The sequence below is a fragment of the Pseudomonas sp. 22189 genome, assembly GCF_052045635.1.
Taxonomy (GTDB): domain Bacteria; phylum Pseudomonadota; class Gammaproteobacteria; order Pseudomonadales; family Pseudomonadaceae; genus Aquipseudomonas; species Aquipseudomonas parakoreensis.
On record NZ_JBQEPG010000010.1, the window covers coordinates 169225 to 222765 of the forward strand.

The 53541-nt window shown below is 59.7% G+C and carries 59 protein-coding genes and 2 pseudogenes (2 of these 61 cut by a window edge); 30 read left to right on the forward strand and 31 right to left on the reverse strand.

The features are described from left to right. Positions 1-2372 carry the 3' portion of a DEAD/DEAH box helicase gene (locus tag ACTJKS_RS13200; protein WP_440828836.1) on the forward strand. The gene continues 751 nt to the left of window position 1, outside the view, so the window shows 2372 of its 3123 coding nt (coding positions 752-3123); its start codon lies beyond the left edge, outside the window; the stop codon is at positions 2370-2372. Positions 2373-2566: 194 nt separating this feature from the next. On the opposite strand, the gene ACTJKS_RS13205 is transcribed toward ACTJKS_RS13200, so the two are convergent. From ACTJKS_RS13205 to ACTJKS_RS13225, 5 genes are all read right to left on the reverse strand, one after another. After that, a complete protein-coding gene (locus tag ACTJKS_RS13205; RefSeq protein ID WP_262948772.1) occupies positions 2567-3385 on the reverse strand; it encodes a DUF2971 domain-containing protein in 819 nt (272 codons plus the stop codon). Between the two features lie 176 nt (positions 3386-3561). After that, positions 3562-4218 (reverse strand): DUF2931 family protein, encoded by a 657-nt coding sequence (locus tag ACTJKS_RS13210; RefSeq protein WP_262948771.1) that lies wholly within the window; start codon positions 4216-4218, stop codon positions 3562-3564. Between the two features lie 10 nt (positions 4219-4228). After that, entirely contained in the window at positions 4229-4885 is a 657-nt protein-coding gene (locus ACTJKS_RS13215) for a DUF2931 family protein (RefSeq protein WP_262948769.1), read from the reverse strand. Further along, the gene (locus tag ACTJKS_RS13220) at positions 4885-6426 is read right to left on the reverse strand and encodes a T6SS phospholipase effector Tle1-like catalytic domain-containing protein (RefSeq protein WP_135296071.1); all 1542 of its coding nucleotides are present in this window, start codon (positions 6424-6426) and stop codon (positions 4885-4887) included. The genes ACTJKS_RS13215 and ACTJKS_RS13220 overlap by 1 nt, the downstream gene beginning before the upstream one ends. A gap of 140 nt (positions 6427-6566) precedes the next feature. Next, positions 6567-6929: a DUF6124 family protein gene (locus tag ACTJKS_RS13225; RefSeq protein ID WP_222015096.1), complete on the reverse strand. Its 363-nt coding sequence runs from the start codon at positions 6927-6929 to the stop codon at positions 6567-6569. Between the two features lie 507 nt (positions 6930-7436). On the opposite strand from ACTJKS_RS13225, the gene ACTJKS_RS13230 reads away from it, so the two are divergent. Both ACTJKS_RS13230 and ACTJKS_RS13235 read left to right on the forward strand, forming a co-directional pair. Then, complete coding sequence (locus tag ACTJKS_RS13230; protein WP_262948766.1) at positions 7437-7976, forward strand: thioesterase family protein; 540 nt, start codon at positions 7437-7439, stop codon at positions 7974-7976. Positions 7977-8168: 192 nt separating this feature from the next. Further along, entirely contained in the window at positions 8169-8567 is a 399-nt protein-coding gene (locus ACTJKS_RS13235) for a carbohydrate-binding module family 20 domain-containing protein (RefSeq protein ID WP_262948764.1), read from the forward strand. A 279-nt stretch (positions 8568-8846) separates the two neighbouring features. Here the strand turns inward: ACTJKS_RS13235 and ACTJKS_RS13240 are convergent, their stop codons facing one another. Continuing rightward, a complete protein-coding gene (locus tag ACTJKS_RS13240; RefSeq protein WP_041062941.1) occupies positions 8847-9395 on the reverse strand; it encodes a cytochrome b in 549 nt (182 codons plus the stop codon). A gap of 207 nt (positions 9396-9602) precedes the next feature. Between ACTJKS_RS13240 and ACTJKS_RS13245 the strand changes: the two genes are divergently transcribed. From ACTJKS_RS13245 to ACTJKS_RS13270, 6 genes are all read left to right on the forward strand, one after another. After that, positions 9603-10280, forward strand: coding sequence for a thermostable hemolysin (locus ACTJKS_RS13245; RefSeq protein ID WP_086790861.1), 678 nt, complete (start codon positions 9603-9605; stop codon positions 10278-10280). After that, positions 10270-11751, forward strand: a complete 1482-nt coding sequence (locus tag ACTJKS_RS13250) for an AMP-binding protein (protein ID WP_262948762.1) — start codon at positions 10270-10272, stop codon at positions 11749-11751. Before ACTJKS_RS13245 ends, ACTJKS_RS13250 begins: the two co-directional genes overlap by 11 nt. Continuing rightward, positions 11748-12422, forward strand: a complete 675-nt coding sequence (locus ACTJKS_RS13255) for a TenA family transcriptional regulator (protein WP_262948760.1) — start codon at positions 11748-11750, stop codon at positions 12420-12422. Before ACTJKS_RS13250 ends, ACTJKS_RS13255 begins: the two co-directional genes overlap by 4 nt. Continuing rightward, positions 12409-13218, forward strand: coding sequence for an SDR family oxidoreductase (locus ACTJKS_RS13260; RefSeq protein WP_262948759.1), 810 nt, complete (start codon positions 12409-12411; stop codon positions 13216-13218). Before ACTJKS_RS13255 ends, ACTJKS_RS13260 begins: the two co-directional genes overlap by 14 nt. A 151-nt stretch (positions 13219-13369) precedes the next feature. Continuing rightward, positions 13370-14032 (forward strand): response regulator, encoded by a 663-nt coding sequence (locus ACTJKS_RS13265; protein ID WP_262948757.1) that lies wholly within the window; start codon positions 13370-13372, stop codon positions 14030-14032. Further along, positions 14029-15423, forward strand: a complete 1395-nt coding sequence (locus ACTJKS_RS13270; protein ID WP_086790855.1) for an ATP-binding protein — start codon at positions 14029-14031, stop codon at positions 15421-15423. Before ACTJKS_RS13265 ends, ACTJKS_RS13270 begins: the two co-directional genes overlap by 4 nt. On the opposite strand, the gene ACTJKS_RS13275 is transcribed toward ACTJKS_RS13270, so the two are convergent. From ACTJKS_RS13275 to ACTJKS_RS13300, 6 genes are all read right to left on the reverse strand, one after another. Then, positions 15394-15972, reverse strand: coding sequence for a LysE family translocator (locus tag ACTJKS_RS13275; RefSeq protein ID WP_041062965.1), 579 nt, complete (start codon positions 15970-15972; stop codon positions 15394-15396). The two genes, ACTJKS_RS13270 and ACTJKS_RS13275, sit on opposite strands and share 30 nt — an antisense overlap. A 68-nt stretch (positions 15973-16040) precedes the next feature. Continuing rightward, on the reverse strand, positions 16041-16880 hold the full coding sequence (locus ACTJKS_RS13280) for an AraC family transcriptional regulator (RefSeq protein ID WP_262948754.1): 840 nt from the start codon (positions 16878-16880) through the stop codon (positions 16041-16043). Positions 16881-16982: 102 nt separating this feature from the next. Beyond that, positions 16983-17681: an arsenical resistance protein ArsH gene (gene arsH / locus ACTJKS_RS13285; RefSeq protein WP_198758159.1), complete on the reverse strand. Its 699-nt coding sequence runs from the start codon at positions 17679-17681 to the stop codon at positions 16983-16985. 12 nt (positions 17682-17693) lie between these two features. Next, positions 17694-18164, reverse strand: a complete 471-nt coding sequence (locus tag ACTJKS_RS13290; protein ID WP_108182369.1) for an arsenate reductase ArsC — start codon at positions 18162-18164, stop codon at positions 17694-17696. A gap of 26 nt (positions 18165-18190) precedes the next feature. After that, positions 18191-18538 carry a metalloregulator ArsR/SmtB family transcription factor gene (locus tag ACTJKS_RS13295; RefSeq protein WP_041062977.1) on the reverse strand — a complete coding sequence of 116 codons (348 nt, stop codon included), beginning with the start codon at positions 18536-18538 and terminating at the stop codon, positions 18191-18193. A 265-nt stretch (positions 18539-18803) separates the two neighbouring features. Then, the gene (locus ACTJKS_RS13300) at positions 18804-19745 is read right to left on the reverse strand and encodes a hypothetical protein (protein WP_108182368.1); all 942 of its coding nucleotides are present in this window, start codon (positions 19743-19745) and stop codon (positions 18804-18806) included. 306 nt (positions 19746-20051) lie between these two features. On the opposite strand from ACTJKS_RS13300, the gene ACTJKS_RS13305 reads away from it, so the two are divergent. Together ACTJKS_RS13305 and ACTJKS_RS13310 are read left to right on the forward strand one after the other, a co-directional pair. Then, entirely contained in the window at positions 20052-20735 is a 684-nt protein-coding gene (locus ACTJKS_RS13305) for a response regulator transcription factor (protein WP_003223938.1), read from the forward strand. Further along, positions 20713-22107 carry a sensor histidine kinase gene (locus ACTJKS_RS13310; protein WP_262948751.1) on the forward strand — a complete coding sequence of 465 codons (1395 nt, stop codon included), beginning with the start codon at positions 20713-20715 and terminating at the stop codon, positions 22105-22107. The genes ACTJKS_RS13305 and ACTJKS_RS13310 overlap by 23 nt, the downstream gene beginning before the upstream one ends. A gap of 197 nt (positions 22108-22304) precedes the next feature. On the opposite strand, the gene ACTJKS_RS13315 is transcribed toward ACTJKS_RS13310, so the two are convergent. Beyond that, positions 22305-23102, reverse strand: a complete 798-nt coding sequence (locus tag ACTJKS_RS13315) for an SDR family NAD(P)-dependent oxidoreductase (protein WP_262948749.1) — start codon at positions 23100-23102, stop codon at positions 22305-22307. Between the two features lie 176 nt (positions 23103-23278). Here ACTJKS_RS13315 and ACTJKS_RS13320 point away from each other — a divergent pair, with 176 nt between their 5' ends. After that, a complete protein-coding gene (locus ACTJKS_RS13320) occupies positions 23279-23938 on the forward strand; it encodes a methyltransferase family protein (protein WP_262948748.1) in 660 nt (219 codons plus the stop codon). A gap of 103 nt (positions 23939-24041) precedes the next feature. On the opposite strand, the gene ACTJKS_RS13325 is transcribed toward ACTJKS_RS13320, so the two are convergent. Together ACTJKS_RS13325 and ACTJKS_RS13330 are read right to left on the reverse strand one after the other, a co-directional pair. Further along, positions 24042-24710, reverse strand: a complete 669-nt coding sequence (locus tag ACTJKS_RS13325) for an HAD-IA family hydrolase (protein ID WP_262948747.1) — start codon at positions 24708-24710, stop codon at positions 24042-24044. A 78-nt stretch (positions 24711-24788) separates the two neighbouring features. Further along, a complete protein-coding gene (locus tag ACTJKS_RS13330; RefSeq protein WP_041062997.1) occupies positions 24789-25202 on the reverse strand; it encodes a response regulator in 414 nt (137 codons plus the stop codon). 199 nt (positions 25203-25401) lie between these two features. On the opposite strand from ACTJKS_RS13330, the gene ACTJKS_RS13335 reads away from it, so the two are divergent. Continuing rightward, the gene (locus tag ACTJKS_RS13335; RefSeq protein WP_262948746.1) at positions 25402-26343 is read left to right on the forward strand and encodes a class I SAM-dependent methyltransferase; all 942 of its coding nucleotides are present in this window, start codon (positions 25402-25404) and stop codon (positions 26341-26343) included. A 126-nt stretch (positions 26344-26469) separates the two neighbouring features. Here the strand turns inward: ACTJKS_RS13335 and ACTJKS_RS13340 are convergent, their stop codons facing one another. After that, positions 26470-27249, reverse strand: a complete 780-nt coding sequence (locus ACTJKS_RS13340) for a helix-turn-helix transcriptional regulator (RefSeq protein ID WP_262948745.1) — start codon at positions 27247-27249, stop codon at positions 26470-26472. Positions 27250-27360: 111 nt separating this feature from the next. On the opposite strand from ACTJKS_RS13340, the gene ACTJKS_RS13345 reads away from it, so the two are divergent. Both ACTJKS_RS13345 and ACTJKS_RS13350 read left to right on the forward strand, forming a co-directional pair. Beyond that, positions 27361-28476 carry a polyamine ABC transporter substrate-binding protein gene (locus ACTJKS_RS13345; RefSeq protein WP_262948744.1) on the forward strand — a complete coding sequence of 372 codons (1116 nt, stop codon included), beginning with the start codon at positions 27361-27363 and terminating at the stop codon, positions 28474-28476. A gap of 156 nt (positions 28477-28632) precedes the next feature. Continuing rightward, positions 28633-29751 (forward strand): DmpA family aminopeptidase, encoded by a 1119-nt coding sequence (locus ACTJKS_RS13350; RefSeq protein WP_262948743.1) that lies wholly within the window; start codon positions 28633-28635, stop codon positions 29749-29751. Between the two features lie 350 nt (positions 29752-30101). Here ACTJKS_RS13350 and ACTJKS_RS13355 read toward each other — a convergent pair whose 3' ends face one another. Beyond that, on the reverse strand, positions 30102-30788 hold the full coding sequence (locus tag ACTJKS_RS13355) for a GNAT family N-acetyltransferase (RefSeq protein WP_086790845.1): 687 nt from the start codon (positions 30786-30788) through the stop codon (positions 30102-30104). A gap of 256 nt (positions 30789-31044) precedes the next feature. On the opposite strand from ACTJKS_RS13355, the gene ACTJKS_RS13360 reads away from it, so the two are divergent. Together ACTJKS_RS13360 and ACTJKS_RS13365 are read left to right on the forward strand one after the other, a co-directional pair. Then, complete coding sequence (locus ACTJKS_RS13360; RefSeq protein ID WP_041074788.1) at positions 31045-31368, forward strand: YXWGXW repeat-containing protein; 324 nt, start codon at positions 31045-31047, stop codon at positions 31366-31368. 41 nt (positions 31369-31409) lie between these two features. Then, on the forward strand, positions 31410-31622 hold the full coding sequence (locus tag ACTJKS_RS13365) for a YXWGXW repeat-containing protein (RefSeq protein WP_095666916.1): 213 nt from the start codon (positions 31410-31412) through the stop codon (positions 31620-31622). Between the two features lie 15 nt (positions 31623-31637). On the opposite strand, the gene ACTJKS_RS13370 is transcribed toward ACTJKS_RS13365, so the two are convergent. Beyond that, positions 31638-32198, reverse strand: coding sequence for a YceI family protein (locus ACTJKS_RS13370; protein WP_108182361.1), 561 nt, complete (start codon positions 32196-32198; stop codon positions 31638-31640). Positions 32199-32296: 98 nt separating this feature from the next. Then, positions 32297-33655, reverse strand: coding sequence for an MATE family efflux transporter (locus tag ACTJKS_RS13375; RefSeq protein ID WP_108182360.1), 1359 nt, complete (start codon positions 33653-33655; stop codon positions 32297-32299). 126 nt (positions 33656-33781) lie between these two features. On the opposite strand from ACTJKS_RS13375, the gene ACTJKS_RS13380 reads away from it, so the two are divergent. From ACTJKS_RS13380 to ACTJKS_RS13390, 3 genes are all read left to right on the forward strand, one after another. After that, the gene (locus ACTJKS_RS13380; RefSeq protein WP_108182359.1) at positions 33782-34351 is read left to right on the forward strand and encodes a chorismate mutase; all 570 of its coding nucleotides are present in this window, start codon (positions 33782-33784) and stop codon (positions 34349-34351) included. A gap of 124 nt (positions 34352-34475) precedes the next feature. Next, a complete protein-coding gene (locus ACTJKS_RS13385) occupies positions 34476-34877 on the forward strand; it encodes a hypothetical protein (RefSeq protein WP_108182358.1) in 402 nt (133 codons plus the stop codon). Positions 34878-35104: 227 nt separating this feature from the next. Continuing rightward, complete coding sequence (locus tag ACTJKS_RS13390) at positions 35105-36748, forward strand: sensor domain-containing diguanylate cyclase (protein WP_108182357.1); 1644 nt, start codon at positions 35105-35107, stop codon at positions 36746-36748. A gap of 40 nt (positions 36749-36788) precedes the next feature. On the opposite strand, the gene ACTJKS_RS13395 is transcribed toward ACTJKS_RS13390, so the two are convergent. Further along, positions 36789-37484, reverse strand: coding sequence for a hypothetical protein (locus tag ACTJKS_RS13395; protein ID WP_198758146.1), 696 nt, complete (start codon positions 37482-37484; stop codon positions 36789-36791). 212 nt (positions 37485-37696) lie between these two features. Between ACTJKS_RS13395 and ACTJKS_RS13400 the strand changes: the two are divergent. After that, positions 37697-37831 (forward strand): annotated as a pseudogene (locus ACTJKS_RS13400) (LysR family transcriptional regulator); the annotation flags it as partial. On the opposite strand, the gene ACTJKS_RS13405 reads toward ACTJKS_RS13400, so the two are convergent. Further along, the gene (locus ACTJKS_RS13405) at positions 37828-38214 is read right to left on the reverse strand and encodes a c-type cytochrome (protein WP_108182355.1); all 387 of its coding nucleotides are present in this window, start codon (positions 38212-38214) and stop codon (positions 37828-37830) included. The pseudogene ACTJKS_RS13400 and the gene ACTJKS_RS13405 sit on opposite strands and share 4 nt — an antisense overlap. Positions 38215-38377: 163 nt before the next feature. Further along, positions 38378-39709 (reverse strand): aminotransferase-like domain-containing protein, encoded by a 1332-nt coding sequence (locus tag ACTJKS_RS13410; protein WP_108182354.1) that lies wholly within the window; start codon positions 39707-39709, stop codon positions 38378-38380. A gap of 89 nt (positions 39710-39798) precedes the next feature. Between ACTJKS_RS13410 and ACTJKS_RS13415 the strand changes: the two genes are divergently transcribed. After that, positions 39799-40692: a DMT family transporter gene (locus ACTJKS_RS13415; protein WP_108182353.1), complete on the forward strand. Its 894-nt coding sequence runs from the start codon at positions 39799-39801 to the stop codon at positions 40690-40692. Between the two features lie 106 nt (positions 40693-40798). On the opposite strand, the gene ACTJKS_RS13420 is transcribed toward ACTJKS_RS13415, so the two are convergent. Next, positions 40799-42244 (reverse strand): SulP family inorganic anion transporter, encoded by a 1446-nt coding sequence (locus tag ACTJKS_RS13420; protein WP_108182352.1) that lies wholly within the window; start codon positions 42242-42244, stop codon positions 40799-40801. Between the two features lie 157 nt (positions 42245-42401). Here ACTJKS_RS13420 and ACTJKS_RS13425 point away from each other — a divergent pair, with 157 nt between their 5' ends. After that, positions 42402-42704, forward strand: a complete 303-nt coding sequence (locus ACTJKS_RS13425; protein ID WP_041074257.1) for a DUF7693 family protein — start codon at positions 42402-42404, stop codon at positions 42702-42704. Between the two features lie 6 nt (positions 42705-42710). Here ACTJKS_RS13425 and ACTJKS_RS13430 read toward each other — a convergent pair whose 3' ends face one another. After that, complete coding sequence (locus ACTJKS_RS13430) at positions 42711-43169, reverse strand: GNAT family N-acetyltransferase (RefSeq protein ID WP_262948718.1); 459 nt, start codon at positions 43167-43169, stop codon at positions 42711-42713. Positions 43170-43311: 142 nt separating this feature from the next. Here ACTJKS_RS13430 and ACTJKS_RS13435 point away from each other — a divergent pair, with 142 nt between their 5' ends. Next, a complete protein-coding gene (locus ACTJKS_RS13435) occupies positions 43312-43953 on the forward strand; it encodes a TetR/AcrR family transcriptional regulator (RefSeq protein WP_262948717.1) in 642 nt (213 codons plus the stop codon). Between the two features lie 286 nt (positions 43954-44239). On the opposite strand, the gene ACTJKS_RS13440 is transcribed toward ACTJKS_RS13435, so the two are convergent. Both ACTJKS_RS13440 and ggt read right to left on the reverse strand, forming a co-directional pair. After that, positions 44240-44773, reverse strand: coding sequence for a cysteine hydrolase family protein (locus ACTJKS_RS13440; protein ID WP_262948716.1), 534 nt, complete (start codon positions 44771-44773; stop codon positions 44240-44242). 66 nt (positions 44774-44839) lie between these two features. Then, positions 44840-46567, reverse strand: coding sequence for a gamma-glutamyltransferase (ggt, locus tag ACTJKS_RS13445; RefSeq protein ID WP_262948715.1), 1728 nt, complete (start codon positions 46565-46567; stop codon positions 44840-44842). A gap of 150 nt (positions 46568-46717) precedes the next feature. Here ggt and ACTJKS_RS13450 point away from each other — a divergent pair, with 150 nt between their 5' ends. Further along, complete coding sequence (locus ACTJKS_RS13450) at positions 46718-47233, forward strand: methylated-DNA--[protein]-cysteine S-methyltransferase (protein ID WP_198758139.1); 516 nt, start codon at positions 46718-46720, stop codon at positions 47231-47233. A gap of 82 nt (positions 47234-47315) precedes the next feature. On the opposite strand, the gene ACTJKS_RS13455 is transcribed toward ACTJKS_RS13450, so the two are convergent. The 4 genes and pseudogenes from ACTJKS_RS13455 to ACTJKS_RS13470 all read right to left on the reverse strand — a co-directional run bounded on the left by ACTJKS_RS13455 (position 47316) and on the right by ACTJKS_RS13470 (position 50396). After that, a complete protein-coding gene (locus ACTJKS_RS13455) occupies positions 47316-47906 on the reverse strand; it encodes an NUDIX domain-containing protein (protein WP_262948713.1) in 591 nt (196 codons plus the stop codon). Between the two features lie 131 nt (positions 47907-48037). Beyond that, positions 48038-49060, reverse strand: a pseudogene (locus tag ACTJKS_RS13460) (chitinase); the annotation flags it as partial. Between the two features lie 40 nt (positions 49061-49100). Next, complete coding sequence (locus ACTJKS_RS13465) at positions 49101-49736, reverse strand: lytic polysaccharide monooxygenase auxiliary activity family 9 protein (RefSeq protein WP_108182344.1); 636 nt, start codon at positions 49734-49736, stop codon at positions 49101-49103. A 222-nt stretch (positions 49737-49958) separates the two neighbouring features. Continuing rightward, positions 49959-50396 carry a hemerythrin domain-containing protein gene (locus tag ACTJKS_RS13470; protein ID WP_041074240.1) on the reverse strand — a complete coding sequence of 146 codons (438 nt, stop codon included), beginning with the start codon at positions 50394-50396 and terminating at the stop codon, positions 49959-49961. 147 nt (positions 50397-50543) lie between these two features. Between ACTJKS_RS13470 and ACTJKS_RS13475 the strand changes: the two genes are divergently transcribed. Continuing rightward, on the forward strand, positions 50544-50969 hold the full coding sequence (locus ACTJKS_RS13475; RefSeq protein ID WP_262948711.1) for a GNAT family N-acetyltransferase: 426 nt from the start codon (positions 50544-50546) through the stop codon (positions 50967-50969). Between the two features lie 89 nt (positions 50970-51058). On the opposite strand, the gene ACTJKS_RS13480 is transcribed toward ACTJKS_RS13475, so the two are convergent. Continuing rightward, entirely contained in the window at positions 51059-51409 is a 351-nt protein-coding gene (locus tag ACTJKS_RS13480; protein WP_041074236.1) for a hypothetical protein, read from the reverse strand. 134 nt (positions 51410-51543) lie between these two features. Between ACTJKS_RS13480 and ACTJKS_RS13485 the strand changes: the two genes are divergently transcribed. The 4 genes from ACTJKS_RS13485 to tusC form a co-directional block, all read left to right on the forward strand. Continuing rightward, a complete protein-coding gene (locus ACTJKS_RS13485; RefSeq protein ID WP_108182343.1) occupies positions 51544-51873 on the forward strand; it encodes a DUF6388 family protein in 330 nt (109 codons plus the stop codon). Between the two features lie 25 nt (positions 51874-51898). Then, positions 51899-52603, forward strand: coding sequence for a YoaK family protein (locus ACTJKS_RS13490; RefSeq protein WP_041074232.1), 705 nt, complete (start codon positions 51899-51901; stop codon positions 52601-52603). Positions 52604-52839: 236 nt separating this feature from the next. Beyond that, a complete protein-coding gene (gene tusD, locus ACTJKS_RS13495) occupies positions 52840-53232 on the forward strand; it encodes a sulfurtransferase complex subunit TusD (protein WP_041074269.1) in 393 nt (130 codons plus the stop codon). A gap of 1 nt (position 53233) precedes the next feature. Beyond that, positions 53234-53541: the 5' portion of a sulfurtransferase complex subunit TusC gene (gene tusC / locus ACTJKS_RS13500; RefSeq protein WP_262948707.1), read on the forward strand. 49 nt of this gene lie beyond the right edge of the window; 308 of the gene's 357 nt are visible here — the first part of the coding sequence; the start codon lies at positions 53234-53236; the stop codon falls past the right edge of the window.

Here is a 53541-nt window from a genome sequence, read left to right on the forward strand (position 1 = left end):
GCTTAGTGGGACGCCTGGGAGTGTTGAAGGGCGAGTCAGCAGTTATGCAGATGCCCACTAGCGCGGGTAAAACCAAGTCCATCGAACTTATAATTCGGAGCGGTTTTCTATCAGGCCGTGCAAAACTAGCGGTGATAGTCGCCCCTTTTCGTGCATTATGCCGAGAAATTACTCAGGGTTTCATGGAATCCTTTGAGCATGACCCTGTAAACATCAACGAGCTTAGAGATGTAACAAGTGTGGATGAGGATGAGCAGGAATTTCTTAAATTTTTGCTTGGTGAAGATTTTAAAGGAAAACACGATCATACTGTGATTGTTTCAACTCCGGAGAAGTTAGTTTATCTACTTAGGCATGAACCTAGTCTCGCAAAAAAAATCGACTTGTTGATATTTGACGAGGGCCATCAATTTGATAGCGGGAAAAGGGGGGTAACCTACGAGCTCTTGATTGCTTCGCTGAAAAAAACAATACCTGAGAATGCGCAGAAAGTATTGATTTCAGCGGTTATGTCTAATGCAGGAACTATTGGCGACTGGCTAAATGGGGAGTCCAGCCTAAGTATCCAAGGTAGTAATTGGCTGCCATCTATCAAAAGTGTAGCTTTTCTGAGCTGGTTTCACGATATGGGCCAACTGAGTTACCTCCGGCCAGACAATAAACGCGATAGCGGCTTATATGTCCCAAAGATAATCCAACAGTCAAGCCTTGCTCTGCGGGGGAAAGAATGGAGGCCTCGGTTGTTTCCAATAAAGACCGAAGTTCAGTCCATTTCTTGCTATCTGGGACTTCGACTGTGTCAACAAGGGCCAACAGCTATATTTTGCGGCGATAAAAGAACAGTCATTAGTCTATGTTCAAATGTTGTAGATGTGTACAAGCGAGGATTATCACTTCCTACACCAAGCTCAGTTTCAGACGCCGATGAACTACAGAAAATTGCGTTCCTGTCAAATCTACACTTTTCAGATCAACACATTTTTTCTGAATCCATTCCGTTGGGAGTATTACCTCACAGTTCAGCCATTCCAAATGGACTCAGAATCGCGGTTGAATGGGCTATGAACAAGGGGGCCGGACACCTCGTCGTTTGCACCTCGACTCTCGCTCAGGGTGTGAATCTTCCTATCAAATATCTTCTAATCTCAAACTTGATGCAAGGTGGTAAAAGGATTTCCACTAGAGAGTTCCAAAACCTTATCGGTCGAGCTGGACGAGCAGGCTATCACACTGAAGGAAGTATAATTTTTACCGATCCAAAAATTTACGACAATCGCTTTCATTGGAGTGGAGGTAAAAAATGGGAAAGAACACTAAAGCTTTTGAATTTTAATAACGCTGAAGACTGCATGAGCAGCTTGATGGAGATAGTTCAGCCATTCCCTTTGATAAAAGGTGAAAATGACGTTCTCGACTTTGTTTTAAATCCGCTGAACGAAAGATTATTATGGCGTAAATGGTGCGAGGAAAACGAAATTCCTGAGGATAGCTCAATTGAGCTAATGCAAGATTTCGATAAAAAGGAGGAAGTCCTTCATTCCATTGAAAGCTATTTCATGTCAACCTTGAAGGATGACAGCACTTTGCTGTCGACGGAGTACTTTCTAGACCTCGCTTACGAAACACTTGCTTACTATCTTGCCACTGACGTCGCTAAAGATCAGTTGGTGGCGATATTTTCTGCGATCCATTCAAGGTTGAGCGTGACACCTGTAGAAAAATTCTCCTATTATGGGCGAACCTTACTTGGGCTTGATCAGCTTATTTACATTGAGAGTTGGATAGAGTCTCAATTGTTTGAACTTGAATTTTGCGACTCTCCTCAAGACTTTCTTGAAGTGTGCTGGCCCTTAATCACAATGTTTTATAGAAAGAAAATTACTTCTAATATCTATCCGCAGGAAGAGGCGGTAAAAATTGCCGCTCAGTGGTGCAATGAAATCAGCTACGCAGAGATCCTGGCTTACGCCAAATCAAACAGTTTTTCTTTCAGGGCAAAGAACACTTACTACTCTATTACTCAAGAGCACATTGTAGACTTTTGCTCTTCTCTCTCTTACGATGGGATGTTAATAGTTGGAGCTGTCGGAGATATCGTCGAAGGCAAGGCTATGAGTGAAACATTGCTTAACCATGCAAGGTTGCTTCAAAATCAGCTCAAGTTCGGCCTATCAGACGAGTTCAAAATTTGGTTGCATGGGCAAGGCTTCCCTGATAGAGAGGTATGCAAGTTCGTCAGCCAGAAATTAGAAAGCGTTCGAGAAAACAAAAATATCATTGATTACAAAATATTAAAAAACAACAAGGAAGTTTTAAAGGATGCTCTGTCAATGTTGCCTAGCGCGTTTTTAGCGCCAAGTTTTTTTGGCTGATCTGTCCTGACGAATAGGAGCGCTCAGCGAATTTGATGGCTCTTCTTGCTTATCCTTGGCGATCTCGGATCGGCTGTGTAGGAAAAGGTAATTTCTGAAGATTTGAGAAGGAACTTAAACCGCTCTTGCCCAAAACACTAAGTGCGAAAAATTATGGTGAAGTCGTGGTTCGAGGGTGCAATTTGAGTGGGTGATTACGTACCTGCTACTCCCAGCAATCCTAGCCGCTTAGCTTCCAGATGTGACATGTATTTTATGGGCTGAAATTCAACTGAGAAGTTAGACTTGCTACGCGAACCCTGGAAGAGCTGGACATGTTCATTTTGTCCTGCGAGAACTAACGCGATAATCTCAATCGCAGTGTGGGGCATGTCTGGGCCGAAGTAGATGCCGGTGAGTGCTTCTGAAGTATACCGATACGCCGTGCCAGCTTGGCTATGAATAGCACGCCACTCGTGCTCGTAAGCCCAATCAATCGCTTTTGTACAATAGAGATCGGATACAGGGTCGGAGTCTTCACCGCATAGGATTGGAACGATGTCGATAATAGGCATGTCTTGTGTGTAGCGGACCTTCTTAATCTTGTGAAATGGATCGGCCGAAGTTGAAAATTGCAGACAGAAACCTTTGCAATGATCGCCGTAATGGGACCACATCAACAAGTTGTCCTTCTTCTCTGAAAAGCAGCTGACCCCACGTTGTGAAAGAAACCTTTTGATCATGTCATCTAAGGTTTTTCGACCTATGCGAAGGAGCATGTCCCGAAGTACAGCAGGAGATGCCTTCTCGAACTCTCGCCGAACTCCATTTTCGATTTCGGTCTTCGCTAAGTAATGGCTTCGTAGTTTCTCAACATCGGCGTCAGTTGGCTCCTTGATTCGGGGTGAAAGCGCGCAGTCGTAAGGGTCGTTGAAAGCGAGCGGGGAAGTGAAATAAATTATTTGATCCTTCAGGTTCTGAAGCGACTGTGCGGTAAAGCGCTCGTACTTGTAGAGGTGCAGCGGCGATGACATGGGTTCAAATTCCTAGATAAAACCTGACGCTACTGCTTCGCCATCAGTCTGTCCACTATCCGCTGCTGGCATTAGCGACCGTTTTTTAACGTCCGCTTATGGCCGAAAACGGCCCTTCGTTGGACACAGCAATGATTCGATATAGGAACAGGCAGGAGATGTCCTCTTGCTGCCTCCTACCAAGTCCCGTACGGAATGCCGAATTTCTCGATATACCGCTTAGACTTTTCGCTGACGGGATACGCATAGCGCCCTTGGTTCATACCTTGACTAGGCCCCAGCGGTTCCACCTCTGCCTGTGCTCTGGCGACTTTGACAGGATGGTGGCATGAGTCTCGAACCCAGACTTGCACGACACCACCGGGCGCCAGGCCCAAGTAGAGAGACGCGCTATAGCGCCCCTTTTGTTCAGGTGTTTTAGCGCAGCGCTGATTTACGGACTCAAGCATGAGTCGCCTGGCTTCCTCTGGGATATCTACCCAGACCTTGTACGTTTGCGGTTCAACAATGGATTGCCAACGGACATAGATCCTTTCGGGAAGATCAGCACCAACAACATTTTTTCCGTTACTTCCTACGCCGTGCCAACCTTGAGCAGATGCTGTTCCATCCTCTGGCTGCCCGCCTGAGGCGGATCCACCTCCGGAGCGCAGGAATACTCTGCCTTTAATGTCTTCGACCGAAGTGTCCTCAACCCAGACTTTCATGTAGTTGGGCTCAGTGAAGCCTAGCTCCCACCAAGGAGATTTGGGGTCGTTTTTGGCTGATAGCGGATCACTTGGCTGGCACCCGCTGATCAAGAGAACACAAATCATCGTTGTAAGTAGTTTCATCAGATGACTGTTACCAACTTCCGTACGGAATGCCGTACTTGTCGATATAGCGCTTGGCCTTTTCACTCACAGGGTAGGCATAACGACCCCCATTTTTCCCCCGCTCCGGACCCAGCGGGTCGATTTCGCCTTGCGCTCTAGCAACCTTGATTGGTCGGTGGCATGAATCCCTCACCCACACCTGAACAACACCACCCGGAGCGAGCCCCAAATAAACTGAAGCCATGTAACGCGCTGTTCTTTCGGGCCTTTCCGGGCATCGTTGATTTGTGGAGGTCACCATTATTTGTCTGGCCTCCTCAGGGATATCCACCCACGCTTGCCAAGTTTTCTGCTCGACGATCGATTGCCATCGGACATAAATGCGAATGGGTAGATCGGCACCCACCACTCTTTTTCCGCTGCCTCCCACCCCTGTCCAGCCGCGGGCAGACTCAGTACCGTCTTCAGGTTCTCCGCCAGCAGCAGTCCCCCCGCCGGTTCTGAAGAAGACTCTGCCGGTAATATCCTGCACCGAACTGTCCTCCACCCAAACCTTCATGTAATCGGGTTCAGTGAAAGCCAGTTCCCACCATTCGGATTTAGGATCATTTTTGGCCGAGAGCGGATCAGCAGACTGGCAACCGGTCATGAGCAAAGTAAGAAGTAAGGTGACGATTAGTTTCATTACCAGAGAGTCCAGTCAGGTACATGGGGATGTTGCACACGAATCATGTCTTCGGTGGGTGCGTTGATGTAGACGGCTCGGATACCACTGCCATCCCTTCTTCCAAGTGGATGATTCCAGTTAGCGGACATATGAATGTATTTCAACTTCAGCAATTTCTCCTCATCCTGAGTCGTGCTGTAGTCACCCGCCACAAATCGATCACACAGTGCCTGCAGTTCTGAGGGCACCGCCAGAGCCGCCGTTCCGGGAATCTCGTTGAATCGAACGCCCTTTTCCTTTGCGAGGCTATACATCACTCGCAGGTACACCCTCGACAAAAGGCCGCTCACAGGACGTTTGAGTTGTACGGCGGCATAAACACGCTTCCTGCGAGGGCTGAGCCGATCTTGTTGATCTACAGGTAGGAGAAGCGCTTCAGGAGTAACAATCTCCAGCATGTCTTCAGACCAGCCTTTGGAGACCCACTGATTTTTCAAAGACACAGCATCCCGATAGATGGACGTGGTAGATACATCGGTAAACTGCGAGACCTCAAGCGTTTGCATCGGACTGACGAGTACACACTCCTCAATCTCATCGCGGTAGCCACCACCAATATCGGAATGCACACCTGGAAGAGTGATTTCCAGGTGATCGGCTTTGACGCGACTCAATGCAAAGTTCGCCCGATACTCATCACGCGCGGACAGCTGAACGACATCAGTAAAAAAACGACGGTCCAGGTAGAGCTTGATGCCCGTGGCGACTGGACTCTTTACATTCCCCAGATTGGACCAGCCAGCAATCGAAGGCACGGTGTCGAACAGACCAATGAATCCCATATTGATACTGCTTTTGTACTGGTCAATGAAGGTTCGACTGAAGTCACTCGCATTGCTGCGGAATATATTCCCTAAGGGACCCTGTTTTCCGCGAACGACTTCATTTGCAAAGTGCCGTGCGGCCGCAGCGCCTCGACTGAAGCCGAACGTATCGAAAGTCAGAGACGTGATTTCACTGTTTGGATTGTTATCCAGAACATCTTCAATACGCGATTTGATCTCTTCAAAAGAGTGCTGGACACGTCCCGCGACCCCCGTATCACCTCGACCTGTGCCAGCGCCGAATTTACTGTCCTCTTCACCTGACCGGGTACCGATCCCCTCGACGTAAATCATGCGGAATGCTTGCTTGTGCGAACCATCGCCCTCCGCCTTCTGAGGTGCGAAATAGAGCTCACTCAGTTTTTGCACATTGCTGATGTCGTTGGCGTAGCTGCTATCCGGATCACTCATGTACGGCTTGCAACTGGCATCGATATCCTGCGGCGCAATGGGATGATGAGCACCGCAGAGCAACCCCGCAGCGGAGTTGTTCGCATTGTTGCCAGTACCATCAAAGAACACCCCAATCCTCAACGCAATGCCGACTTTCTCAGGCTCGCGCGCAGGTTCTTTCCCGTGTTTCTCGTACTCAGCCCAACGCTGGGCATGAATATCGACGGGTTTGGCTTCTTCGTAGCGGTAGTTTTTCGGGGGGTTGGGAACGTAGCCACTCAATCCTTGATTCCTTGTTCTGATCCTTGAAGAACGGGCCGAAGGGTGACAGCCGAGGCTTGGGGGCGCAAGGCGTGGCTCTGTGCCAGCCCGGTTGGGATTGCTGGGTGCGACGAGGGTTTGGGCTCGTCGCACCGGGGTGGTCAGTGGGCGATTTCGACGTTGTCGAGGGCCTGGTTTACGGCGAGTTCGCCGAGCATGACGACCTGGGCGATGCCCAGTGCGGTTTTGCGGTGGGAGGTGTCGAGTGTGGCGGCGAAGTTGTTGAGCATTTCGCTGGCGGAGCCGAGGGTTTCGCTGGCGTTGGCGAGCAGGGATTCGGTGTCGCACTTCGGGTTGGCGAGGTACATGGGTTCGGGGTTTTGGGGGCTGGCCATGATTGGGGTGGCCGGGGTGAGGTAATGGTCGAGGGCGCGTTCGGCGGCTTCGTGGAGTTTTTTGGAATCGAGGGATTCGTACGGGGATGCGAGGTCGGTTTCTGGTGGGTTGGGTGTTGGTTTGATCATGGTGAAACTCCTACGTCAAAAAAGGGAGCCATCACTCTCGCTACCAAACGAGGGTGGCGGCCATGCGCAGGTTGGTAGACCGGGACGTAGAAAACCGGCGCGCCCGAAGACGCCCTGTGCATGACCACCATAAAGCCGTGTCGAACAGACACTGCAAATCATGATGCTTATGCAATCTACGAGAACTCAGGGCTACCAAACCCGATCACTGTTTTTCAGCGACCGACAGACGATAGAACCCGCGCTCTAGACGCACAAGCCGGCGGATTCTGGCGTACTCGTAGGCGATGGCGCAAGGCGTTGTAGGGCTTCGGTGGTAACGGCAGGCTTCACATAAACATCCCGATTGTTTCCTGTTTATCCGTCGGTTGAACGGGCTACCGATCCAGCACCCACCCCGCAATGATCGGAATGCACTGTTCCGTCCAAAAAAGTCATTTACGCACCTACCTCGCCATCGCTCGGCTCGCTAGAGTGCAGCGCTCTTTTCAACGGGCTGACGTACTGATGAATCTGTGGTTTCGATTGCTCTGCATGCTTTTTCGCCGACCGTGGCGCAAGCCGGTCAATGCGCTGGAATCCACCGTGATCCGCATGCGCGTGTGGCCGCTGGAGCTCGATTTGAATCGGCACGTCACCAATGGTCGCTACTTCACCATGGCTGACGTCGGGCGCATGGATTTTGTGTTGCGCAGCGGCGCGTTTCGGGTGGCGCTGCGCGCTAAAGCGTTGCCGATTGTTGGCGATACCTGGGGCAAATTTCGGCGTGAGCTGAAGCTGTTTGAAGCGTTTGAAATTCACAGCCGGATGCTTGGCTGGGACGACAAATGGAGCTTCATGGAGCATCGGTTTGTGAGCAAGGGCCGGGTGATCGGCGTGGTGGTCATGCGTGGGCTGTTTCGGTCGGCGAAAGGCACGATTGCGCCGGGTGAGTTTGTCAGGGCGTTGGGGTTGCCTGAGCAGTCGCCGGAGATGCCGGCGTGGTTGACGTCGTGGTCGGCGAGTTGCGATCTGATGAGTCTTCAGCTCAGGGGTGAGGAGGTTTGAGTGATGGGTTGGCTGGGCTGGCGTCTTCGCGAGCAAGCTCGCTCCCACAGGTTTCGCGCACGGCTTGGGGTGGGAATAAGGCGCCAGTGACGGTATCGCAAAAGAGTCTGACGGACTGTCAGTTCTTACAGGTCTCTTCCAGTTTTCGCAGGGCTAAGCTGGCCCGACTGAAGGAAAACTGAGGAACTGATCATGGGCCGCATTCGATACTTGTTGCCAATGAGTGCTCTGCTGCTGGCCTTGCAGCCAATGATTGGCTATGCCGGTGTCACCTGGACGTATATTTCGCTCGAGGTGAATTTCCGCTGTGATAACGGCGTCACGACACAAGGCTATAGCGTCTACGCGGTAGGTGATCGGCCGGAGTTAGGGAATTGGGTCCCGGCCAAAGCGGTTCGACTCACGCCTTCCGACTACCCCTCTTGGTCCGGCAAGATAAAATTCAACAACGTAAAAGGCGGTGATGTCGTGGAGTGGAAATGTATCATCCGCAATGACAGCAACCCCAGCGACACGACCTGGCAAACAGCCCCCAACAATCAAGTAACCATGGCTTTCAGTCCCACACCTCTGGCGACGGGAAGCTTCTGAATCGACCGTATGGCGCTGCGGCTACAAGCTCGAACTCTGACCTCGGCCGCGGGTCACGTTGATCAGCGCCACACGCCTGCGCTCGACGTTGGCATGCCATAGCGTGGACGCGAAGTGTTATTCGGGCAACTGCTGCGCTCTTCAAGACGCCACAAAAAAACCTGTGGGAGCGAGCTTGCTCGCGAAGGCAGTGTGTCAGTCAGCGATGATGCCGGCTGACACGACGCCTTCGCGAGCAAACTCGCTCCCACAGGGATTGGGGGTTGAAGGAGATCAGGATTATTCCGTACGGCCCGGCAACATCCGCACCAGCGTGTTATCCCGCACCCAGTAGTGGTGAAACAGCCCCGCCGCTGCGTGCAAGCCGATCAGCCAGTAGCCCGCGCTGCCCAGCGTTTCATGCCAGTACTTGAGTTGTTTGGCGAAGTCCGGGTCGATGGCGACTGGTGCCGGGACGTGGAAGCCGAAGTACGGGAACGGTTTGTCGGCGGCGGCGAGCATCAGCCAGGCGAAGATCGGTGTGGCGATCATCAGCACGTACAGCGCCAGGTGCATCAGGTGCGAGAGGCCGGTCTGCCAGGCTGGCGGCTTGGGGGTGATCGGCGGGCGTGGCGTCAGGCGACCGAGCAGGCGCACCCAGACGAGGATGAAGATGCTCGTGCCGAACAGGCCGTGGAAGCCCATCAGCAGGCCGCGCGCTTCGCTGCCCTTGGGCATGAAGCCTTTGATTTCGACGCAGGCATAGACGCCGACGAACAGCGCCAGCATCAGCCAGTGCAACGTAATTGACAGTTTTCCATAACGGGTTACGGCGGTGTCGCGGGTCATAAGAAGCGCCTCGTGATTGTCGTGAGCGACGGTCGATTCGTTCGACAGTCTCGATCCGGTTGCAGGGCGAACCGACGGTGCCACCCTGCCCTTGCAGTCTTAAGACAATCTGAAGATTGCCCGTTGATTAACCTTTTTTCACCTTCAGACTTCGTTAAGAAATGCCTCCGATACTGCGCTCAAACCATTGAGGGAGGCGCTCTGCCCATGCCCGATTACCACTGGAACATTCCCCTTCCTCTACGTTTCGGCCAGGCCGAAACGCCGCAGATGACGTTGACCGGCGCCCTGCCCGACGACGCGCTGCGAGAGACTTTCGAAGCCTTCATCCAGCAGCGTTTTCGCAAGGCCCACGGCGCCGACATTCGACACTTTATGCCCGAGCTGTTCGGCATGCACAACGGCGACAGTGAACTGTGCGCGGTGGCCGGGGTGCGTCGTGCCCATCAAGAGCCGCTGTTTCTCGAGCGCTATCTGGATGAGCCGATCGAACCCTTGATCAGTGCGGCGGCGGATCGTCCGGTTGAGCGTAGCGCCATCGTCGAAGTCGGCAACCTCGCTGCCAGCGACACCGGCAGCGCACGCTTGAGCATCATCGCCATCACCTATCTGTTGGCCATGGGCGGTCTGGAATGGGTGACCTTCACCGGCAACATCGGGCTGGTCAACAGCTTCCATCGGCTCGGTCTGAAGCCAGTGACATTATGCGCCGCCGACCCGGAACGCCTGGGTGACGAGCGTCAACACTGGGGCAGTTATTACGAAAGCAAGCCGTGGGTGCATGTCGGCAACATCCGCGCCGGCTTCGTCCATTTGCGCAATATCGGCCTGTTCACTCGATTGGGCCTGCCGACTTCGATTGAAGGAGCCTGCCATGTCGCTTGAACTGCAACGCTTCCAGGAAACCCTGCGCGACCATGCCCGGCGCAATGACAACGCCACCGCACTGTGGGGCGATACGCTGAAACTTGATTACGCCACGGTGTACGCCGAGGTGCTGTATCGCCAGGAACGCCTGCGCGATGAACAGGCGCAAGTCGTTGCCCTGGCGCTGGATAACGGCGTCGATGCGATGCTGTGGGATCTGGCTGTGTTGTTCGAGGGCTTGACCTGCGTGACGCTGCCGCCGTTTTTCAGCCCCGCGCAACGGGTGCATTGTCTGGAACAGAGCCAGGCCGAACGGGTGATTGCCGAACCGGAGCTCGCGGCCGAGCTGCTCGCCGCCGGCTATGAACAACGCGGCGAGTTCTGGTGCCGCACCTTCAGCGGCCCGAGCCGGATGCCGGCCGGCACCGCCAAACTGACCTTCACCTCCGGCACCACCGGCACACCGAAAGGCGTGTGCCTGAGCGCGGACAGCTTGCTGCGTGTGGCGCGGGAGCTGGATCACGCGAGCAAACCCACCGATCCACAGCATCATCTGGCGTTGCTGCCACTGGCGATTCTGCTGGAAAACCTCGGCTGCTACGCCGCGCTGTATGCCGGTGCGACGCTGAGTCTGCCGAGCCAGAAAACCTTGGGCATCCAGGGCGCCAGCGGCGTCGATGTACCGCACCTGTTGGGCTACCTGGCCGGTCGTGCGCCGGAGAGTCTGATTCTGGTGCCGCAACTGTTGCTGATGCTGGTCAGCGCTGCCGAGCAGAAAGCCTTCGACCCACAAAAACTGCGCTTCGCCGCCGTCGGCGGTGCGCGGGTCTCGGAGGATCTGCTGCACCGCGCGCAGCGTGTCGGCCTGCCGGTGTTCGAGGGCTACGGCTTGTCCGAATGCGCCTCGGTGGTGTGCCTCAATCGCCCCGGCGCGCGGCGTCCCGGCAGCGTCGGCCAGCCGCTGCCGCACGTTGAAGTGCGCCTGGCCGAAGACGGCGAAGTGCTGATCAAGGGCTCGACCCTGCTCGGTTATCTGGGGGACGCGCCGTACGCCGATGAGTGGTGGCCGAGCGGCGATCTGGGCGAGTTCGACCCCGAAGGTTTCCTCTACCTCAAGGGTCGCAAGAAGCACCAGTTCGTCACCAGTTTCGGACGCAACGTCAACCCGGAATGGGTCGAGTCGGAACTGACCCAGCGCCGCCACATCGCCCAGGCCTTCGTCTATGGCGAGGCCTTGCCGCGCAACCACGCCCTGCTCTGGCCGCACCGTGCCGATTGCAGCGACGCGGAGCTGGCCGCCGCGGTCGCCGAAGCCAACGAAGCCTTGCCCGATTACGCCCAGGTGCATGGCTGGACGCGCCTGGCGCAACCGTTCACCGCCGCCAATGGCTTGCTCACAGCCAACGGTCGGCCACGCCGCGAGGCGATTGCCGCGCTGTACCACGCCCAATTGACTGAATCCGCTGTTTCCGAGGAGTCCGCATCATGAGTTTTTTCGACACCCTGCAAGAAGCCACGCAGCAGGAACGCCACGAGCTGTTCAATCTGCCGATCATTCTTGACGCCCTGCAAGGCAAGGTCAGCCTGGAAAGCTATCGGGCGTTTCTCGCGCAGGCGTACTACCACGTGCGCCACACCGTGCCATTGATGATGGCCTGCGGCGCGCGCCTGCCGACACGTCTGGAGTGGCTGCGCAAAACGGTGGCCGAGTACATCGAAGACGAATACGGCCATGAACACTGGGTCCTCAACGACATCGCCGCGTGTGGCGGTGACCGCGATGCGGTCCGCGACGGTCAGCCCTCGCTGCCGATCGAGCTGATGGTGAGTTTTCTCTACGACTTGATCGCCCGAGGCAATCCGGTGGGTCTGTTCGGCATGGTCAATGTGCTCGAAGGCACCAGCATTGCGCTGGCTACCCATGCGGCGGGAAGCATTCGCGAGCGTCTGGCGCTGCCGGACACCGCGTTCAGTTACCTCAGCTCGCACGGTTCGCTGGACATCGAGCACATGCAGACCTATCGCCGCTTGATGAATCAACTGGAAGATCCCGAAGACCAAGCGGCCGTGATTCACGCCTCGAAAGTCGTCTATCGCCTGTACACCGACATGTTCCGTGGCCTGCCGCGCGACGCGGAGACTCAACATGCAGCTGCGTGACGCGCGGGTGGTGTTGACCGGTGCCAGTGGCGGCATCGGCCTGGCGATTACCGAGGCCTTGTGCGCCGCCGGTGCCCAGGTACTGGCGGTGGCGCGGCATGAGCAGGCGCTGACGCCGTTGCTTGAGCGCTATCCAAATTCGCTGTGCTGGGTCGCCGCCGACCTGACCTTCCTCAGCGACCGGCGCAAAGTGCTGGCCGCTGCCGAAGCCATCGGCGGCATCAACCTGCTGATCAACGCGGCCGGGGTCAATCACTTCGCCATGCTCGAACAGCTCGACGACAGCGACATCAACGCGATGCTCGCGGTAAACATCAGCGCGCCGATGTGCCTGACCAAATTGCTGCTGCCGCTGCTCAAACAGGCCGACAGCGCGATGGTGGTCAACGTCGGCTCCACTTACGGCTCGATCGGCTACCCCGGTTACGCCAGTTATTGCGCGACCAAGTTCGCCCTGCGCGGATTCTCCGAAGCGCTGCGCCGCGAACTGGCCGACACCCGGGTCAACGTGCTGTATGTCGCGCCCCGGGCCACGCGCACGTCGATGAACAGTGCGGCGGCGCAAGCCTTGAACGATGCCCTCAAGTCCAGCGTCGATGACCCGCAAACCGTCGCCTCGGCGGTGATCCACGCGATTGCCGGCGACCGCCGCGACTTGTATCTGGGCTGGCCGGAGCGCTTCTTCGTACGCCTGAACAATCTGCTGCCGCACCTGGTGGATCGCGGTTTGCGCAAGCAGTTGCCGCTGATCCGCCGCCTCAGTGAAAAACCTGATCGCGAGCCGCCAAAACCCTGAAAAGAGTGTTCTTTGCGTACCCGGACAGCCTGTACTTCTGAGCGCAACGCCTCTACCGTCAGAGGCGCTACGCTGAAGTCAGACCCGTGCGCTGAAACGATCGTCGCCTGCGGGCCGACAGCAACCCGACACTCGACTGACAGGAGTCCGCGTGCGTTTATTACTGATTGAGGATGACGTGGCCCTCGGTGAAGGCATTCATCGGGCATTGGGCCGTGAGGGCTACACCGTCGATTGGTTGAAGGATGGCAGCAGCGCGTTGCATGCGTTGCTCAGTGAGACCTTTGATGTGGCGGTGCTCGATCTGGGCCTGCCGCGCATGGACGGCCTCGAGGTGCTGCAGCGCCTGCGCGACAGCGGTTCGAACCTGCCGGTGCTGATTCTCACCGCCCGCGATGCCACCGAAGACCGCATCGCCGGGCTGGATGCCGGCGCCGACGACTATCTGGTCAAACCGTTCGACCTCGCCGAACTCAAGGCACGCCTGCGCGCTCTGTTGCGGCGCAGTGCGGGCCGCGCTCAGGCGCTGATCGAGCACGCCGGGATCAGCCTCAACCCCGGCACCCAGCAGGTCAGCTATCAGGGCCAACCTGTGGCGCTGACGCCCAAGGAGTATCAGTTGCTGCATGAATTGCTCTCGCCGCCGGGCCGGGTGATGACCCGCAATCAATTGATCCAGCTGCTTTACGGCTGGAATGAGGAAGCGGAAAGCAACACCCTCGAAGTGCACATCCATCACCTGCGCAAAAAATTCTCCACCGACCTGATCCGCACCATTCGCGGTGTGGGGTATCTGGTGGAGGAGCGTCGATGACCTCGATTCGTCGCCGCACACTGACGCTGATCATCGGGCTGTTGCTCGCGGGTCTTGCGGTGCTCAGCGTGTTCAACCTGCACGACAGCAACCACGAAATCGCCGAAGTCTACGACGCACAACTGGCGCAAAACGCTCGGCTGCTGCAGGGCGTGATGCGCATGCCGCTGGCGAGCCAGGAACACTCGCAGCTGTATCAGGCGTTCAATCAGGCGCTCGGCGAAGCCAAGCCGCGCGTCGACGGCCACCCTTACGAAAGCAAGATCGCCTTCCAGGTGTGGAACCCGAAAAACGAGGTACTGGTGCACACCGCCAGTGCGCCGTCGTTCACCGCGCCGCCGACGCAACCGGGCTTCAGCGATGTGGTGGACTTGAACGGTCGCCATTGGCGCGCCTTCATGCTCGAAGACCCGCAAAACGGGCTGCGCATCTGGGTTGGCGAACGCGACGATGTGCGGGCCGATCTGGTCGACCGCATCGTGCGCCATACGCTGTGGCCGAACGTGCTGGGCAGTCTGATCCTCGCGGCGATGGTCTGGCTGGCCATCGGCTGGGGCCTCAAGCCGTTGGCGAACATGGCTGCGACCCTGCGCGCCCGCCACAGCGGCTCGCTGGAACCGTTGCAACTGACGCCCCTGCCCAGCGAACTGGAACCGATGCAGGCGGCGCTCAACCGCATGCTTGCGCAGATCCAGGAAGTGCTTGGCCGAGAACGGCGTTTCATCGCCGATGCCGCTCACGAGATGCGTACGCCGCTGGCGGTGCTGCGGGTGCATGCGCAAAACCTGCTGGAGGCGGGCACCGAACAGGAGCGCCGCGAGTCGTTGCAGTTCCTGATTTCCGGGGTTGATCGCGCCAGTCGCCTGGTCAATCAATTGCTGACCATGGCGCGCCTGGAACCGAAATCCAACCCGCCGCCGCTGCAACGCATCGACCTCAGCGAAACCGTGCGCAACAGCCTGGTACAACTCACGCCGTGGCTGCTGAGCAAGCACCTGGAACTGGCCTTCGAAGACAGCGCACAAGCGTTGCACGTCATGGCCAGCACCGCCGCCATCGACATCGCCCTGAGCAACCTGATCACCAACGCCGCCAACTTCTCCCCGGAGAACGGGGTGATCACCGTCAAGCTGAGCGAGGCCGATGGCTGGTGCCTTTTGAGCGTCGAAGATCAGGGCCCGGGCATCGATGAGGCCGATCGGGCACGGTTGTTCGAACGCTTTTACAGTCGCGGCAACGCCAACGGTGCAGGCCTGGGACTGACCATCGTCAACACCATCGCGTTGCGTCTGGGCGGACGGATTACGTTAGTCAACCGGGCCGAGGGCGGCTTGTGCGCAACGTTGTCAGTGCCGATCAGCTCAGGTGTGCAGCAACGCCGCGGCGGATGAAACGACCAGCAGCACCGCGAGGATCCGGTTCAGCCACTGCAACTGCGCCGGATTGCTCAGCCAACGCGCTGCACCGCGACCGAGCAACGCCCAGAGCGCCAGACACGGCAACGACACCAGAAAGAACGCCAGGCACAACGCATTCAGCCCTTGTCCCTGCGCGGTGAACACGCTGATCACGGCAATCGCCATCATCCACGACTTGGGGTTGACCCATTGCAACAGCGCGGCGCCAACCAGCCCCAGTTCGGGTTTCTCTTCGCCGGCGGCGGGGTCGATGGCGGTGGCCGGCGCGCTGAAGATCTGCCACGCCAACCAGAGCATCCAGCCCATTCCCAGCGCACTGATTACCGGGCGCACGCCGGGCAGCATCAAAGTGCTGGCACCCGCACCGGCCACCCACACCAGCGACGCAGCACCCGCTCCCGCGCCGAGGATGATCGGCAGGCACGGCCGCCAGCCGCGCCGGGCACTGGTGCTGAGCACGATCAGATTGGTCGGCCCCGGAGTAACCGAGGCCACGAAGGCAAAGAGGATGAACGCAAGCATGGCACGGCCCTGTAGAAAGTCAGGGCCTACTCTGACGGCTGCGCAGGGCTGCGGTCTTGAACGTTTGTTCAGCGTCGAGAGGTGCCGATGGCGCGTTGCTGATAGGCGCCCGGCGTGATGCCGTAAGCGCGTACGAACCAGCGGCCCAGATGGCTTTGATCGGCGAACCCGAGGCGACTGGCAACGTCCACAGGCTGTATGCCGGCGGCGAGCATCTGCCGGCCCCGGCTGAGGCGCAGCTGGATCAGCCACGCGTGCGGCGCAAGTCCATAGGCTGCCTTGAAGGCGCGGGTCAGGCGAAAGCGGTCGGTGCCGCAGACCTCGGCCAGGGTTTGCAGGCTGATGTCCTGTTCGTGAAACGCCACCAGATAATCGCGCGCCTGACGAGCGATCAAGGGTGCGCGGTTGGCAGCAGTCTGTTGCGGTCGCCGGTACAGATGAATCGCCAGTCGTTCGAGCAAGGCGTCCAGCGCCACCTCGCGCACCATGCGCACGTCCTGTTGATGCAACGCATTGAACGCAAACAAGGTGGCGCGGGCCAGCTCGGGATCATCGTTGAGCACACTGCCGATGCCGGGCAGGCCGCTGCCGTAACTGCCCAGATGCAAACCGTCCAGCGCTTGCTCCAGCCATGCCGGTTGCAGATAGAGCATGCGATAAGTGAAGCCGTCCGGGCTCGGCGCATCGCCGTCATGAATGTCCCCGGGTTCGAGCATGAAGACTTTGCCCGGGGTACTGTCGTGCCGCGCCCGACGACTGTTGAAGCGCTGCACGCCTTGCTCGGTGAAACCGATCAGGTAGGTCTCATGCCAGTGCGGATCGTAGGCGTGCGCATGCCCGGCGAAATGCGCGTGCAGGGTTTCGATGCCGGTTTCCCGGTCGTGGGCAAGGTCGATCCAGTTACTCATGACTTGAATACGCTAATGGGCTGGCGCCAGTAATCCACAAATGCCCCGGAACGGCTAGAACGTTTGTGCACTGCCCGACCGATGAAGGCGTGTCGCGGCGCTTCAGATCGAGCGCTGGTTGACCCGGGCCATCAGTTGCTCGGCGCTTTCCTTGCGTTCGGAATAGCGATCCACCAGAAAATCCTGGCGCTCGCGCAGCAGCACGGTGAACTTCACCAGCTCCTCCATCACATCGACCACGCGATCATAGAACGGCGAAGGTTTCATCCGCCCCGCCTCGTCGAATTCGGTAAAAGCCTTGGGCACCGAAGACTGATTGGGGATGGTGAACATACGCATCCAGCGCCCCAGCACACGCAGCTGATTGACCACGTTAAACGACTGCGAACCGCCGCAGACCTGCATCACCGCGAGGGTTTTGCCCTGGGTCGGACGCACCGCGCCGAGCTCCAGCGGGATCCAGTCGATCTGCGCCTTGAACACCGCCGACATGGCGCCGTGGCGTTCCGGCGAACACCACACCTGGCCTTCCGACCACAGCACCAGTTCGCGCAGTTCCTGCACTTTGGGATGATCGACCGGAGCATCGTCCGGCAACGGCAAACCGGACGGATTGAAGACACGCGTTTCGGCGCCGAAATGCTCCAGCAAACGTGCGGCCTCCTCCACCAGCAGACGGCTGAAGGAGCGCTCGCGGGTCGAGCCGTAGAGCAGCAGGATGCGCGGTTTGTGCCCGTGCAAAGGTGGCGTGTTGCGGCCTTCGAACAGGCTGTGATCAAGATTGGGCAGGTGCTTTGACATATGTCCTCCGGCTCAAAGGGAGCCGATGCGATCCAGTTCACGCTGAAGCTCAACGCGGCTGAGTGTTTGGAAAGGAAGACCAAGGAAGGTTGCGCAGCGGCGCTCGATGATCGCCAGCGTGGCACGGAACGCCGCGTCCACGGCCGCCTCATCACCGGTCACCTCGGAGGGATCCTCCAGCCCCCAATGGCATTTGATTGCCGGGCCGAAGTACACCGGGCAGGTTTCGCCCGCCGCCTTGTCGCAAACGGTGATGACGATGTCCGGCGGGTTGCCTTCAAAGGCGTCGTTGCCCTTGCTGTATAAACCCTCGATAGCGATACCGGCCTGTTGCAGCGTCGTCAGGCTGCGCGGCAGCACCTGGCCCTTGGGAAAACTGCCGGCACTCACCGCCTCGAAGCCCTCCCGCGCCAGATGATTGAACATGGCTTCGGAAAGGATGCTGCGGCAACTGTTGGCCGTGCACATGAACAGGACACGCATGGGTAGCTCCCGGGGATATTTGAAGTTCAGCAGCACGCGGTTTCGCGGGCAGGACGGCCATCCATGTTGTGCAGGCGACAGGCGTTGTCCTTGAGCCAATCGGTGTTGGCCTTGGCCGTGACGTTGAGGACCTGCCGGACCCAATCCGGCAGGTCCGGGTTGAGCCGGTAATAGACCCATTGGCCCTGACGCCGATCAAGCAGCAACCCATTGCTGCGCAATTGCGCGAGGTGGCGGCTGATTTTCGGCTGGCTGTCGTCGAGGGCGCACATCAGCTCGCAAACGCACAGCTCACCCTGCTCGGCAATCAGCAAGGTGGCGCGCACGCGGGTTTCGTCGGCCAGGCTTTTGAACAGTTCGGTGGGGGTGAGCATGGGACGGACTCGAACATATGGAAAACCGAATATACGGATATCCATATATTATTCAATCCCGAATTTCAGCGACAACGATGAGTCCTGCGGGAACGTGCGTGGTCGCAGAAAGCAAAAAGCCGCTTTCACCGTGAAGTGAAAGCGGCTGAGGCAAAGGCCTCAATAGAGCAACAGGATCAGTGCACGAACAGGGCGATCAGGATAATGATCGGGATTGGCACACCGAGGAAAAACAGTAGTAGAGAGCGCATGGTGATTCTCCTTGTTAACGGACTGGAGGCAGCGTGGTGGTGGCGGTGTAAGTCTCGACTTCAACGTACTCGACTGCATCCCGACGACGGCCGCCGAAGGTGGCTGCCAGGCTGGCGAAGAACGCACCGGCCAACAGCGCAATGAACATCCACAGCGACGTCCAGGCAGCAACTTTGGCAGCGGTGTCAGCCGCCTGTTGGGCTTTGACCTTGGCATCGGCAATGGCTTTTTGAGTGCGCGCATAAACCTCGTCGACACGTTTCTCGGCGTCGGCCTGACTCAGGTTGGTCCGCTGTGCGACCAGTTGCGCGAGGTAGGTGCGGTCTTCAGGGCTGAGTTGGCCGTTGGCCAGGCTCTGGGCGAAGATCCGGGTCACCGCACCATGCGCGGCGTCATCGCTGACGGACGCAGGACGGTCATCGCGAAACAGGCTGTCGACGAAGTAACCGTATTGATCGCTGCTGGTGTTTGCTGCAGCGGTACCGGCCGCCTGAGTCGCGGCAGCGGCTGCGCCACCGGCGACACTGGCACCGGCCTGCACGCCGCCGCTGATGACACTGCTCACCGAGCCGACGACCAGCACGGCGGTGACCAGCGTCGCCACACACCAGGCGAGGAAGCCATGGGCGGTATCACGGAAATACACTTCATCTCCGTGCATGTTGGCCCACTTCACCCGCAGGCGACCGGCGATGTAGCCACCCAGGCCGGAGGCAATAATCTGCGTCGCCGCCAGCCAGACAATCGTGGAAATCCCCAGGCTCTTGGCGCTGACGCCCTCCCCGGCCCAAGGTGAAACGGCAGAGAATCCCAGACCGAAGCCAAGCAGCACCAGAATCATCGACAGTGCTGCAGCCGCCGCCGCGCCCGCGAAAATCGCGCCCCAGGACACGCCTGACACGTTGCTCGACTCTCCTTCGAAGGCCGGATAAAACCCATCAGAGGATCTATTCATTGTTGTAGTGCTCCAGGCATGAAAAATGGTGTTACAACTCGTCAGCAGATGAATTGCAGCGACCGTGCCAGTCGACAACTTTAAATAAATCTATATTTTTCAACGACTTAAAAAGACTGAACTTCTCTATTCATTGCAATTTGCAACAATGCACGCAAAGCAGCGGGTTTTCTGCATTGACGGCAAAACAGCCGGGCACCCGAATCTGCGTTTGTGACAGGCTATACATGAAAGTTAATTTAAAGCGCGACGGAAAATACTTGGCAAAATGCTGCCATCCCGTTTGAACCGATCAAGGCCTGCTCTATGACTCGTATTTTGACCATCGAAGACGACGCCGTGACTGCCCGTGAAATCGTTGCCGAACTCAGCAGCCACGGCCTGGAAGTGGATTGGGTCGACAATGGCCGCGAAGGTCTGGACCGTGCGGTCAGTGGTAACTACGACCTGATTACCCTCGACCGCATGCTGCCGGAACTCGATGGCCTGGCCATCGTCACCACCCTGCGCACCATGGGCGTGGCCACGCCGATTCTGATGATCAGCGCGCTCTCCGATGTCGACGAGCGTGTGCGCGGCTTGCGGGCTGGCGGCGATGATTACCTGACCAAGCCGTTCGCCACCGACGAAATGGCCGCGCGCGTGGAAGTGCTGCTGCGCCGCCAGAACAGCGTCGCCACCCAGGCCACCACATTGCAGGTGGCCGACCTCGAACTGGATCTGATCAGCCACGAAGCACGCCGCGCCGAACAGGTGCTGACGCTGCTGCCGACCGAATACAAGTTGCTGGAATTCCTCATGCGCAACAGCGGCCAGATCCTGTCGCGGATGATGATTTTCGAAGAAGTCTGGGGTTATCACTTCGACCCGGGCACCAACCTGATCGACGTGCACATCGGTCGTCTGCGCAAGAAGATCGACGCGGCGGGCAATGTCCCGCTGATTCGCACGGTACGGGGCTCGGGTTATGTCATTGCCGAACCCGTCTGACGGCTGGCGCTCCTCCAGCAGTCGTCTGCTGGCGCTGTACAGTTCGCTGTTCGTGGCCTGGAGCGCGATCCTCATGGGGGTCATGTACTTCGAAGTCTCCAGCTACCTCGATAACCTTGCCAAGCATTCGCTGATGCAACGTCAGCATCTGTTTTCGCACTTTCGCGGTGAACAACTGGAAGAAGCACTCGCCGCCAGCATGACCTTCGACATCCGCGGCATCGACGCCTACGGCCTGTTCGACGCTCAGGGCGTGTACCTCGGTGGCGCCTTGCAGCAACTGCCCGAAGGCCTGCCGCTGGATGGCAAGATCCACACCCTGGATGACTGCGCCGATTCCGACGACCCGACCCTGCCCGCCGACAGCTGCGACGCGGTGGCAACCCAGACCCGCGACGGTCGCTGGCTGGTGTTGTTGCGCGATAACGGTTCGTTGTTCGCCGTGACGCGGATCATTTTGCATGCCTTGTTCTGGGGTGTGTCACTGACGATCCTGCCGGGGATTGCCGGCTGGCATTTGTTGCGCCGTCGGCCGCTGCGGCGCATCCGCGCGATTCAGGACAGCGCCCAGGCCATTGTCGCCGGCGACCTGACTCACCGTTTGCCGCTGTCCAACCGCCGCGACGAACTGGACATGCTCGCCGCCATCGTCAACGCCATGCTCGATCGCATCGAACGGCTGATGCACGAAGTCAAAGGCGTGTGCGACAACATCGCCCATGACTTGCGCACGCCACTGACGCGCCTGCGCGCGCAGCTGTATCGCATGCAGCAACAGGCCGGCGAAGGTTCGCCAGCAGCGGCGCAACTGGATCTGGTGCTGGCCGAGGCCGATACGCTGATGGCGCGGTTTCGCGGCTTGCTGCGGATTTCCGAATTGGAAGATCGTCAACGGCGCTCAGGATTTGTCGAGCTCGATCCAGTGCAATTGCTGGAAGAATTGCATGAGTTTTACCTGCCACTGGCCGAAGAAGGCGAACTGCTGTTCGTGCTGAACATGCCGGAAACCCTGCCGCCCCTCAATGGCGACCGCGCGTTGTTGTTCGAGGCGCTGGCCAATCTGTTGAGCAACTCGATCAAGTTCACCCCGGCGGGTGGCACGGTGATTTTGCGCGGCGTGAATGACGGCGGGCATGCGCGGATCGAAGTCCACGATTCCGGGCCGGGGATTCCCGAAGCTGAACGTGAGGCGGTGTTCCAGCGCTTCTATCGGGCCGAAGGCGGGCAACCGCAGAGCGGCTTTGGCCTGGGCCTGTCAATTGTCGCGGCGATTGTCAGCCTGCATGGCTTCAATCTTGAGGTGGGCAGCAGTGAGCTGGGCGGTGCGAAGCTGGTGCTGGATTGCCGGCAGAGTTTGATTTCGCAGTCCTGAATTCGCCCGATCTTTCAAACTGATACATCCCCTGTGGGAGCTGGCTTGCCAGCGATGGCGGCGGTCCAGTCAATATCTATTCGACTGAAACACCGTCATCGCTAGCAAGCCAGCTCCCACCGTTTTTTGTGTTGGATGATCAGGCCGGGGAATTGGCCCGCAACGCCTCAAGGCCACCCGGATAGAGGCCGTTGAACTCAGATCGCCATACTGTCGACTACACCGCCATCCACGCGCAAGGCCGCGCCCGTGGTGGCGGAGGAAAACGGCGAGGCGATGTACGTGACCAGATGCGCCACCTCGGCAACGTCGGCCACCCGCTGGATGATCGAGGTCGGCCGCGCCCGGCGGACGAAAGCGTCGGCTTCATCGCGCAGGTTGCGACCGGACTCGGCCGCGGCGTCCTTGAGCATGTGCTCCACGCCGCCGGTAAAGGTCGGCCCCGGCAGGATCGCATTGACCGTCACGCCTGTGCCGGCCAGACGCTTGGCCAAGCCATGGGACACCGCGAGGTTGGCGCTTTTGGTCACGCCATAGTTGAGCATGTCGGCCGGGGTGGCCACGCCGGATTCCGAAGACAGGAAAATGATCCGCCCCCAACCCTGCTCGACCATCGCCGGCGCGTAATGGCGCGACAGGCGCACGCCGGAAATCACGTTGACCTCATAGAAGCGCGTCCACTCGCTGTCCGGGGTGTCGAAGAAATCCACGGCGTCGAAGATCCCCAGGTTGTTCACCAGAATGTCTGTACGCGGTTCAGCGGCGAAGAGTTTTTCCGCGCCTTCGGCGGTGCCCAGATCCGCCGTCAGACCCCGCAATTGCGCACCCGGCACCTGCTGCCGAATGCTCGCCAGCGCTTGCTCGACCTTGGTCGCTTCACGCCCGATGACCACCACCGTGGCGCCGGCTTCGGCCAGCGACTGGCTGATGCCCAGACCAATGCCACCCGTGCTGCCGCTGACGATGGCCAGTTTTCCACTCAAGTCGATTTTCATGGGTTCACCTCTTCAATAGGCAATACACGGACGAATAGAAGGAATGGATCAGCGTAGACGCGATGTCGCCCGCATGAAGACGTGGCCGACCAAAGACCGGTCGCGAACAATCCGACGCCTTCACGGGTTGAGCGGCGTTCTACACTGAAAGGGTCAGCTGCTTTTTAGAGAACACCATGAAAATGTCTGCGCAAATGACCGTGGTCGCGGTGCTGGCCACCCTGGCCTATCTGGGGCTGGCGGTGTGGGGCATCGGCGGGCCGGCGGTGTTCTTCTCGCAGGGGGCGCTGGTGCTGGTGGCGCTGGCCACGGTATTGATGGTGCTGGCGTCGCTGTTCACCGATGTGAACATGAGCTCGGGCGAGCGCGAGGATCGGGCCAATCGCTGGGTGATTCCGGCGTTCGGCGTCATCGGTCTGCTCAGCGGTTTTCTGCCGGCGTACTGCGATCGCATCGACTTCTGGACCTTCGGCGCTGAAGGCGTGCGCTGGCTCGGCGCGCTGCTGTTTATCGTCGGTGGCGCGCTGCGACTGTGGCCGGTGTTTGTGCTGGGCCGACGGTTCAGCGGGTTGGTGGCGATTCAGCCGGGGCATCGGTTGGTCACCGACGGCATTTACACGCGCCTGCGCAACCCGAGCTACCTGGGCTTGGTGGTCAATGCCGTGGGCTGGGCGCTGGCGTTTCGTTCCAGTGTCGGGTTGATTCTGGCGGCGCTGACATTGATTCCGTTGATCGCGCGTATCCACTCGGAAGAAGCGTTGCTGCGCGGGCAGTTTGGTGCGGAGTACGAGGCTTATTGCGCACGTAGCTGGCGGTTGTTACCGGGAATCTACTGACCCCTGTAGGAGCTGCCGAAGGCTGCGATCTTTTGTCTTTGATTTTCAAAAGCAAGGTCAAAAGATCGCAGCCTGCGGCAGCTCCTACAGAGATTGTGTTGTGTCAGGTCTTTTGCAGGTGCAGCTGGCCTTGGCTGTTGAAGGTGACGCTCAGCGACTCATAACTGTCGATCGTCGCGTGGCGGGTGTCGAGCGGATGCTGGTGCGTTGTGGTGATGATCATCAGCGCCGCTCCGGCCGCTTCAGCAGCCTGGATGCCGACGGTGGCGTCTTCGAAAATCAGGCAATCGGCGGGATCAAGCCCCAGACGCTGCGCGGCCAGACGATAACCCGCCGGATCAGGCTTGCCGGCCGTCACATCCTCAGCCGTAATCATCACCGCTGGCTCGGCAATCCCCGCCGCCGCCATGCGGCGCAACGCCAGATCCCGAGGCGCCGACGTCACCATCGCCCAACGCTGCGCAGGCAGGCTGTCGAGAAACGCCGCGGCCCCGGGAATCTGCACAATCCCTTCGACATCATCGATTTCCGCCTGCGCGATGAACGCCGCTTGCGCCTCGGCATCAACCCCCGGCAGGTTCAGCCGGCGGATGGTGTCGATGGCGCGGGCACCGTGAATGGTCGGCAGAAACGTTTCGACATCCACGCCGTGGCGTTCAGCCCACGCCGCCCAGACGCGCTCGGCAGCAGCAATGGAATTGAGGACGGTGCCGTCCATGTCGAACAGGAACGCGCCGAACGCGCGATCGAAGACGTTATCGTGAGCAGACAAAAGGTCGCATCCTTTGACAGAACTGGGCGGATTGGCCGGGCAATGTAGCATTTTTGCCCGGCAGTTCGACCCGAAGACTCAGTGCAGACGCGCGGCCTTGGATTTGAACGCGCTGTCGACACAATCGAGCAACTGGCCGATGGCCCAGGGCTTTTTGATGAACGCCACCGGATGCTTGACCCCGGAGGTCTCCGGCGTTTCATAACCGGACATGACCATCACCGGTTTGTCCGGCCAGCGCTCGCCGACCAGATTGGCGAGCCCCGCGCCGTTGATTTCACCGGGCATGGTGATGTCGGTCAGCAGCAGCGCAACTTCCGGCGCGTGTGCCTCCAGATACAGCTTGGCGGCATCCGCACTGGTTTGCGGCTCGACCTTGAAACCTTCCTCCTGAAGAATTTCGCAGAGAAATTCCAGAATCAACGGGTCGTCCTCAACCACCAGAATCAACCCGCCAGGAAGGTGCGCGCTCGGCGTCGGTGTTGGACTCATGAACTGGCACTCCCTGAATTGCATTAACGACTTAGCGGCTCAAATCCGCTGCTTATCAGGTATGAGCAGCGCGCCCTGTATAAATTCATTTTTGATACAGGTCTTTTCTTAACAGTCGTCAGTGGCCTTGGCTGTCGGGCGTTCGTCAGGCGGTTTTTGTGGTTAAAATGCCGGCCCTTTTGCTTGCCGACCGTGACTGATGAACCCTGAAGCCCTCGCCACCCTCCGCGCCCACTTGTTGCCAGCACTGGCGGCCGCACCGAGCGAAACCCGTCGCCTGTTCCATGGCCGCGGGCGTTGCTGGCCGGGGCTGGAACAGCTGACGGTGGACTGGCTGCAAGGCGTGGTGCTGGTCTCGCTGTTCAAGGAACCGGCACCGGAACAGCTCGAAGCGCTCAAGCACGTGCTGCTCGACCTCAGCACCTCGGCCGAGTGGCAGCAGTCCGACGCCCACACCCTGCTGCTGCAGCATCGCTATTTGCCGCAAAGCACCGCCGAATGGTTGCTGGGGGATGCCATCGACGAGATGAGCATCGTCGAGGGCGGCTTGCAATACCGCGTCGATCTGGGCCGCAAGCAGAACGCCGGGCTGTTTCTCGACATGCGCTACGGGCGCAACTGGGTGCGTGAACAAGCGGCGGGCAAACGCGTGCTGAACCTGTTCGCCTACACCTGCGGGTTTTCCGTGGCGGCGATCGAAGGTGGCGCCCGCCATGTGGTCAACCTCGACATGTCCCGCGCCGCGCTGAGCCGTGGTCGCGACAATCACCGCTTGAACGGGCATGACCTGAGCAAGGTGAGCTTCCTCGGCCACGACCTGTTCAAGTCCTGGGGCAAGGTGATCAACAGCGGCCCGTACGACCTGGTGATCATCGACCCGCCATCGTTCCAGAAAGGCAGTTTCCTGCTGACCAAGGATTACCAGCGGGTGCTGCGTCGTTTGCCGGAATTGCTCACGGCAGACGGCACGGTGCTGGCGTGCATGAATGATCCGTCGTTGGGTTCGGGCTTTTTGATTGATGGCGTGACTCAAGAGGCGCCGAGTCTTCGCTTTGAGCAGCGGCTGGAGAATCCGCCGGAGTTTCCGGATGTCGATCCCGAGAGCGGCCTGAAGGCGCTGGTGTTCAAACGCTTCGACTGACCTGACACCCCGATAACCCATGTGGGAGCGAGCCTGCTCGCGAATGCGGTGTGTCAGCCAGGATTTCACCAACTGACAGAACGCTTTCGCGAGCAGGCTCGCTCCCACAGGAGGGGCGGATGTGGATCAGGAGGCGGGGGGACGCAACACCAGCGCAAACAGTTCACCATGCCCGTTCACGTTGAGCTTGTGATAGAGATTGCGCCGATGCACCTTCACCGTCTCCGGCGAAATCCCCATCTGCTGGGCGATGGCCTTGCTGGAGAACCCTTGCAGAATCAGCCGCGCGGTGTCGACTTCGCGCAGGGTCAGGCGCGCGTCGAAGCGATCGAGCAGCGTCGCCAGATCCCCCGCCACCGGCTCGGTGCCCGTCCCTTGCGGCGGCAATAGCTGCACGTGACGGCGCATCGCCGCCAGCACCCAGTCGCGCACGCACAACAGACGGCCCTGCTCGACCAGATCGAAAGCCGTCGAGCGCCCCAGCGACAGGCCCAGTACACCGCCGTCGATGTTGATCATGAACTGCAACTCGTCCTCACCGACCACCGAGCGAAAGTAGCTCTGGTAATACTCGCTGTGCAGAAACTGGTCGGGCGCCACCGAGGCCAGGCTGTGCAGGCCGTCGGCGATGCCGGTCGAGGCGGTTTGGTAGAACGGATCGAGCAGGTACATGCCAGCGGTGTAGCTGGCCAGTTCTTCCTGCTCGTCGGCGCGGCCCTTGCTGTCGAAGTCGATCAGCAATTGCGGTGCCTGCCCCGCCTTCATCAGCGCCACCAATGCGTTGTCCAGCGGCACCAGCAGGCGCAGCGTGTCGACCAGCGCACGCCAGAACCCGTCGTGGCCGACGGCGGCAAACACCCGCGCCAGACTTTGATGCACCGGCAACTCCTGCAACAACGCGTCCACGCACTACCCCTTTTGTGTAACCCATGATGGGAATGGGTCAGGCGCGCCCGCCCCGATAGGCTGAGCACTCCTGTCAATCACCGGCCTGCCGCAGGCCAGGAGTGCCGCATCATGCGTTGTCGTCGTGGCTATATCAACCGGGGCATCAACCTTGGCCTGCTCGCCTGTCTGGGCGTTACATTCGCTGCCAGTGCCGCCGACGCACCGAGCGTGCACGTCTACAACTGGTACGACTACATCGGCCCCACGACCCTGGCTGATTTCAAGCGCGACAGCGGCATTCAGCCGGTTTACGACACCTTCGACAGTGCCGAGGTGCTCGAAGGCAAACTGTTGACCAGCCGCAGCGGTTACGACGTGGTGGTGGCGAGCAACTTCAGCCTGCCGACGCTGATCAAGGCCGGCGCCCTCGCCCCGCTGCCGCGCGATCAACTGCCGGGCTGGAAGAATCTGGACAGCGATCTGCTGAGCAAACTGGCCAACAACGACCCCGGCAATCAATACGCCGTGCCTTATCTGTGGGGCACCAACGGCATCGGCTACAACGTCGACAAGGTGCGCGCCGCCCTCGGCGACAAGGCGCCGCTGGACTCCTGGGACCTGGTATTCAAGGAAGAGAACCTCGCCAAGCTTGGCCAGTGCGGGGTGGCGATGCTCGACTCGCCATCGGAAATGCTCCCGGTGGCCCTGCACTACCTCGGGTTGCCGCCCAACAGCACCAACCCCGAGGACTATCAGAAAGCCGAAGCGCTGCTGCTCAAGCTGCGCCCGCACATTGCCTACTTCAACTCGTCGAAATTCATCAGTGACCTGTCCAACGGCAACATCTGCGTGGCGGTCGGCTGGTCCGGGGCGATGCTCGAAGCCAAGACCAACGCCGAGCAGGCCAACAACGGTGTGAAGATCGCCTACAGCCTGCCGAAGGAAGGCGCGCCGATGTGGTTCGACACGCTGGTGCTGCTCAAGGATGCGCCGAACCGCACTCAGGGCCTGGCGTTCATCGACTACCTGCTGCGCCCGGAAGTGATCGCGCCGGTCAGTGATCACCTGTCGTACCCCAACGGCAACCGCGCCGCGACCCCGCTGGTGGCCGCAGCCACGCGGGATAACCCGGCGGTGTATCCATCAGCGGCGGCGATGGCCACGTTGTACACCCTGGAGCCGCTGCCCAAAGCCACCGAACGCGTGCGCACGCGGGTGTGGAGCAAGGTCAAGAACGGTCAGTAACCCCACCTGCAAACCACACAAAACCTGTGGGAGCGTGGCTTGCCCGCGATAACGGAGNTGGGCTGGACGGACGCCTTCGCGGGCAAGCCACGCTCCCACAGGGTTTGGTGTTCAGCCCCACTCATTCATTTCTGCCTTGTTATAGAGAGACAACCCATGAAACCCCGTGCCCGTGACCTCAACATCCGCATCGGCCAACTGCAACCCGGCCCGCTCAACGCCATCACCGATGTCCCCGGCGTGCGCGTCGGCCACAGTAACGTGCGTGGCCGCAGCGACACCGGACGCGACATCTGCACCGGCGTCACCGTGATCGAACCGCGCCGTGGCTCAAGCAACCAGCAACCGTGTTTTGCCGGGGTGCATGTACTCAATGGCAACGGCGATGCCACCGGCCTTGAGTGGATTCGCGAGGCCGGGCTGCTGACCAGTCCCATCGCCTTTACCAACACCCATAGCCTCGGCGTGGTGCGCGATGCACTGATTGCGCTGGACCGCCAACAGCAACCGGACGACGGTCGCCTCTACTGGAACATGCCGGTGGTGCTGGAAACCTTCGATGGCTTGCTCAACGACATCAACGGTTTTCACGTCAAACCCGAACATGTCGCCGAGGCACTGAATTGCGCGCATGCCGGTGCCGTTGAAGAAGGCGCTGTCGGTGGCGGCAGCGGCATGATCTGCCATGAATTCAAGGGTGGCATCGGCAGCGCCTCACGGCGTTTGAGCAGCGCTCAGGGCGGCTGGACGGTGGGTGCGATCGTGCAGGCCAACCACGGCATTCGCAGCGAGTTGCGGGTCGACGGTTATCCGGTGGGCCGTTATATGGAACAAGTGGATTCGCCGTTCTTGCGTGCCTCGCTGCCGCATCCGGGCATGGGTTCGATCGTGGTCTGCCTGGCGACCGACGCGCCACTGCTGCCGCATCAATGCACGCGTCTGGCACAGCGCGCCAGCCTTGGTCTGGCGCGCAGCGGCGGTGGTAACGAAGATCACAGCGGCGACATCTTCATCGCCTTCGCCACCGGCAACGAACAGGTGCCGCCCGCGGCTTACGAAGGCAAAGGCGCGCCGACCTGCGACGGCTTGCGCATGGTCAACAACGACCACATCAGCGAGCTGTTCCTGGCCGCCACCGAAGCGGTCGAAGAAGCGATCATCAACGCCCTGCTCGCCAGTGAGAGCACCGAGGGCAACGGGCATGCGGTGCCGGGGCTGGATAAGGAAACGCTGCTCGCCGCCCTCGCCAAGGCCGGCTGGCCCGGCGCCCGCTGACCTGTTGGAGCTGCGGCACGCTGCGATCTTTTGACCTTGCTTTCATAAATCAAAAGATCGCAGCGTGCCGCAGCTCCTACAGAGGGAGTCAGCGGTGCTCAACGACCACGTCATCATCCGCTCGGCGCCCTATCAGGATTTCGACACGCGGTACTTGAGTCAGCCCCCGCGCGTTCCCATGATGAAGATACGCAGGCGCTTCACTCCTGAGCGCCTGTGTAGGGATCGGGTGTTCTGAACCCCAAATCAAGCCCGTTCCCTGTTTCATGCGCAGCTTGAGCCTCATGGGCTCTACTTCTCCCCATCAAAGAGCCTTGAGGCTCTTTTTTTGTCCGTTTTTTGCCGCTGACTCAGTGCAACGTCAGCCGCTGGCGCACGAATTCTTCAGTGTGTCGGGTGACCTGATCCAGATGCCGGTCGCGCTGTTTCTCGGCATCGAGCATCGCGCGCTTGCCGTTCTTCTGCAGCAGGTAGGTGTGGATCTGCTGCACTTCCAGCGAGCGGTAGATCGGTGTGGTGTCGATAAAACCGCGCAGGCCGTTGCTGCGGTAATGCCGGGTGCTCATCAGCACTTGGGTTTCGCGAGCGCCGATCACCTCGAACCCCAGCGCTTCGAAATACGGCACCTTGCCGACACTGCAGGTCAGTTCGGCATGCGGGTAACGGCTGACCATCTCGCCGATCATCGCCCGCGCCACGCCCTGACGCCGATAGCCTTCGCGCACGGCCATGTAGGCAACGCTGCACGCTTCCCAGTCGCCCTGCACCGGCAAGTACAAAAGGAAACCGGTGACCTGCTCCGGATCATCCTCGGCCGTCGCCACCAGCAACTCCACCTCGGTGCCCTTCTCGCCGTTCAGCGCCTCCAGATACAGATGCACCTCATAACCGACCGCGTACTGATAGACGTTGTACAGCAGGTTGCTCGGGCCAAGACCGACCGCGCTGATGTCGGTGAGGTAATCGACCACCAGTTGCAGAATCTGGCTGTTGACGCTTTCGGGGCATGGGGATTTGTAGTGGGTGATACGTGACATGACGGGTGAACTCCGGCGAAAAACCGCGCCATCATACCCTGTCCCGACGCCTGCTCTGTGTAGGAGCTGCCGAAGGCTGCGATCTTTTGGCTTTATAGAAGCAAGATCAAAAGATCGCAGCCTGCGGCAGCTTCTACAGGGAAGCTCGCGGTTGACCTGAAGAAAATTTCATCCTCCGTGAAGCGGATTTTTCGCCGATTTGGCGTCCAATTCTTCAGCTGCGTTCACTTTTTCACGCAGGCCTTGAGGAGTTTTCATGAGCGTGTTGCGTTCACTGTTCAAATGGCGAAAGACCCTGCTGCTGGTGCCGATGACGCTGGCGGCGCTGGCCAGTGCGCCAGCGTTTGCCCAGCAGGTGGTGATCGTCCAGCAAGCCCCACCGCCGATGCGCATGGAAGTGATGCCCGGCGCGCGTCCCGGGTATGTCTGGGATCAGGGCCACTGGCGCTGGGAAGGACGCGGTTACGTGTGGATGCCCGGCCATTGGCAACCGGTGCGTCATGGTGCGCACTGGCGACCGGGGCACTGGCAGGCACGCGGGCCGAACTGGTTCTGGGTTGAAGGGCGCTGGGTGCGCTGATTGGCCGTCGACCTGCACACTTCTTCCATAAGGAACAACCCATGTCCAGAAGCATTAAAGCCTTGCTCGCCGCCGCACTGGTGGCGATCACCCTGTCCGGTTGCGTCGTCGAACCGGTCCGTCCGCACCGGCCACCACCGCCCGTGGAAGTGGTGCCGGTGATGCCTGCGCCGGGCTATCACTGGGTCGCTGGTCATTACCGCTGGGGTGGTCATGAATGGCGCTGGGTGCCGGGGCACTGGCGCGCCTACTGACCTGAAAGACTGGCGTCACTGCTGTGGCGCCACCACCTTGAAGGAAATGGCAATGTCATTGGACACCACGGTATCCGCCCACTCCCCCGCTCCGAGCCCGAATTCGCTGCGCTTGAGCACCAGCTCGCCGTCGAAAATGCCGATCGCGCTGTCCGGCTTCAGCTCGACCGGCACCTGCACCTCGCGGGTAATGCCTTTGACGGTGAGCAGACCGGCGACCAGATAGCGGTTGTTCGCCACGCGGGTAAAACGGCTGGATACGAACACCGCCTCAGGAAAGCGCTGGGTATCGAACCACGCCGGTTTCACCAGCTCGGTATTGGCGTCGTCGCTGCCGGCATCGATGCTGGCCAGGTCGATGTGCAGCGTGGTGTGGGCGTTGGCGAGGTTGTCGCTGTCGAACTGCAGCGTCGCGTCGAACTTGCCGAAGGTGCCATAGACCTGGTCGCCGAATTGCTTGTAAATGAAGCTGATCTTGCTGGCGGTAGTGTTGACGCGATTGTATTCAGCGGCCTGCGCGCAGGTCATGACGCACAGGCCGGTGAACAGTGCCACAGCGGTGAATCGGACACGCATGGGATTCTCCGGACAGGGCAAACCTTCGAGGCCTCGATTGACTTAAGCAAACAACCGGCAGTTGTGCCATGTCATCTGTCCGCCGGTGTGGCTCAGGCTCAGACCAGCCGCTCGATCTTCTGATGCTGCCAGACCAGTTTGTAATACAGCGTCTGCAACACCAGCATGCCCAGATACGCCACCGGAAACGCCATCCACACTCCCTGCAAACCGTACTGCCCGTCCAGCCAGTAAGCCGCCGGCAACTGCACGCCGACCACGCAGACGATGGCGATTGCCACCGGCACCAGCACCGTGCCGCTGGCGCGCATGATGCCGCCGATGATCGCCTGGAAACCAAACACCAGCAGGCTCCACAACATGATGTGCAACAAGTGCTCAGCCATCGCCCGGGTCGATTCTTCGGTCAGGAACAGTCCCAGCAACCAGTGCGATAACAGGTAACCGAGCACGATCAAGCCACCGGTCAGGCACACGTTGATCAACAGCCCGGTGCGCAGGATCGCGGCCAGGCGCTGCAGGTGCCCGGCACCGATGGCCTGGGCGCCAAGGATCGAGGCGGTGATGGCAATCGACAGCGCCGGAAACTGCACGTAGTTGACGATCTGCGTCACCGCGCCATACGCCGCCGTCGCCTGCGAGCCGTGCTGGTTGACCAGCGCCAGAATCACCAGCTCCGACAGCGACAACACGATCATCTGCACCCCGGTCGGCAGGCCGATGCGCAGCACCTTGCCCAGAATCGCCCTGTCCAGCCGCAGTGCCGCGAAGAACTCGCGGTCCGGCGCCAGCGGATGGTTGTTGCGAATCAACCGCCAGGCCAGCCACGCCATGGCCGACAGGTTGCCAGCCAGACCGGCGAAGGCCGCGCTCTGGATGCCCAACTGGGGCAAACCGAACCAGCCACGAATCAGCGCCGGGGTCAGCGCCAGCCCGACCGAGGTCGATACCATCAGCGCCAACAATGGCGATACGGTGTCGCTGACCCCGCGCAGCAATTGCGTGAACAGCACAAACACCAGCATCGACGGCAGAATCCACATCATCACGTGCGCATACGCCACCGCGTCGTCCAGCACATCCACCGGCGTCCCCAGCCCCTGCAACGCCTGCCGCGCAAAGACACTGCCCAGCACCGCGGCGAGCAAGCCGATCAACACCCCCAAGAGCAGCGTCGCCCCGGTGATTGCCTTGACCATGTGCGCCTCGCGCGCACCCCATGCCTGACCGATCAACACCCCGGCACCCGCGCCCAGACCGATCACCAGCGCAATGAAGAAAAAGATCACCGGAAACATCCCCGACACCGCTGCCAACGCCTGAGTCCCGAGCATTTGCCCGATGTAAATGCTGTTGACCGTGCCCGACATCGATTGCAGAAAATTGGACAGCACCATCGGCGCGAGGAACAACAGGTAGGTTTGCCAGAGCGGTTTGCGGGTGCCAGGGGTTTGCATTGAGGATCCGTCTCGGGGTGGGAGATGCGTTGGATATTACGCTAGATGCGCAGGTTAAAGTCGGTCGACATCGCCTCTGCGCAAGGCTTAAATGACGGCACTATTTTCCGTGGAACGCACCTGCCCATGACCCCGTTGCGAAATGCCCTGACCTGTTCCCTGCTGGTCGTTTTCAGCCACATGGCTGGCGCCGCCGAAGCCACCGCCCCCATCGAATCGTTGCGCCCCTTGCTGGCAACCTTGAATGAACGCCTGAACATCGGCGATCTGGTGGCACTGACCAAATGGGACAGCGGCAAGCCGATTCAGGACAGCCCGCGCGAAGCGCAGGTCATCGCCAATGCCCGCACTTTGGCGACCGAACACCAGCTCGACCCCGAAGACGTGGCTCAGTTGATCGCCGCGCAGATGGAGGCGAACAAACTGGTGCAGTACGGATTGCTCGCACAATGGCAAGCGGCCGGGGCGGCGCCGGACACCCCGCGACCGGATCTGGCGAAGCAGATTCGTCCGCGCCTGGACGAGTTGCAAACCCGCCTGCTGCGCCAGTACGCCGACTTCGCGCCGCACCGCCGCGAGCCGAATTGCCAGGCGTTGCTGGCCAAGGCTCGGCAGAGTCTGACCCACGACGCACTGCATGAACTGGCCCTGACCCGTGCCACTGGAGAGCTGTGCATTCGGGCGCCGAAGCTTTAAATCAGGGGTTGCGGCATACATCGCTGGCGTCGATAGTCACCATCACGTCAATGAAGTTCTCATAAAAAATCCGCGGCGTAACATCAGCTCCATACCAACCCAATACACCCCGGAGCACACGATCATGAAACGCCAAACCATCCTCGGCATCGCTTTCTCGGTTCTTGCAGTTAACGCTTTTGCAGCAACACCCGCTCACACCCTGGTCGCTGAAGGCGGCTCGGACAAGTTGATTGAAAGCCGTTTGGCTGAAGGTGGCTCGGACCGTCTGCAGGAACGCCGCGTGGCTGAAGGTGGCTCGGATCGTCTGCAGGAACGCCGCGTGGCTGAAGGTGGCTCGGATCGTCTGCTGGAGCGCCGTGTGGCTGAAGGTGGTTCGGATCGTCTGCTGGAACGCCGTGTAGCCGAAGGTGGTTCGGATCGTCTGCTGGAACGCCGTGTGGCTGAAGGTGGCTCGGATCGTCTGCAGGAACGCCGTGTAGCCGAAGGTGGTTCGGATCGTCTGATCGAAAGCCGTAACGCCTGAAACACCAGTTCTAAAGCAGTCAAGGAAAGCCCGGCCTGATCAGCCGGGCTTTTTCATTTTGTCGTTAGCAGGCGTGGTTCTTTTCAACAATCAGCGTCAGAACGGATCCTGCCCTGTAGAGCATCGGCGAAACTTCCGACGGCGCTTATCCGAAGCGACCGACTGGCAGCCCGACGCTTAATGCGCATACCATGCGGCCACAACGTCCAAACAGAATTTGCCTGCCCATGCTCAAAGCCAGTCTGAGAAGCCACCTGACCCTCTGGTTCGCCGGTTTGTCCCTGCTGACCCTGGTGAGCGTCGGCTTCTATGTCGGCCATATCGCCACCGAACAGATGAAACAGGCCAGCGGCAGTGCCCTGCTCAATACCGCGCGTTCGGCGGCGACGCTGCTCGGTGACCAGTTGCGCGAACGCCAACTGGAGGTTTACCTGCTCAGCCGTGCGCCGCATCTGGAACGTGGCGACCTCGACAACCCGGCGATTCTCAAGTCAATGCAACTGCGCACCCAGGCCCGTGCCGAGTATGCGTGGATGGGCGTGACCGATGCCGAGGGCCATGTGCATCAAGCGGTCAATAATTTGCTGGTCGGGCAATCGGTGCAGCAACGCCCATGGTTTCAGGCGGGTCTGCGGGGCGAATACACCGGTGACCCGCACGAAGCGGTGTTGCTGGCCAAACTGCTACCGGCAACACCCAACGGCGAACCGCTGCGCTTCATCGATTTCGCCGCCCCGATCCGCAACGCCGACGGCCAGGTGATTGGCGTACTGGGGGCGCACGCGCACTGGAGCTGGGTGACGCGCATCGTCGAATCGGCAGCGTTCTCGCATAAAAATGCCTCGCCGGATATCGAAGCGCTGATCATTGATCACGATGGCAAGGTGCTGTACCCGGAAGCGCTGATGGGCCAGCAACTGGCGGTGAATGATTCGAAGTCGCCGGGCTGGTCGGTCGGCAACGGTTACCTGACCAGCATGGTCACCGTACCGACGCCTTCGAGCACCGCGCTGTCATGGTCGATTGCCGTGCGCCAGCCATTGGACACCGCGCTCGAACCGGCACGCCTGCTGCTCTATAAATTGCTGCTGCTGGGTGTGGCCGCCGCCGTCGCGTTCGGGCTGGTGGCGTATTACCTGGCGCAGTACCTGAGCCGGCCCATCGAGCAACTCGCGCATTCAGCCAAACAGGTGCAGAACCAGCAGCCCGGCGCACACTTCCCGCTGCAACACCCGGTGCGGGAAATCGCCCAGTTGGGGCAGTCGATTGACGCCATGACCCAGTCGCTGCTGACCAAGGAACGCGAACTGCAGGAAGCCAACGCCTCCCTGGAAGCCACCGTCGCCCAGCGCACCGCCGCACTCATGCAGGCCAATGCCGAACTGTTGAACCTGGCGACCCACGATGCCCTGACCGGCGTCTACAACCGCCGTCGCTTCGACGAAAAAATCAGCGAGTACAGCCTGCTGTTCCGCCGCACCGGGCGACCGTTTGCCCTGCTGCTGATTGATGCCGACCATTTCAAGCGCATCAACGACACCTACGGCCATGCGATTGGCGACGACGTGCTGCAGCAATTGGCGCAACTCATTCAGGTCAGCGTGCGCGCCACTGATTTCGTTGCCCGTTATGGCGGCGAGGAGTTCGCCGTACTGCTGCCGGAAGTTGCCCAGCCTGATACGCCAGAGGTGGTAGCCGAAAAGATCCGTGTTGCCGTGGCACAGGCGCACTTTCCCAACATCGGACAGGTCACGGTAAGCATTGGCGTCGCGCTGGCCGATCCGGCGGACAACAGTCACACGATGCTGATCAAACGTGCCGATCAGCAGCTGTATCAGGCGAAAGCGGCGGGTCGTAATCAGGTGGCTTGATCAGCGAGGTGTAAGGAGTCGAGTTGCCCTCGCCGAAAAATCAAGGTTTCAAGTCATCGACAAGCTTTTTCATCACCAGATCGGAAACATGGGTGAACGCCGTGCGCAATGCCTCGGGGTCAGTCGCATATTGCTCAGGTGCATAGGCGATGGTGTTGGCGTCGTTGAACACTGAAATGGTTTCGAAGTTACGCCATACCGCAGAGCCATTGCGCTTGATGGACGCATTGGCGCCGATAACCGGGTACAGCACGGTGCTGTAGTTCTTCAGGGAAAGTCCCCACTGCATCACGAGGATTTCCACTTCGGCGTCAGCCTGCTCGCCCTCACCCACGACAGTGAAGACTCGTTCCTGCTGGATGCGTTTGACGAAACTCTGGCGGATCAACTGACTCAGGTCGATACCGTTGGCTTTCATATTGTTCTGGATCGCTCGGGAAATATCGCCAGTCAGCACATCGCCCGTTTTAGTACCGGCCACGGAGCCTGCCCCGGTCAGTGCTGCTGTACCGGCAGAGGATGCACCGGCCACCATGCCGGTTGCTGCGCCGGCACCCGCGCCCAGGCCTGCGCCCCATGCCTGAGTCATGCTGGTGTACTGGAAATTGTCGACCGCAACAAACACCGGCAACACCTTGAGGGTCCTGATTTGCTGGCGGTCTTCAGTGCTGAGGTTTTTGGTTACGCAACCAGAGAGCAATGCCAGCGCACAAACAATACCGAGAATCTTCTTCATATCAGGCAGGATCCAGAACATGGGTGACAGTCGTATCGCCCGCCACCTGCATTTCTTGAATCCGTATGAGCTGGAGAGTCAGGCTTGCGTGCCTGACCCGGATCAAACGAGCGAACTCAGGTATTGGTCTTCAACTTGGTCCACAACCGCGCAATCGCCGCCGGCCGCTCCTCCACGGTGAACACAACCTCGATGAGCTGGCATTGGGCGTGTTGGGGGTGCCGTTCGGACCACTGCTGAAGACGGGCGGAATTTACGTGTTATGCCTGCAACCGGCGGCGGCTTCGCATGCGGCGTGCGCGGTGGTCATGCAGTGGTTTGCCGCGCAGGTCGAGAAAACTCTTTAGTTGGCGAACTGCTGCAGATACGCCAGCAAATTATCGATCTTCTCCTCGTCACTCAGCCCCCAGAAAATCATTCGCGTGCCCGGCACCACGCCTTTTGGATCTTTCAGATACGCGGTCAGCGTTTCGCGGTCCCAGGTCTTGCCCGAGTTTTTCATCGCCTCGGAATACACGTAATTGGCCGAGGTTCCGGCTGCTCGGCCGATGATGCCGTTGAGTTGCGGGCCGAACCCCGGGCGCGCGTCCGGGCCAACCTGATGGCAGCCGCCGCACAGACGTGGAAAGATCTTCTCGCCGGCTGCCGGATCGCCTGCGGCGCGGGCGGTTGAGCTGAACAGCACGGCGGTTGCGGCCAAGGCAAGAAGAAATGAAGCGGTGTTTTTCATCGGGCAATCCAGAACGGTGTGATGCAGTCGAGGCAAGGCTAACATTTTGTGGCGAGGGCACTTGCTCCCGCTGGGTTGCGTGGCGACCCCAATATGGGCNCCTGCGCTGCAGGCCAGCGGGAGCAAGCGCCCTCGCCACAGGTGTATTTCACAGTCAGTATTTTTACAGATAAGCGCCGATGACCTTTCTGACGGTGATCAATGCCTGGCGCAAGACGTCCATCGGCACCGACCCCAACGCCAGCCGAATCGCATGCGGCACATGCGTCGACACCGCGAACGGCTCGGCAGTCGTCACCGAAATCTGCTCGTGCATCAATTCCACCACCATCTGATCGGCGCGCACGTCTTCTGGCAGCGGCAGCCACAAGAAGTATGAAGCTGGATGTCCGATGCACGTCAGCCCTTGCAGTAACTCAGTGGCAAGCATTTGCCGGGCCTTGGCGTCGTCGCGCTTTTGTTGTTCCAGCAGGGTGACGGTACCGTCATCGAGCCAGCTGCAAGCCATTGCGGTCATCACCCCGGGAGTGTTCCAGGTGGTGGCGCGAATGATCCGCTCCAGCGCCGGCACCGTGTGCAGCGGCGCGGCAATGAAGCCGACGCGCAGGCCGGTGGCGATATTCTTCGACAGTCCCGACACGTACACCGTGCGTTCCGGTGCCAGATCGACCAGGGTGCGCGGTGGGTTTTCCACCAGAAAGGCGTAGGCCGCGTCTTCGATGATCGTCAGATCATGGCGGCGGGCGAGCGCGACCAACTGCTCGCGCTGTTCGATCGGCGTCACCCAACCCAAGGGATTGTGCAAGGTCGGCATGCTGTAGATCGCCCGCAGTGAACGGCTGCGACAGAGCTTGTCGAGCGCCGCCAGATCCGGCCCGTGATCACCGGGCGGAATCGCCACCACTTCCAGATGCAGCGCTTCGGCCAGTACCTTGAAGCCGGAATAGGTCAGCGCATCCGCTGCAATCACATCACCGGGTTTGAGCAAGGCCATCAGTGTCACGGCCAACCCTTGCTGGGCACCGTTGACGATCAACACCTGCCCGGCATCGACCTGCACTCCGCGAGCCTGCAAATGCTGCGCAATGGAAGCGCGCTCATGCTTGCGCCCGGCGTGGGGTTGATAACGCAGCAAGGCTTCCAGATCACCGGACAGCGCCAGTTGGCGTAACGCCGTGCGCAACAGATCGGCCTGGCCGGGCAGCGATGGATAGTTGAAATTCAGATCGATCATGCCGACCGCCACGTCTTTCTGGTCGATGCCCTGCCCCGGCGACAACGTGGTTTCGCGGACAAATGTCCCGCGTCCGGTTTCGCCGCTGACCAGCCCCATTGCCTCAAGCTCGGCGTACACCCGCGACGCAGTGACCAGCGCCAACCCCGCACTCGCTGCCAGTTCCCGGTGGGTGGGCAGTCGGGTTCCGGGCGCCAGACGCCCCGCGCGAATGTCTGCGGCGTAGGCGTCAACGAGCGTCTTGTAGCGCGAGCGCGGCATGCTGGATGTATCCATGACAATTATTTGATTGTGCTGATTCTCAGCCTCAGCATGGCTCGAAAGCAACCCACCTTTTGAGCGTGACCTGTATGGAACGGACTTCGAACCTGGTTAATCCCGCCCTGGAAAAAACCAGCGGCTGGATCAATGGCTTTATCGGCGTGCTGATCTTCAGCGGATCGCTACCCGCCACGCGTCTGGCGGTGCTGGAATTCGATCCGGTGTTCCTCACCGTCGCGCGCGCAGCCATTGCCGGCGTGTTGGCGCTCATTCTGTTGAGGCTGTTTCACGAACGACGCCCGACACGCGATCAGGGGTGGTCGTTATTGATTGTGGCCTTGGGCGTGGTGCTGGGGTTTCCACTGCTGACGGCATTGGCGCTGCAACATGTGACGTCGGCGCATTCGATCGTGTTTGTAGGATTGCTGCCACTGGCGACGGCGATTTTTGCCGTGCTGCGTGGCGGCGAACGTCCGCGACCGGTGTTCTGGGTGTTCTCGATTCTCGGCAGCGCGTTGGTCGTGGGCTTCGCCCTGTCACAGGGGCTGACCGCTTCGCCCACCGGTGATCTGCTGATGCTCGCCGCGATTCTGGCCTGTGGCCTGGGTTATGCCGAAGGCGCGAAACTGTCGCGCGTCCTCGGCGGCTGGCAGGTTATCTGCTGGGCGCTGGTGTTGTCGCTGCCAGTGATGACGGTGCTCAGCCTGTGGCTGGCGCCCGTCTCGTTCAACCACATCAGCCTGTCGGCCTGGCTGTGCCTGGCCTATGTGGCGCTGTTCAGCATGCTGATCGGCTTTGTGTTCTGGTATCGCGGCCTGGCCCAGGGCGGAATCGCGGCAGTGGGTCAGTTGCAATTGCTGCAGCCGTTTTTCGGTCTGGCGCTGGCGGCGACGTTACTGCATGAACAGGTCAGCGTGGGGATGCTGGCGGTGACGCTGGGGGTGATTCTGTGCGTGGCCGGGGCGAAGAAATTTGCCAGATAACCCGACCGCCTCTGTAGGAGCTGCCGCAGGCTGCGATCTTTTGATGTTGATCTTTTAAAAGACAAGATCAAAAGATCGCAGCCTGCGGCAGCTCCTACAGGGAGGATCAGTGCTGTTCGACGCCCGCGCGTTTCAGCAGTTTCTTGCAGCGCTCGGACAGATGAAACACCTGCAACTCCTTCCCGGCCTTGGCGTAACGCTCGCGCAAGGTCTTCAGTGCGGCAATCGCCGAATAGTCAACGAAGCTCAAATGCCGGCAATCCAGCGTCACCCGGGCCGGGTCATTGGCCGGGTCGAACTGGTTGAGAAACGGCGTGGTCGAGGCGAAAAACAGTGTGCCGTGCAGGCGATAAAGTTTGCTGCCGTCGGCTTCCAGGTGTTCATCGGCGTACAACTCGCGGGCCTGCTGCCAGGCGAAATTCAGCGCGGCGATGATGATTCCGCAGAGCACGGCAGTGGCCAGATCGGTGAACACGGTGATGCTGGTCACGGCGATGATCACCAGCACATCGTTGAGCGGCACTTTGTTCAACACCCGCAACGAGGCCCATGCGAAGGTCTGCTGCGAGACCACGAACATCACGCCCACCAGCGCCGCCAGCGGAATACGCTCAATCAGCGGCGACAGAAACAGGATGAACAGCAGTATCAACACACCCGCGACCACCCCGGACAAACGCCCACGGCCGCCGGAGCTGAGGTTGATCACGGTCTGGCCGATCATTGCGCAACCGCCCATGCCACCGAACGCGCCGGAGACCACGTTCGCCGCGCCCAGCGCCACGCATTCGCGATCCGGATAGCCGCGGGTTTCGGTGATTTCGTCAGTGAGGTTGAGGGTCAGCAGGGTTTCCAGCAGACCGACCAGCGCCATCAGAATCGCGTACGGAGCGATGATGCGCAGGGTCTCCAGGCTCCATGGGATGTCGGGCAAGGCGAAAGTCGGCAGACCGCCGGCGATGTGCGCCATGTCGCCGAGGGTGCGCGTCGGCAGGCCGAACAGGTAGACCAGCAGGCCCACGCCGAGGATCGCCACCAATGCCGGCGGCACCGCGCGGGTCAGGCGCGGCAGTAGGTAGACGATGGCCATGGTCAGCAGCACCAGCCCGGTCATCAGGTACAGCGGCGTGCCGCTGAGCCAGTGTTCACCGTTCTTGAAATGCTCCAGTTGCGCCAGGGCAATGATGATCGCCAGGCCATTGACGAAACCGAGCATCACCGGATGCGGCACCATGCGCACCAGTTTGCCCAGGCGCAACAAGCCGAACGCCATCATGATCAGGCCACCGAGCAACACGGTCGCCAGCAGGTATTGCACGCCGTGCTGCACCACCAGCGCGACGATCACCACCGCCATCGAACCCGCCGCACCGGAGACCATTCCCGGCCGGCCGCCGAACAATGCGGTCAACGTGCAAATGATGAAGGCGCCGTACAGGCCCATCAGTGGATTGAGATGCGCCACCAGCGCGAACGCAATGCATTCGGGCAACAAGGCAAACGAGGTGGTGAGTCCGGCCAGGACATCGGCGCGCAGACGTTGTGGTTTCATGGCTTACCTGACTGGCGGCCGACGAGCGCGGCCGCTGATGTTCACGAAAATGAGGGGTGCGGATGTTACGGAATAGTTCGGAATCGGGCCAGCGATCGCTGACACCGTTAGCCGTGCGATTTATCCTGACGCGCTTGTGCCTCCTCCGAGTATGACCATGACTGCATGGCTGACCGCCCGCGACGTTTGCCAGCGCTTGCGCGAGGCTGCGCTGGGTGTGCTGATGTTCAACAGATCCGAGAGACCCGGTGATGCCGGACTGGTTGCGGTCGATATCGAAGGCTGGCAGTTGCTGCTGGACTTTGAGGGCGGACGCTTGCACCACTGTGAACAGGCCCGCGCCCCGGATGGCCGCGAGGGGACATTGGCAACGTGGCAGCGTTACGGCACCAATCCAGTCGACCTGCTGAGTACCTGGGAGCTGGCGCAGATCGAGCGGTTGCTGGCGCGGCAGTGTTGAACTCGATCAACCCTGACGCAGATCGAGCGTATAAGTGTAATAACCGGTATCACGCACATAACCCAGCGACTCGTACAAACCCTGCGCCATCAAGTTGTCGGTGGCGGTTTCCAGCACCAGACCTTTGGCGCCAGTCTGCAAGGCAAAGTCGCGGGCCGTGTTCATCAGCAATCGCCCGACACCGTGACCACGGGCTGCGGGCGTGGTGAACAAATCACTGAGCAGCCAGGTGCGGTGAGCGTCGATCGAGGAAAACGTCGGGTATAACTGCACAAAGCCGAGCGCATCGCCCTGTTCATCCTGCGCGAGGAAAATCGCCGATTCTTCGCCAGCCATGCGCTCAGCAATGAAGGCGCGCGATTGCGTCAGGTTCGAAGGTTGTTGATAAAAGCCACGATAGGCGTCGAACAGTTTTGCCACAGCCTCCAAATGAGTCGCCGTAGCGCGCAGTGCGTTGATGGCCATGTTCCCTCCCTCGACTTTTTGATGATCGAATCAGCATAGCGCTCTCAAACGAGTGAGCTGGCCTCATCGCTATATAGTTTTGTATATTACGAAGCCAAATTTGCCAGTATTCGTCCATGCCATTCATACACACCGCATTCCCATGAGCGCCATCCGCGTACGCAACGAGCAACTGATCCTCGCCGCCGCCAGCGAAGAATTTGCCGCCAACGGTTTCGACGCCACTCAGACCCGCGACATCGCCGCCCGTGCCGGCGTGCCCAAGGCCAACCTGTATTACTACTTCCAGACCAAGGAAAACCTTTACTCGAAAGTCCTCCTGGGATTTGTCGAACCGCTGCTGGAAGCCTCGGCAGCGTTGCGCGAAAGCGATGACCCGCTGATCGGCCTGCGCGCCTACATCGCCGCACGCATCCGCATCGCCCGTGAACACCCGGCGATTGCCAGGGTTTTCAGCGGCGAGCTGCTGCTGGGGGGCCGCCAGTTACCGGCCGAATGCCGCGACCTGCTGCACGCCGAAGCCCGGCGCAACGTCGACTGCTTGCGCAGCTGGATCGACCGCGGCCTGCTGGCCCCGGTAGACCCGGAGCATCTGATGCTGTTCATCTGGTCGGCGACCCGCACCTACACCAACATTGGCTGGCAAATGGGCTGCATCACCGGGCGTGAAATCCCCCAGGATGAGGATTACGCGACAGCAGCGCGAACCATTACGCGGCTGGTGCTGGAGGGGGTCGAGGCGCCGCGGGTCGGGACGATTCGCGGCGTGTTGTTTGCGACTTGAAGCAGGAGAGCTGCTGCGCAGCCCGGCGCGAGCAAGCTCGCTCGCCACAGAAGGTTTGCGCTGGACATGGGGCTTGGTGATTACCATCAATCACTGTGGGAGCCAGCCTGCTGGCGATTGGGTGGGTACAGCTTGCATCTTCATTAACAGATCCACCGCCATCGCTGGCAAGCCAGCTCCCACAATGATCTGTGTTGTTCAAAGACTTCGTGATCCATGCCAAACCCTGTGGGAGCTGGCTTGCCAGCGATGAGGCCAGTAGGAACAACAGAGCTATTTTCGGGTTTCAGAAAATGACCTCGGTTGCGGGTTTGACGTCAATGCGTCCGGTGGCCCCCGTCAGGTGCGCCAGATCCTTGTTGTGTTCGGCGATGATGTCTTCGGCGCTCATGTTGCCGTTGTCGAGAGTGGAATGAGCGTCTGCCACGAGGACGACGTCGTAACCCAACTGATGGGCCTGGCGCACGGTGGCGTTGACGCAATAGTCGGTTTGCAGGCCGCAGATGATCAGGCGCTCGAAGTCTTCGCCGGGCAGCAGTTTGCCCAGCTCGGTCTGGTAGAACGAATCCGGGGTGGTTTTGCGTATGCGCAGGTCTTGATCTGCCGTCAGCAGGCCATCGGCAAGTTGCCAGCCTTCGCCACCATGGGCCAGTGGGCTGTCCTTTTCTTCATGCTGCACCAGCACCACCGGCACGCTAGCCTTGCGCGCGCGCGTGCTGAGCTGGTTGATGGTGTCGATGACGCGGCGAATGTCGAAGCACTGATATTGGCCCGAGCAGAGAGCCTGTTGGACGTCGATGATCAGCAATGCGCTAGACATGATGGGCCTTCCTTGATCGAACGTTGAAACCGGGGCGGAGCAGCGCCCGCCCCCTTTTTACCGCTGTCAGTAGCCTAGTGACAATCCGGTATTGCGTCGTGGATCGTTGGCCCCGTAGAAGCGGTTTTTGCCCACTGGCTTACCGCCCAGCGACGGCGCGCCGACCAGGATCGCGGCGATGTGGTTGGCGTCCTGCGGCCCGGCGAACTTGTGGCCCCAGCTCTCGAGGAGCTTCTTCGTATCGGGGCTGGCCGCGAAGTCTTCGAGGTTGGTTTCCTCAGGCATCCATTGCTGGTGGAAGCGCGGCGCGTCAACCGCTTCCTGCAGGCCCATGCCATAGTCGATGACGTTGAGCATGGTCAGCAAGGTCGCGGTGATAATGCGGCTGCCACCCGGCGTACCGACCACCATCACCACTTTGCCGTCCTTGGTGACGATGGTCGGGCTCATCGACGACAGCGGAGTTTTGCCCGGAGCGATGGCATTGGCCTCGCCCTGCACCAGACCGTACATGTTCGGCACGCCGACCTTGGAGGTGAAGTCGTCCATTTCGTCGTTAAGGATCACCCCGGTCTTGCTCGCCATCACCCCGGCGCCGAACCAGTCGTTGAGGGTGTAGGTCACTGACACTGCGTTGCCCCACTTGTCGACGATCGAATAGTGCGTGGTGTTGTTGCCTTCATGGGGCGCGACGCCGGGTTTCAGTTCGGCGGAGATCCCGGCCTTCTGCGGCTGGATAGCGTTGCGTAGCTTGGTCGCGTAGTTCTTGTCCAGCAGATGCTCGATCGGGTTCTTCACAAAATCCGGGTCGCCCAGATAGCTGTTGCGATCAACATAGGCATGGCGCATCGCTTCGATCTGGTAGTGCATGCCCTGGGCCGAATGGAAGCCCAGGTCCTTCATCGGATAGCCTTCGAGAATGTTCATGATCTCGCAGATCACCACCCCGCCGGAGCTTGGCGGTGGCGCCGAAACCACGTGGTAGCCGCGGTAATCGCACTCCACCGGGGCCAGTTCGCGAGTCTTGTACTTGTCGAGGTCGGCCTGGGTGATGATGCCCTTGTTGGCCTGACTGGAGGTGACAATGGCGTCGGCCACCCAGCCCTTATAGAAACCGTCAGCGCCTTTTTCCGAAATGGTGCGCAGGGTTTTCGCCAGATCCTTCTGCACCAGTTTCTGCCCGACCTGCATCGGTTCGCCGTTGCGCAGGAAGATCGAGCCGGAATCACGCATGTCCTTCTTGAATACATCGGTGGCGTAGTCCAGCAAATCGACGTCGCCCTGCTCCAGTTCGAAACCGTCTTCCGCCAGTTTGATCGCCGGGGCGATCATGTCCTTGCGCGGCTTGGTCCCGTACTTGCTCAGCGCCAGCTCCATGCCCGACACGGTGCCGGGCACCGCCACGGCGAGGTGACCGCGGGTGCTCAGGTCCGGGACGACGTTGCCGTCCTTGTCCAGGTACATGTTGGCGGTCGCCGCCAGCGGGGCTTTTTCGCGGAAGTCGAGGAAGGTCTTGCGCCCGTCCGCCAGTTGAATGGTCATGAAACCGCCACCGCCGAGGTTGCCTGCCGCGGGATACACCACCGCCAGCGCATAGCCCACAGCGACTGCCGCATCCACCGCGTTACCGCCACTTTTCAACACATCGACGCCGACATGGGAGGCCAGATGTTGAGCGGTGACCACCATGCCGTTCTCGGCGGCAACCGGGGCCACGGAAGCGGCGTGAGCCATCAGGCAGCTCAGTGCCAGTGAAGTCGCGATCAGCGTTTTGGCCAAAGGTTCGTACTTCATGAGTCGATCTCTTTTTTGTTTTTGGGTTCTGTGCAGAGCAGAAGGGAACGCTGCAAAAGCACCAAGCAGTATGGTCGCTATTGCGATTTGCGCCTCCCCGATCAGCCAGTATGCTGGACGCCTTCGCCACGCTGATCCAGAGTTCTGCCCATGCCCTACACGTTCATCACCCTGCCCTCACCGGTCGGCGAACTGAAGCTGGTTGCGAACGGCGCACGACTGGCGGCCATCCTCTGGGAAAACGACAAACCGGGCCGGGTGCGCCTTGGTCCGATGAGCGCAGCACCGGACAATCCGCTGCTGCAACGAACCGCACAGCAGCTTGAAGAATACTTTGCCGGCAAGCGTGATCGCTTCGACCTGGCGCTGGATTTTGTCGGCACCGATTTTCAGAAAAAGGTCTGGGCAGCGTTGCTGACCATTCCGTTTGGCGAAACCCGTACCTACAGCCAGATCGCCGAGCAGATCGGTCACCCGACAGCCGTGCGTGCGGTCGGAGCGGCGAATGGGCGCAATCCGATTTCGATTGTGGCGCCGTGCCATCGGGTGATTGGCGCGTCGGGGAAGTTGACCGGATTTGCGGGTGGGCTTGAGGCCAAAGAGCGGTTGCTGGTGTTGGAGGGTGGTAACTGGTCGGCGGTGGGCAGGACTGGGGATTTGTTTTAGAAGATCAAAAGATCGCAGCCTGCGGCAGCTCCTNATGAGAATGCGTTCCCTGTAGGAGCTGCCGCAGGCTGCGATCTTTGCTTTATCGGACAAACAGGTTATTCATCGCCGCATACTGCAACAGCATGATGGTCTTGGCATCGCAGATCTCGCCACGGTGAAATGCAGCCAGTGCTTCATCGAAGCCCCATTCGAGCACGTCCAGCTCTTCGGTTTCTTCTTCCAGGCCGCCGCCCTCACTGACCTTCGATTTCGCGTCGTACTCGGCAATGAAAAAGTGCAGTTTCTCGGTCACCGAACCGGGGCTCATGTAAGCCTCGAACACCTTCTTCACGTCGTGAACGCGGTAACCGGTTTCCTCTTCGGCTTCGTCACGGATCCGCTGCTCCGGTGCCGCACCTTCCAGCAGACCTGCCGCCACTTCGATCAACAAGCCGTCGTGGCCGTTGACGAATACCGGCAAACGGAATTGGCGTGTCAGCACCACGGTGCGCTGTTCGCGGTTGAACAACAGGATCGCCGCACCATTGCCCCGGTCGTAGACCTCGCGCGTCTGCCGCTGCCAGTCGCCGTTGTTGCGCAGGTAGTCAAAGGTAATCTTCTTCAACAGGTACCAGTCGTGGGACAACACCTGAGTGTCGACGATGTTGACCCGCTCGGCTGTCTTGATCATGACGCCTGATCCTTTGTCATCGGAAAACGCCCATAGTCGATTAATCGCGCCCACAAAAAAAGCCCGGCAGCGCTACCGGGCTTCTTTACTTGCGATTAACGGGCGATGCGCGACAACGCATCATCCGTTTCCTGCGCCGCTGTTCGAGCGCTGTGAATCAGCGGTCCATAACGCCGGCTGAACTCCCAGTTGTACGGCAGGCGATCCTTGCTGACGCCGTTGTCCCAGTTCACCGACCAGGTCATCAGGCCCTTGATCGGCAGCCCCTTGATCGCCAGACGCTTGAGCGCATTGCCCACGGCGGTGCTGTCGATCACATAACCGGTGGCAGCGGCATCAACGTTGGCCGGCAGGCCGATGACGAATTTGTCCGCCGGGATTCTGGTGAAGCCCCGGGTACCGGTCACCAGACTTTCGGTCAGGTAATAGAGGAAATCCTCTTTCAGCGCGTCGTTGTTCTGCGCGATCCACGCGCCATTGCCATTGTTGGCTTCCGGCACCCAGACCCCGTCGCCGCCCTGGTTGTAGAACTGCGGTGCGATGAAGTCGTAGTAGCCTTCCAGCGCCTGCAGGTAACCGACGTATTTGCCGTTGGTGGTCAGGTACGGAAACTCCGGGGCCATGCTGATGATGAAATGCTTGCCCTGGCCTGCGTAGTGATCCTTGACCAGCTTCAGCGCGGCCGGTAACACGGTCTTGTTGGCAGCGAAATCAATCGCGCTCTGTTCAAGATCGATGTCCAGCCCGTCAAAGCCATAGGTTTCCACCAGACGGATGATTTCATTGGCTAGCGGCTGTTCCTGACCGGCACGCAATTCGATGTGCGCATCGGCGCCGCCCAGGGAGACCAGTACCGCCCGCCCCTGGCTGTTGAGCACGCCGACCTGGCGCCGGAACTCGGCATCGGAGACGTTGTACGGTTTGAAGGTCGGAATCCCGCTGCCCTTCATGAACGCCACCGCAACCACGTTGTACTCCTTGGGCACCGCCTCCAGAGCGATCTCGGCAAAGCGGCCCTGGCGGTAGCCGTCACTCGGACCGGCCGGCCAGTTGTGCCAGAAGCCCATGAGAATTTTCTTGCCAGCGATGCTTGGCATCAGCGAGGCAGCGTCGGCGGCCTGACTGTGCATTAACGAAAAGTCGATATTTGACATGTTCTAATCCTTCAGAACCTGTGGGTTGAGCGTTACGCCGTTATTTGAAGTCGACGTCGAACGCCTGATAGAACGCGTTACCGGTATTGGCGACGATCCACATCAACACGATGACGTGACGACCCTTTTTGCTGGCCGGCAACTTCACCGAATGATTGACCTTGGCCTTCAATTCCCCCGGATAGCTGTAATACGGCACCTGAGTGTAGAAGTCTTCGGCGAAAGGCTGCGCTTCGAGTTGTGCACGGGAAATACGCTGTTTCGGATCCCAGCCATCCTTGGTGATCAGCCAGCGATAACCACGGGTGGTGTGTGGCGCGGTGTATTCCCACTTCACTTCCAGCGTCTGGCCCGGGGTGACGCTGAGCAGCGGCCAGTTGAACGGACGGTTGAGCTTTTTGCTCATTTCCTCGTCGGTGAAGTTCACACAGTCACGGGCATCGGTCTTGCCACCGCTGAGAATGTAACCGTCGGCGGGTGGTGTGACGCTGTCGCTGTCACTGCCATAGGGCGCAGGAAAAGGTCCTGCCGTCAGCGCCGGGAAATTCTTGCCCCCTTCCATTTCGTTGACCTGCCAGGCACCGAGCAATCCTTGCTCGATGGCGACCGCACCGCGGCTGGCTGGAGAAGTAACGCGACCGTGTCGCAGTTGGGTTTGAGCTTGTGGTTGATTCATGTTTTTCACTCCGTTGATTTAAGAACTCTCCTGTCCGAGGAGAGGCCTTCAAGCTAACGGAGGTGTTTTTTTTGTCCATCGGCGGTTTTGTCGCAGGCAATCGGCGTATTGAGTGGAAAACCCGGCAAATACTGGATGAATATACAGTCAATTGCGACAACGCCCACCTGACGCATGGCTAAAGGCCTACACGCTGACACAGCAAAAACCCGCATTCATCACTCACTCCAGTTGTGCCTGATATTCCTTCTCGTATTGCCCGGCGAGCTGTTCCTTTTGCTTGTCGTCGAGCAACTTGCCGGCCATCTGGAAGAATTTCTGCTCTTCCTCCTTGAGATGGTGATGAACCTTGTCGGAAAGTTTTTTAGCGGTGGCCAGCCACGCGGGGCTGGACATCTCGGTCTCATCCAGTTCTTCCATCATCTCGTCCATTTCATGGTGCTCGGAGATGGCATGCCGACTGAGGTCGACGCCATTGTCGAACTCCATCAGCGGGATGTAGAAGTGGCGCTCTTCGGCGGTCTCATGCGCCTGCAGTTCGGCCTTGAGCTGTTTGTAGGCTTCAACCCGCTCCGGGGTGTCGCCGCTGGTTTCGACCAGAGCTTTGGCGTAATTGCGCTGACGGTCGTGGCTTTCGCGAAGGGCTTCGAAAATATTCATGGGGGGTCCTCATCAACCGCGTTCGAAATGACGCTGTAGAAGCTAGACCCCGACGCAACAGCGGCGGTTCCAAAGGGATGAGCACGGACTTGGAAAGCGCCCGCCGGGCAGGATAGGCTGCGCGTTCACCTCACAAGGAAGTTGCGTATGACGTTGCGAATCGAGCTGTCACAGAACCCCACGGAAGAACAGCGCAAGGCTATCCTCGAGCCGTTGATTGCGTACAACGACGCCCAGACCGGGGGCTCCACGTCGGAACCGTTCGCCCTGCTGGTGCGCGATGAACACGACGCGATACTCGGCGGCTTGTATGGCCGGGTGATTTTTACCTGGATGTACATTGAGTTGCTTTGCGTACCGGAACAGGGTCGCGGGCAACGCATTGGTTCAGAACTGATGGCCATGGCGGAAAATCTGGCCAGAGAGAAAAACTGCATGGGCATCTGGCTGGATACCTTCGATTTTCAGGCGCCGGAGTTTTACAAGAAGTTGGGATTCAGCCAGTTTGGCGAGATCGTCGACTATCCGCCGGGGCATAGCAGGCACTATTTCCAGAAGCGCCTGAAGGGTTGAATCTCAAGAGCCCTTCGCGAGCAGGCTCGCTCCCACAATGGAATGCATTTCAAACAGTGGGAGCAAGCCTGCAGCCGCTCAGCGCAATATCAAAGACAGGTCGCCAACCCCGCCAAACGCCGCTTGGCGACAAAATCATCCTTCTGCACGTAGTAATTGAGCACCGTCCCCGACGCATCGCTGGTCACGTCGACAAACGACTCTGCCGAACGGGTATACACCGTCGAGCCGCCCTTCTTGCCTGGTTGCAGATACGCGCCGGCGTCCACGCCAAACACCGCCTCGTCCTGCCAGGCGAATTGCACGCACTGGGCCACGACTTTCTCTGGCTTGTCCGAGGTCAGAACCTTGTAAGGGGCTTTGGTGCGAGAATCGTCCATCACCGAACCCGCGCAGCCCGCCAGCACGGTCGCGGCCAGCGCTACCATCAGAATTCGCATTGCATTCGCTCATTCAGAAAAAAGCGGACTTTATCATCGCAACAGGCAAAATCGTTCTGCTTTACTGCATTTATCGCGCGACACACGCCGGCCGCTCCGGCACCCTAGGGTCATCAGCCTGACAAGGAATACACATGGCGCCCACCGACCAGCGACATGAGCAAGCCCTGAAACTGTTTCTCGACGCACGCCCCGAATTGCGCGAAACCCTCGATCACCTCAACCCGCTGCTGGCCCAGGCCAAGGGCGAAACCCCGGCGCAGTATCGTGAGGAGCGCCTGCACGAAGCCTTCGAGGCTGAGGCGGAGAATCAAGGCCTGTTCGCTTGGGAACTGACCTTGCAGCTCACGGCGCAAACGCCCGAAGAGTACCAGGCTCAGCGCATGGAGGTGCACCGCGAAGTGGCGGAAATGGCCCACATGAGCTGGGCCGATTACTGCGATCTGTACGGGTTGGAACCTTAACCGCCGCTCAAGGATATCGTCACCGATGCTGCCCTCCACTTCGACTCACCGCGCCACGTCCGGGCATTTGCATCGGCAGAAATGGCGTGGCCGTATCGGTCTGGCACTGGTGGCCAGTCTGTCCGTGCTGGCAGGCATGACCGATGCTATCGGCTTCATGGCCAGTGGCGATTTCGTGTCCTTTATGAGCGGCAACACCACGCGGTTGGCGGTGGCGATCAGTGACGGCGACCTCGGACTGACGCTGCGCCTGGTCATCCTTGTCGTCACGTTCGTGATCGGTAATGCCTTGGGCATCGTGATCGGTCGCCTCAGTGGTCGGCGCACACTGCCCTTGCTGCTGTGCATCGCCACCCTGCTGTGCTTCGCGGCCGCGTGGCCGTATGACACGCAACTGCCGGCGCTGCTGGCGGCGATCATCGCGATGGGCATGCTTAACGCGGCGGTCGAGGAAGTGAATGGTCTGCCGGTCGGCCTGACCTATGTGACCGGCGCGCTATCGCGGTTCGGCCGTGGACTCGGCCGCTGGATGCTCGGCGAACGCCGTAACGGCTGGCGGGTGCAACTGGTGCCATGGAGCGGGATGTTCATCGGCGCAATTCTCGGCGCGGTACTGGAACATCATTTCGGGCTTCGGGCGCTGTTCGCCAGCGGCTTGCTGGCGGCGGCGCTCGGTGTGCTGTCGCTGAGCATTCCGCGGCGTTGGCAACTGGGCTATATGCCCCGCTGATCGAGGCCTCACTCCCCCCCTGTAGGAGCTGTCGAGTGAAACGAGGCTGCGATCTCTTGATCTTGCTTGTAAAGATCAAGAGATCGCAGCGTGCCGCAGCTCCTACATGGATTCGCACTATGACCGATAGCAGCAGGCGGACAGTTATTCCCGCGCAATCGGTGTGTGCAACTTGGGTTTCGCGGCTGCCTTCATAAAGCTTTATCATGGCCGCAGTTTTGCTGATCGAGTCCGTCATGAAGTTCGCCATTGCGCTGTTTTCCGCCGCCCATGCGCCCTCCTCGCGCCGTGCCCTGCTGTTTGCTCAGGCGGCGCTGGCTGGTGGGCATGAGATTGTCCGGTTGTTTTTCTATCAGGACGGCGTCTACAACGCCTCCGACGCGGTGGTCACCCCGCAGGACGAACTGGACCTGCCCAAACAGTGGCGTGCGTTCATCACCGAGCAACAACTGGACGGCGTGGTATGCATCGCCGCCGCCCTGCGTCGTGGCGTACTGAATGACGAAGAGGCCAGGCGTTATCAGCGTGATGCCGTTGCGGTCAGCGCGCCGTGGGAGTTGTCCGGCCTCGGCCAGTTGCACGATGCAGTGCAGGACGCCGATCGACTGATCTGTTTCGGAGGTGCGTGAGATGGCCAAATCCCTGTTGATCATCAGCCGCCAGTCGCCATGGTCCGGCCCCGGCGCCCGCGAGGCGCTGGACATCGTGCTGGCCGGCGGTGCGTTCGATCTGCCGATCGGCCTGCTGTTTCTCGACGATGGCGTGTTGCAACTGGGCGTCGGGCAGAACGCCAAGGCCCTGCAACAGAAAGACCTCAGCGCCAATCTGCAGGCGCTGCCGATGTTCGGTGTCGAAGAACTGTTCTACTGCACCGACAGCGCCAGCGCCCGTGGCCTGAGCACGCTGTCGCTGGACGAAGCGCAGCCGCTCGGCGCCAG

Excerpts from the sequence above, each read along its gene's own strand:
- ACTJKS_RS13205 (WP_262948772.1), bottom strand. The coding sequence starts at position 3,385 with ATGTCATCGCCGCTGCACCTCTACAAGTACGAGCGCTTTACCGCACAG.
- ACTJKS_RS13210 (WP_262948771.1), bottom strand. The coding sequence starts at position 4,218 with ATGAAACTACTTACAACGATGATTTGTGTTCTCTTGATCAGCGGGTGC.
- ACTJKS_RS13215 (WP_262948769.1), bottom strand. The coding sequence starts at position 4,885 with ATGAAACTAATCGTCACCTTACTTCTTACTTTGCTCATGACCGGTTGC.
- ACTJKS_RS13225 (WP_222015096.1), bottom strand. The coding sequence starts at position 6,929 with ATGATCAAACCAACACCCAACCCACCAGAAACCGACCTCGCATCCCCG.
- ACTJKS_RS13230 (WP_262948766.1), top strand. The coding sequence starts at position 7,437 with ATGAATCTGTGGTTTCGATTGCTCTGCATGCTTTTTCGCCGACCGTGG.
- ACTJKS_RS13235 (WP_262948764.1), top strand. The coding sequence starts at position 8,169 with ATGGGCCGCATTCGATACTTGTTGCCAATGAGTGCTCTGCTGCTGGCC.
- ACTJKS_RS13240 (WP_041062941.1), bottom strand. The coding sequence starts at position 9,395 with ATGACCCGCGACACCGCCGTAACCCGTTATGGAAAACTGTCAATTACG.
- ACTJKS_RS13245 (WP_086790861.1), top strand. The coding sequence starts at position 9,603 with ATGCCCGATTACCACTGGAACATTCCCCTTCCTCTACGTTTCGGCCAG.
- ACTJKS_RS13250 (WP_262948762.1), top strand. The coding sequence starts at position 10,270 with ATGTCGCTTGAACTGCAACGCTTCCAGGAAACCCTGCGCGACCATGCC.
- ACTJKS_RS13255 (WP_262948760.1), top strand. The coding sequence starts at position 11,748 with ATGAGTTTTTTCGACACCCTGCAAGAAGCCACGCAGCAGGAACGCCAC.
- ACTJKS_RS13260 (WP_262948759.1), top strand. The coding sequence starts at position 12,409 with ATGCAGCTGCGTGACGCGCGGGTGGTGTTGACCGGTGCCAGTGGCGGC.
- ACTJKS_RS13270 (WP_086790855.1), top strand. The coding sequence starts at position 14,029 with ATGACCTCGATTCGTCGCCGCACACTGACGCTGATCATCGGGCTGTTG.
- ACTJKS_RS13275 (WP_041062965.1), bottom strand. The coding sequence starts at position 15,972 with ATGCTTGCGTTCATCCTCTTTGCCTTCGTGGCCTCGGTTACTCCGGGG.
- ACTJKS_RS13280 (WP_262948754.1), bottom strand. The coding sequence starts at position 16,880 with ATGAGTAACTGGATCGACCTTGCCCACGACCGGGAAACCGGCATCGAA.
- arsH (WP_198758159.1), bottom strand. The coding sequence starts at position 17,681 with ATGTCAAAGCACCTGCCCAATCTTGATCACAGCCTGTTCGAAGGCCGC.
- ACTJKS_RS13290 (WP_108182369.1), bottom strand. The coding sequence starts at position 18,164 with ATGCGTGTCCTGTTCATGTGCACGGCCAACAGTTGCCGCAGCATCCTT.
- ACTJKS_RS13295 (WP_041062977.1), bottom strand. The coding sequence starts at position 18,538 with ATGCTCACCCCCACCGAACTGTTCAAAAGCCTGGCCGACGAAACCCGC.
- ACTJKS_RS13300 (WP_108182368.1), bottom strand. The coding sequence starts at position 19,745 with ATGAATAGATCCTCTGATGGGTTTTATCCGGCCTTCGAAGGAGAGTCG.
- ACTJKS_RS13305 (WP_003223938.1), top strand. The coding sequence starts at position 20,052 with ATGACTCGTATTTTGACCATCGAAGACGACGCCGTGACTGCCCGTGAA.
- ACTJKS_RS13310 (WP_262948751.1), top strand. The coding sequence starts at position 20,713 with ATGTCATTGCCGAACCCGTCTGACGGCTGGCGCTCCTCCAGCAGTCGT.
- ACTJKS_RS13315 (WP_262948749.1), bottom strand. The coding sequence starts at position 23,102 with ATGAAAATCGACTTGAGTGGAAAACTGGCCATCGTCAGCGGCAGCACG.
- ACTJKS_RS13320 (WP_262948748.1), top strand. The coding sequence starts at position 23,279 with ATGAAAATGTCTGCGCAAATGACCGTGGTCGCGGTGCTGGCCACCCTG.
- ACTJKS_RS13330 (WP_041062997.1), bottom strand. The coding sequence starts at position 25,202 with ATGAGTCCAACACCGACGCCGAGCGCGCACCTTCCTGGCGGGTTGATT.
- ACTJKS_RS13335 (WP_262948746.1), top strand. The coding sequence starts at position 25,402 with ATGAACCCTGAAGCCCTCGCCACCCTCCGCGCCCACTTGTTGCCAGCA.
- ACTJKS_RS13345 (WP_262948744.1), top strand. The coding sequence starts at position 27,361 with ATGCGTTGTCGTCGTGGCTATATCAACCGGGGCATCAACCTTGGCCTG.
- ACTJKS_RS13350 (WP_262948743.1), top strand. The coding sequence starts at position 28,633 with ATGAAACCCCGTGCCCGTGACCTCAACATCCGCATCGGCCAACTGCAA.
- ACTJKS_RS13355 (WP_086790845.1), bottom strand. The coding sequence starts at position 30,788 with ATGTCACGTATCACCCACTACAAATCCCCATGCCCCGAAAGCGTCAAC.
- ACTJKS_RS13360 (WP_041074788.1), top strand. The coding sequence starts at position 31,045 with ATGAGCGTGTTGCGTTCACTGTTCAAATGGCGAAAGACCCTGCTGCTG.
- ACTJKS_RS13365 (WP_095666916.1), top strand. The coding sequence starts at position 31,410 with ATGTCCAGAAGCATTAAAGCCTTGCTCGCCGCCGCACTGGTGGCGATC.
- ACTJKS_RS13370 (WP_108182361.1), bottom strand. The coding sequence starts at position 32,198 with ATGCGTGTCCGATTCACCGCTGTGGCACTGTTCACCGGCCTGTGCGTC.
- ACTJKS_RS13375 (WP_108182360.1), bottom strand. The coding sequence starts at position 33,655 with ATGCAAACCCCTGGCACCCGCAAACCGCTCTGGCAAACCTACCTGTTG.
- ACTJKS_RS13380 (WP_108182359.1), top strand. The coding sequence starts at position 33,782 with ATGACCCCGTTGCGAAATGCCCTGACCTGTTCCCTGCTGGTCGTTTTC.
- ACTJKS_RS13385 (WP_108182358.1), top strand. The coding sequence starts at position 34,476 with ATGAAACGCCAAACCATCCTCGGCATCGCTTTCTCGGTTCTTGCAGTT.
- ACTJKS_RS13390 (WP_108182357.1), top strand. The coding sequence starts at position 35,105 with ATGCTCAAAGCCAGTCTGAGAAGCCACCTGACCCTCTGGTTCGCCGGT.
- ACTJKS_RS13395 (WP_198758146.1), bottom strand. The coding sequence starts at position 37,484 with ATGAAGAAGATTCTCGGTATTGTTTGTGCGCTGGCATTGCTCTCTGGT.
- ACTJKS_RS13405 (WP_108182355.1), bottom strand. The coding sequence starts at position 38,214 with ATGAAAAACACCGCTTCATTTCTTCTTGCCTTGGCCGCAACCGCCGTG.
- ACTJKS_RS13410 (WP_108182354.1), bottom strand. The coding sequence starts at position 39,709 with ATGCCGCGCTCGCGCTACAAGACGCTCGTTGACGCCTACGCCGCAGAC.
- ACTJKS_RS13415 (WP_108182353.1), top strand. The coding sequence starts at position 39,799 with ATGGAACGGACTTCGAACCTGGTTAATCCCGCCCTGGAAAAAACCAGC.
- ACTJKS_RS13420 (WP_108182352.1), bottom strand. The coding sequence starts at position 42,244 with ATGAAACCACAACGTCTGCGCGCCGATGTCCTGGCCGGACTCACCACC.
- ACTJKS_RS13425 (WP_041074257.1), top strand. The coding sequence starts at position 42,402 with ATGACTGCATGGCTGACCGCCCGCGACGTTTGCCAGCGCTTGCGCGAG.
- ACTJKS_RS13430 (WP_262948718.1), bottom strand. The coding sequence starts at position 43,169 with ATGGCCATCAACGCACTGCGCGCTACGGCGACTCATTTGGAGGCTGTG.
- ACTJKS_RS13435 (WP_262948717.1), top strand. The coding sequence starts at position 43,312 with ATGAGCGCCATCCGCGTACGCAACGAGCAACTGATCCTCGCCGCCGCC.
- ACTJKS_RS13440 (WP_262948716.1), bottom strand. The coding sequence starts at position 44,773 with ATGTCTAGCGCATTGCTGATCATCGACGTCCAACAGGCTCTCTGCTCG.
- ggt (WP_262948715.1), bottom strand. The coding sequence starts at position 46,567 with ATGAAGTACGAACCTTTGGCCAAAACGCTGATCGCGACTTCACTGGCA.
- ACTJKS_RS13450 (WP_198758139.1), top strand. The coding sequence starts at position 46,718 with ATGCCCTACACGTTCATCACCCTGCCCTCACCGGTCGGCGAACTGAAG.
- ACTJKS_RS13455 (WP_262948713.1), bottom strand. The coding sequence starts at position 47,906 with ATGATCAAGACAGCCGAGCGGGTCAACATCGTCGACACTCAGGTGTTG.
- ACTJKS_RS13465 (WP_108182344.1), bottom strand. The coding sequence starts at position 49,736 with ATGAATCAACCACAAGCTCAAACCCAACTGCGACACGGTCGCGTTACT.
- ACTJKS_RS13470 (WP_041074240.1), bottom strand. The coding sequence starts at position 50,396 with ATGAATATTTTCGAAGCCCTTCGCGAAAGCCACGACCGTCAGCGCAAT.
- ACTJKS_RS13475 (WP_262948711.1), top strand. The coding sequence starts at position 50,544 with ATGACGTTGCGAATCGAGCTGTCACAGAACCCCACGGAAGAACAGCGC.
- ACTJKS_RS13480 (WP_041074236.1), bottom strand. The coding sequence starts at position 51,409 with ATGCGAATTCTGATGGTAGCGCTGGCCGCGACCGTGCTGGCGGGCTGC.
- ACTJKS_RS13485 (WP_108182343.1), top strand. The coding sequence starts at position 51,544 with ATGGCGCCCACCGACCAGCGACATGAGCAAGCCCTGAAACTGTTTCTC.
- ACTJKS_RS13490 (WP_041074232.1), top strand. The coding sequence starts at position 51,899 with ATGCTGCCCTCCACTTCGACTCACCGCGCCACGTCCGGGCATTTGCAT.
- tusD (WP_041074269.1), top strand. The coding sequence starts at position 52,840 with ATGAAGTTCGCCATTGCGCTGTTTTCCGCCGCCCATGCGCCCTCCTCG.